This is a genomic window from Variovorax frigidus (genome assembly GCF_051216515.1).
In the GTDB taxonomy this organism is placed as follows: Bacteria; Pseudomonadota; Gammaproteobacteria; order Burkholderiales; family Burkholderiaceae_C; genus Variovorax.
Genome location: NZ_JBPJZF010000007.1, coordinates 447,796 through 502,467 on the forward strand (window position 1 = coordinate 447,796; position 54,672 = coordinate 502,467).

Annotated in this window: 58 protein-coding genes (2 of these 58 cut by a window edge); 10 read left to right on the forward strand and 48 right to left on the reverse strand. The window is 67.6% G+C overall.

Annotation, left to right across the window (positions count from 1 at the left end; genetic code table 11):
* The 3 genes in view from ACSFBC_RS22760 to ACSFBC_RS22770 are tightly spaced (at most 34 nt apart) and all read right to left on the reverse strand, a layout consistent with a single transcriptional unit that may run on beyond the window.
* A protein-coding gene (locus ACSFBC_RS22760) for a PPK2 family polyphosphate kinase (RefSeq protein WP_435512612.1) crosses the window boundary here: on the reverse strand, positions 1–212 show its beginning. 595 nt of this gene lie to the left of the window's left edge; 212 of the gene's 807 nt are visible here — the first part of the coding sequence; it begins with the start codon at positions 210–212; its stop codon lies beyond the left edge, outside the window.
* A gap of 34 nt (positions 213–246) precedes the next feature.
* On the reverse strand, positions 247–1,362 hold the full coding sequence (locus tag ACSFBC_RS22765; protein ID WP_435512613.1) for an NADH:flavin oxidoreductase/NADH oxidase: 1,116 nt from the start codon (positions 1,360–1,362) through the stop codon (positions 247–249).
* Positions 1,359–2,252: an acyl-CoA thioesterase gene (locus ACSFBC_RS22770; RefSeq protein ID WP_435512614.1), complete on the reverse strand. Its 894-nt coding sequence runs from the start codon at positions 2,250–2,252 to the stop codon at positions 1,359–1,361. The genes ACSFBC_RS22765 and ACSFBC_RS22770 overlap by 4 nt, the downstream gene beginning before the upstream one ends.
* A gap of 221 nt (positions 2,253–2,473) precedes the next feature.
* Between ACSFBC_RS22770 and ACSFBC_RS22775 the strand changes: the two genes are divergently transcribed.
* A complete protein-coding gene (locus tag ACSFBC_RS22775; RefSeq protein ID WP_435512615.1) occupies positions 2,474–3,682 on the forward strand; it encodes a Fic family protein in 1,209 nt (402 codons plus the stop codon).
* On the opposite strand, the gene ACSFBC_RS22780 is transcribed toward ACSFBC_RS22775, so the two are convergent.
* The 6 genes from ACSFBC_RS22780 to gtdA form a co-directional block, all read right to left on the reverse strand.
* Complete coding sequence (locus ACSFBC_RS22780; RefSeq protein ID WP_435512616.1) at positions 3,683–5,029, reverse strand: FAD-dependent oxidoreductase; 1,347 nt, start codon at positions 5,027–5,029, stop codon at positions 3,683–3,685.
* A 213-nt stretch (positions 5,030–5,242) separates the two neighbouring features.
* Positions 5,243–6,211 carry a Bug family tripartite tricarboxylate transporter substrate binding protein gene (locus ACSFBC_RS22785; protein WP_435512617.1) on the reverse strand — a complete coding sequence of 323 codons (969 nt, stop codon included), beginning with the start codon at positions 6,209–6,211 and terminating at the stop codon, positions 5,243–5,245.
* Positions 6,212–6,239: 28 nt separating this feature from the next.
* The gene (locus ACSFBC_RS22790) at positions 6,240–7,235 is read right to left on the reverse strand and encodes a Bug family tripartite tricarboxylate transporter substrate binding protein (protein WP_435512618.1); all 996 of its coding nucleotides are present in this window, start codon (positions 7,233–7,235) and stop codon (positions 6,240–6,242) included.
* Positions 7,236–7,343: 108 nt separating this feature from the next.
* Complete coding sequence (locus tag ACSFBC_RS22795; RefSeq protein WP_435512619.1) at positions 7,344–8,588, reverse strand: 3-hydroxybenzoate 6-monooxygenase; 1,245 nt, start codon at positions 8,586–8,588, stop codon at positions 7,344–7,346.
* 14 nt (positions 8,589–8,602) lie between these two features.
* On the reverse strand, positions 8,603–9,307 hold the full coding sequence (locus ACSFBC_RS22800; RefSeq protein WP_435512620.1) for a fumarylacetoacetate hydrolase family protein: 705 nt from the start codon (positions 9,305–9,307) through the stop codon (positions 8,603–8,605).
* A 59-nt stretch (positions 9,308–9,366) separates the two neighbouring features.
* Positions 9,367–10,419, reverse strand: coding sequence for a gentisate 1,2-dioxygenase (gene gtdA / locus ACSFBC_RS22805; protein WP_435512621.1), 1,053 nt, complete (start codon positions 10,417–10,419; stop codon positions 9,367–9,369).
* Positions 10,420–10,560: 141 nt separating this feature from the next.
* Between gtdA and ACSFBC_RS22810 the strand changes: the two genes are divergently transcribed.
* The gene (locus ACSFBC_RS22810; protein ID WP_435512622.1) at positions 10,561–11,457 is read left to right on the forward strand and encodes a LysR family transcriptional regulator; all 897 of its coding nucleotides are present in this window, start codon (positions 10,561–10,563) and stop codon (positions 11,455–11,457) included.
* Between the two features lie 10 nt (positions 11,458–11,467).
* Here the strand turns inward: ACSFBC_RS22810 and ACSFBC_RS22815 are convergent, their stop codons facing one another.
* Complete coding sequence (locus ACSFBC_RS22815) at positions 11,468–13,144, reverse strand: ATP-dependent DNA ligase (protein WP_435512623.1); 1,677 nt, start codon at positions 13,142–13,144, stop codon at positions 11,468–11,470.
* The gene (locus ACSFBC_RS22820; RefSeq protein ID WP_435512624.1) at positions 13,141–14,265 is read right to left on the reverse strand and encodes a ligase-associated DNA damage response exonuclease; all 1,125 of its coding nucleotides are present in this window, start codon (positions 14,263–14,265) and stop codon (positions 13,141–13,143) included. The genes ACSFBC_RS22815 and ACSFBC_RS22820 overlap by 4 nt, the downstream gene beginning before the upstream one ends.
* Before the next feature lie 184 nt (positions 14,266–14,449).
* On the opposite strand from ACSFBC_RS22820, the gene ACSFBC_RS22825 reads away from it, so the two are divergent.
* Complete coding sequence (locus tag ACSFBC_RS22825) at positions 14,450–16,468, forward strand: sensor domain-containing diguanylate cyclase (RefSeq protein ID WP_435512625.1); 2,019 nt, start codon at positions 14,450–14,452, stop codon at positions 16,466–16,468.
* A 21-nt stretch (positions 16,469–16,489) separates the two neighbouring features.
* On the opposite strand, the gene ACSFBC_RS22830 is transcribed toward ACSFBC_RS22825, so the two are convergent.
* From ACSFBC_RS22830 to ACSFBC_RS22895, 14 genes are all read right to left on the reverse strand, one after another.
* Positions 16,490–17,653 (reverse strand): Gfo/Idh/MocA family protein, encoded by a 1,164-nt coding sequence (locus ACSFBC_RS22830; RefSeq protein WP_435512626.1) that lies wholly within the window; start codon positions 17,651–17,653, stop codon positions 16,490–16,492.
* 109 nt (positions 17,654–17,762) lie between these two features.
* On the reverse strand, positions 17,763–18,725 hold the full coding sequence (locus ACSFBC_RS22835; RefSeq protein WP_435512627.1) for a substrate-binding domain-containing protein: 963 nt from the start codon (positions 18,723–18,725) through the stop codon (positions 17,763–17,765).
* 157 nt (positions 18,726–18,882) lie between these two features.
* Entirely contained in the window at positions 18,883–19,890 is a 1,008-nt protein-coding gene (locus tag ACSFBC_RS22840; protein ID WP_435512628.1) for an ABC transporter permease, read from the reverse strand.
* Complete coding sequence (locus ACSFBC_RS22845; protein ID WP_435512629.1) at positions 19,871–21,400, reverse strand: sugar ABC transporter ATP-binding protein; 1,530 nt, start codon at positions 21,398–21,400, stop codon at positions 19,871–19,873. Before ACSFBC_RS22845 ends, ACSFBC_RS22840 begins: the two co-directional genes overlap by 20 nt.
* The gene (locus tag ACSFBC_RS22850) at positions 21,397–22,566 is read right to left on the reverse strand and encodes an ROK family protein (protein WP_435512630.1); all 1,170 of its coding nucleotides are present in this window, start codon (positions 22,564–22,566) and stop codon (positions 21,397–21,399) included. Before ACSFBC_RS22850 ends, ACSFBC_RS22845 begins: the two co-directional genes overlap by 4 nt.
* 385 nt (positions 22,567–22,951) lie before the next feature.
* Positions 22,952–23,371, reverse strand: coding sequence for a F0F1 ATP synthase subunit epsilon (locus ACSFBC_RS22855; protein WP_183024196.1), 420 nt, complete (start codon positions 23,369–23,371; stop codon positions 22,952–22,954).
* 124 nt (positions 23,372–23,495) lie between these two features.
* Positions 23,496–24,911, reverse strand: a complete 1,416-nt coding sequence (gene atpD / locus ACSFBC_RS22860) for a F0F1 ATP synthase subunit beta (protein WP_219209328.1) — start codon at positions 24,909–24,911, stop codon at positions 23,496–23,498.
* A gap of 46 nt (positions 24,912–24,957) precedes the next feature.
* Positions 24,958–25,833, reverse strand: a complete 876-nt coding sequence (gene atpG / locus ACSFBC_RS22865; protein WP_435512631.1) for a F0F1 ATP synthase subunit gamma — start codon at positions 25,831–25,833, stop codon at positions 24,958–24,960.
* 32 nt (positions 25,834–25,865) lie between these two features.
* Complete coding sequence (atpA, locus tag ACSFBC_RS22870; RefSeq protein ID WP_219209326.1) at positions 25,866–27,419, reverse strand: F0F1 ATP synthase subunit alpha; 1,554 nt, start codon at positions 27,417–27,419, stop codon at positions 25,866–25,868.
* Positions 27,420–27,464: 45 nt separating this feature from the next.
* Complete coding sequence (locus ACSFBC_RS22875) at positions 27,465–27,995, reverse strand: F0F1 ATP synthase subunit delta (protein ID WP_435512632.1); 531 nt, start codon at positions 27,993–27,995, stop codon at positions 27,465–27,467.
* 7 nt (positions 27,996–28,002) lie between these two features.
* Positions 28,003–28,473, reverse strand: coding sequence for a F0F1 ATP synthase subunit B (locus tag ACSFBC_RS22880; RefSeq protein ID WP_435512633.1), 471 nt, complete (start codon positions 28,471–28,473; stop codon positions 28,003–28,005).
* Positions 28,474–28,507: 34 nt separating this feature from the next.
* Positions 28,508–28,777, reverse strand: coding sequence for a F0F1 ATP synthase subunit C (atpE, locus tag ACSFBC_RS22885; RefSeq protein WP_140844704.1), 270 nt, complete (start codon positions 28,775–28,777; stop codon positions 28,508–28,510).
* A 64-nt stretch (positions 28,778–28,841) separates the two neighbouring features.
* Positions 28,842–29,720, reverse strand: a complete 879-nt coding sequence (gene atpB, locus ACSFBC_RS22890; protein ID WP_435512634.1) for a F0F1 ATP synthase subunit A — start codon at positions 29,718–29,720, stop codon at positions 28,842–28,844.
* Positions 29,721–29,723: 3 nt separating this feature from the next.
* Positions 29,724–30,203, reverse strand: a complete 480-nt coding sequence (locus ACSFBC_RS22895; protein ID WP_435512635.1) for an ATP synthase subunit I — start codon at positions 30,201–30,203, stop codon at positions 29,724–29,726.
* Between the two features lie 165 nt (positions 30,204–30,368).
* On the opposite strand from ACSFBC_RS22895, the gene ACSFBC_RS22900 reads away from it, so the two are divergent.
* The 4 genes from ACSFBC_RS22900 to ACSFBC_RS22915 all read left to right on the forward strand — a co-directional run bounded on the left by ACSFBC_RS22900 (position 30,369) and on the right by ACSFBC_RS22915 (position 34,054).
* Positions 30,369–30,683 (forward strand): YbeD family protein, encoded by a 315-nt coding sequence (locus tag ACSFBC_RS22900; RefSeq protein ID WP_435512636.1) that lies wholly within the window; start codon positions 30,369–30,371, stop codon positions 30,681–30,683.
* Positions 30,680–31,405 carry a lipoyl(octanoyl) transferase LipB gene (lipB, locus tag ACSFBC_RS22905; protein ID WP_435512637.1) on the forward strand — a complete coding sequence of 242 codons (726 nt, stop codon included), beginning with the start codon at positions 30,680–30,682 and terminating at the stop codon, positions 31,403–31,405. Before ACSFBC_RS22900 ends, lipB begins: the two co-directional genes overlap by 4 nt.
* A 7-nt stretch (positions 31,406–31,412) precedes the next feature.
* Positions 31,413–32,393 carry a lipoyl synthase gene (lipA, locus tag ACSFBC_RS22910; RefSeq protein WP_183024187.1) on the forward strand — a complete coding sequence of 327 codons (981 nt, stop codon included), beginning with the start codon at positions 31,413–31,415 and terminating at the stop codon, positions 32,391–32,393.
* Positions 32,394–32,521: 128 nt separating this feature from the next.
* Positions 32,522–34,054 (forward strand): class I adenylate-forming enzyme family protein, encoded by a 1,533-nt coding sequence (locus ACSFBC_RS22915; protein ID WP_435512638.1) that lies wholly within the window; start codon positions 32,522–32,524, stop codon positions 34,052–34,054.
* Positions 34,055–34,202: 148 nt separating this feature from the next.
* Here the strand turns inward: ACSFBC_RS22915 and ACSFBC_RS22920 are convergent, their stop codons facing one another.
* From ACSFBC_RS22920 to ACSFBC_RS22990, 15 genes are all read right to left on the reverse strand, one after another.
* Complete coding sequence (locus tag ACSFBC_RS22920) at positions 34,203–35,234, reverse strand: fimbrial protein (protein WP_435512639.1); 1,032 nt, start codon at positions 35,232–35,234, stop codon at positions 34,203–34,205.
* Entirely contained in the window at positions 35,231–37,879 is a 2,649-nt protein-coding gene (locus ACSFBC_RS22925) for a fimbria/pilus outer membrane usher protein (protein ID WP_435512640.1), read from the reverse strand. Before ACSFBC_RS22925 ends, ACSFBC_RS22920 begins: the two co-directional genes overlap by 4 nt.
* Positions 37,880–37,891: 12 nt before the next feature.
* Complete coding sequence (locus tag ACSFBC_RS22930) at positions 37,892–38,659, reverse strand: fimbrial biogenesis chaperone (protein ID WP_435512641.1); 768 nt, start codon at positions 38,657–38,659, stop codon at positions 37,892–37,894.
* 173 nt (positions 38,660–38,832) lie between these two features.
* Positions 38,833–39,396 carry a fimbrial protein gene (locus ACSFBC_RS22935; RefSeq protein ID WP_435512642.1) on the reverse strand — a complete coding sequence of 188 codons (564 nt, stop codon included), beginning with the start codon at positions 39,394–39,396 and terminating at the stop codon, positions 38,833–38,835.
* 168 nt (positions 39,397–39,564) lie between these two features.
* Positions 39,565–40,605: an NADP-dependent oxidoreductase gene (locus tag ACSFBC_RS22940; RefSeq protein ID WP_435512643.1), complete on the reverse strand. Its 1,041-nt coding sequence runs from the start codon at positions 40,603–40,605 to the stop codon at positions 39,565–39,567.
* A 108-nt stretch (positions 40,606–40,713) separates the two neighbouring features.
* A complete protein-coding gene (locus ACSFBC_RS22945; protein ID WP_435512644.1) occupies positions 40,714–42,036 on the reverse strand; it encodes an ATP-binding protein in 1,323 nt (440 codons plus the stop codon).
* Complete coding sequence (locus tag ACSFBC_RS22950) at positions 42,033–42,713, reverse strand: response regulator transcription factor (protein ID WP_435512708.1); 681 nt, start codon at positions 42,711–42,713, stop codon at positions 42,033–42,035. Before ACSFBC_RS22950 ends, ACSFBC_RS22945 begins: the two co-directional genes overlap by 4 nt.
* A 162-nt stretch (positions 42,714–42,875) precedes the next feature.
* The gene (locus tag ACSFBC_RS22955; RefSeq protein ID WP_435512645.1) at positions 42,876–43,328 is read right to left on the reverse strand and encodes a Spy/CpxP family protein refolding chaperone; all 453 of its coding nucleotides are present in this window, start codon (positions 43,326–43,328) and stop codon (positions 42,876–42,878) included.
* Between the two features lie 38 nt (positions 43,329–43,366).
* Positions 43,367–43,735 (reverse strand): DUF4148 domain-containing protein, encoded by a 369-nt coding sequence (locus ACSFBC_RS22960; protein ID WP_435512646.1) that lies wholly within the window; start codon positions 43,733–43,735, stop codon positions 43,367–43,369.
* Positions 43,736–43,869: 134 nt separating this feature from the next.
* On the reverse strand, positions 43,870–45,669 hold the full coding sequence (ptsP, locus tag ACSFBC_RS22965) for a phosphoenolpyruvate--protein phosphotransferase (RefSeq protein WP_435512647.1): 1,800 nt from the start codon (positions 45,667–45,669) through the stop codon (positions 43,870–43,872).
* 58 nt (positions 45,670–45,727) lie between these two features.
* A complete protein-coding gene (locus tag ACSFBC_RS22970; RefSeq protein ID WP_183024165.1) occupies positions 45,728–45,997 on the reverse strand; it encodes an HPr family phosphocarrier protein in 270 nt (89 codons plus the stop codon).
* Positions 45,966–46,421: a PTS sugar transporter subunit IIA gene (locus tag ACSFBC_RS22975; RefSeq protein ID WP_183024164.1), complete on the reverse strand. Its 456-nt coding sequence runs from the start codon at positions 46,419–46,421 to the stop codon at positions 45,966–45,968. Before ACSFBC_RS22975 ends, ACSFBC_RS22970 begins: the two co-directional genes overlap by 32 nt.
* On the reverse strand, positions 46,418–47,701 hold the full coding sequence (locus ACSFBC_RS22980; protein WP_435512648.1) for an MFS transporter: 1,284 nt from the start codon (positions 47,699–47,701) through the stop codon (positions 46,418–46,420). Before ACSFBC_RS22980 ends, ACSFBC_RS22975 begins: the two co-directional genes overlap by 4 nt.
* A 19-nt stretch (positions 47,702–47,720) precedes the next feature.
* A complete protein-coding gene (locus ACSFBC_RS22985) occupies positions 47,721–48,263 on the reverse strand; it encodes a hypothetical protein (RefSeq protein ID WP_435512649.1) in 543 nt (180 codons plus the stop codon).
* Positions 48,264–48,322: 59 nt separating this feature from the next.
* A complete protein-coding gene (locus tag ACSFBC_RS22990) occupies positions 48,323–49,027 on the reverse strand; it encodes a DUF4197 domain-containing protein (RefSeq protein WP_435512650.1) in 705 nt (234 codons plus the stop codon).
* 13 nt (positions 49,028–49,040) lie between these two features.
* On the opposite strand from ACSFBC_RS22990, the gene ACSFBC_RS22995 reads away from it, so the two are divergent.
* A complete protein-coding gene (locus ACSFBC_RS22995; protein WP_435512651.1) occupies positions 49,041–49,538 on the forward strand; it encodes a TlpA disulfide reductase family protein in 498 nt (165 codons plus the stop codon).
* A gap of 149 nt (positions 49,539–49,687) precedes the next feature.
* Here ACSFBC_RS22995 and ACSFBC_RS23000 read toward each other — a convergent pair whose 3' ends face one another.
* Positions 49,688–50,143 carry a c-type cytochrome gene (locus ACSFBC_RS23000; RefSeq protein ID WP_435512652.1) on the reverse strand — a complete coding sequence of 152 codons (456 nt, stop codon included), beginning with the start codon at positions 50,141–50,143 and terminating at the stop codon, positions 49,688–49,690.
* Positions 50,144–50,296: 153 nt separating this feature from the next.
* On the opposite strand from ACSFBC_RS23000, the gene ACSFBC_RS23005 reads away from it, so the two are divergent.
* Together ACSFBC_RS23005 and ACSFBC_RS23010 are read left to right on the forward strand one after the other, a co-directional pair.
* Positions 50,297–50,989, forward strand: coding sequence for a cytochrome b/b6 domain-containing protein (locus ACSFBC_RS23005; protein ID WP_435512653.1), 693 nt, complete (start codon positions 50,297–50,299; stop codon positions 50,987–50,989).
* Positions 50,986–51,579, forward strand: coding sequence for a GNAT family N-acetyltransferase (locus ACSFBC_RS23010; protein ID WP_435512654.1), 594 nt, complete (start codon positions 50,986–50,988; stop codon positions 51,577–51,579). Before ACSFBC_RS23005 ends, ACSFBC_RS23010 begins: the two co-directional genes overlap by 4 nt.
* 155 nt (positions 51,580–51,734) lie before the next feature.
* Here the strand turns inward: ACSFBC_RS23010 and ACSFBC_RS23015 are convergent, their stop codons facing one another.
* The 7 genes from ACSFBC_RS23015 to rpsS all read right to left on the reverse strand — a co-directional run.
* On the reverse strand, positions 51,735–52,241 hold the full coding sequence (locus ACSFBC_RS23015; RefSeq protein ID WP_219209300.1) for a peroxiredoxin: 507 nt from the start codon (positions 52,239–52,241) through the stop codon (positions 51,735–51,737).
* A 73-nt stretch (positions 52,242–52,314) separates the two neighbouring features.
* Positions 52,315–52,584 (reverse strand): 30S ribosomal protein S17, encoded by a 270-nt coding sequence (rpsQ, locus tag ACSFBC_RS23020; RefSeq protein WP_140844734.1) that lies wholly within the window; start codon positions 52,582–52,584, stop codon positions 52,315–52,317.
* Positions 52,585–52,593: 9 nt separating this feature from the next.
* The gene (gene rpmC / locus ACSFBC_RS23025; RefSeq protein WP_183024449.1) at positions 52,594–52,800 is read right to left on the reverse strand and encodes a 50S ribosomal protein L29; all 207 of its coding nucleotides are present in this window, start codon (positions 52,798–52,800) and stop codon (positions 52,594–52,596) included.
* 62 nt (positions 52,801–52,862) lie between these two features.
* Entirely contained in the window at positions 52,863–53,279 is a 417-nt protein-coding gene (rplP, locus tag ACSFBC_RS23030; protein WP_183024155.1) for a 50S ribosomal protein L16, read from the reverse strand.
* Between the two features lie 54 nt (positions 53,280–53,333).
* Positions 53,334–54,260 carry a 30S ribosomal protein S3 gene (gene rpsC / locus ACSFBC_RS23035; RefSeq protein WP_183024154.1) on the reverse strand — a complete coding sequence of 309 codons (927 nt, stop codon included), beginning with the start codon at positions 54,258–54,260 and terminating at the stop codon, positions 53,334–53,336.
* 14 nt (positions 54,261–54,274) lie between these two features.
* The gene (gene rplV, locus ACSFBC_RS23040) at positions 54,275–54,607 is read right to left on the reverse strand and encodes a 50S ribosomal protein L22 (protein WP_219209299.1); all 333 of its coding nucleotides are present in this window, start codon (positions 54,605–54,607) and stop codon (positions 54,275–54,277) included.
* A gap of 9 nt (positions 54,608–54,616) precedes the next feature.
* Positions 54,617–54,672, reverse strand: the 3' end of a protein-coding gene (gene rpsS / locus ACSFBC_RS23045; RefSeq protein ID WP_062478874.1) for a 30S ribosomal protein S19. The gene runs 223 nt beyond the window's last position; only the last 56 of its 279 coding nucleotides appear in the window; its start codon lies off the right edge, out of view; its stop codon occupies positions 54,617–54,619.

The following is a 54,672-nucleotide window of genomic DNA, read 5'->3' on the forward strand; positions in this document are numbered from 1 at the left end:
TTGCCGCTGGTGTCGGTGCCCTGCAGCACCAGCAGCAGCTTGCGCCGGCCCTCGGCGTGCATGAGGTTCTGCAGTTCGTCGAGTTCGGTCGCCAGCGCGTCGAGCTGCGCATGGTGCGCATCCTCGTCGCCCTTGAGGAAGCCCTTGTTCCCCGGGTCGATGTCGGTCAGACGGACCTTGGAACCGATGCGGTACTTGTCGAAGCGGGACATGGGCGACACCTCCAGACGATAAAAAGAAAAGAACTCAGCGCGCGCCGATGCGGGCCTCGCCGAACAGCGCCTTCATGTCGCGCGGCTGCGAGCGCCAGTACTGCGGCGGTGCCTCGACCTGTGCGCCGAGTTCGGCCGCGGCACGCCAGGGCCAGTGCGGGTCGAACAATGCAGCGCGCGCGATGGCCACCGCGTCGGCCTGGCCGGCGGCGATCACGGCCTCGGCCTGCTTGGCCTCGGTGATCAGGCCGACCGCGAACACCGGCACCTCGAGCGCGGCCTTGAGGCGCTCGGCCAGCGGTACCTGGTAGCCGGGCGACAGCGGAATCTTCTGCTGCGGCGACACGCCGCCCGACGAGGCATGCACGAAGCTGCTGCCGCGCGCGGCCAGGGCCTTGGCGAAGGCGATGCTCGAGTCGATGTCCCAGCCGCCCTCGACCCAGTCGGTGGCCGAGATGCGCACGCCCACCGGCATGCCGGCCGGCACCGCGGCGCGCACCGCCTCGAAGACCTCGAGCGGGAAGCGCATGCGGTTCTCGAGCGAGCCGCCATAGCCGTCGGTGCGCTGGTTGGCAATGGGCGACAGGAACTGGTGCAGCAGGTAGCCGTGCGCGCCGTGCAGTTCGATGGCATCGATGCCCAGCGCATGTGCGCGCTGCGCGGCCCGCACGAAGGCGGCCTTCACGCGCACCAGGCCGGCGTCATCGAGCGCCACGGGCGCGGGCTCGCCGGGGGCATGCGGCAGCGCGGAGGACGACACCGTCTGCCACGCGCCTTCGCCAGGCGCCAGGCACTGGCCGCCCTCCCATGGCACGTGGCTCGAGGCCTTACGGCCCGCATGGGCCAGCTGGATCGCGATGGGCATGCGCGAGTGCCGGCGCACCGCCTTCAGCACCCGTGCGATCGCCGCCTGGTTGTCGTCGTCGTAGAGGCCCACGTCGGCGGGCGTGATGCGGCCGATATCTTCCACCGCCGTCGCCTCGATGATCAGCAGCCCGGCACCGGAGAGCGCGAGCTGGCCCAGATGGATCAGGTGCCAGTCGGTCATGTTGCCGGCACCGTCGGCAGAGTACTGGCACATCGGCGCGATCACGATGCGGTTGGGCAGCGTGAGCCCGTCGAGCTTCAGCGGAGAGAACAGCAGGCTCATGGTTTTCCTTGCTCCGGCTTGCGCACGCGCATCATTCCTTCCTGCGCGGCAGAGGCCACCAGCACACCATCGCGCGTGAACACGCTGCCGCGCGAGAGGCCGCGCGCGCCGCTGGCGCTGGGCGAATCGAGCACATAGAGCAGCCAGTCGTCGAGACGGAAATCGCGGTGGAACCACATCGCATGGTCCAGGCTGGCCATGCGCACATTGCCCTGCAGGTAGGTCAGGCCGTGCGGGATCAGCGCCGCACCGAGCAGGCCGTGGTCGGAGGCATAGGCCAGCAGCGCGCGGTGCATCAGCGGATCGTCGGGCAGCGGCGCCACGGCGCGCATCCAGATCGCGCGCGTGCCTTCGCGCGGCACGGGCGCGATCAGGTCGTCGGGCTCGACGGTGCGGAACTCGATGCCGTGCGGCATCAGGCCCTTGATGCGCGCTCGCTCGGGCAACCGGTCACCCAGCGCGATGCGGCGCTGCAGGTCGTCGGCGACCTGCTCGGGTGCGGCGGTCGGCGGCATGCCGAACTGGTGCTCCACGCCTGCATCGACGGTCTGGAACGAGGCCGACATCTCGAAGATGATGCGCTCCTGCTGGCGTGCCACCACATGCCGGGTGGTGAAGCTGCGGCCGTCGCGCACGCGGTCGACCGTGTATTCGATGGGCGCATGTTCGCCGGGCAGCAGGAAGTAGGCATGCATCGAATGCACCGGGCGATCGGCCTCGACGGTGCGGCTGGCGGCCATCAGCGCCTGGCCGAGCACCTGGCCGCCGAAAACGGCGGGCGTGCCGAGGTCCTCGCTCTGCGCCCGGAAGCGGTCGTCGCCCAGCGGCTCGAGTTGCATGAGGGCGACGAGTTCGTCGACGAGGCGGGTGGCGGTGGCGGGATCGGTCATCGGGGGGAGAAAGAGACAGGGAGCCGTGCACGATAGCAAAGGACGCCATTGCGTGCTGTCGCTGGCTTCACTGGGCGCGGATCAGAGTCCGGCAGTATCGAACCGGAAGATCAACCGGAAAGTCAACCGGAACTACAACCTTCAACGCAGAAAATAAGATATTGTTGGCAACTACTTAGCAATCATTGTTTCGATATTTCAAAGAAAAAGAACCGGAAATCATGTCCGTTTCACCGACCCGGCTGACCCTCTACGACCAGCCCTATCAGTTCGAGCCGCTCCTGCCTGCCGCCAGGCTCGATGTGTTGCGGGACACGACGCGCCGGGTGTTCGAGAAGTCATCGCAACTCAAGGCCTCCGCCAGCCCCGAGACCCGCGATGCACTCAGGGAAATCGTGCGGTCCATGAATTCCTATTACTCCAACCTCATCGAAGGCCAGAACACCCACCCCGCGAACATCGAACGCGCACTGCACCAGGATTTTTCCAGCACACCCGACGTGGCACGTCGCCAGCGCATTGCCTTGGCCCACATCGAAGCCGAGCGTGAACTGGAGGGCCAAGTGATGTCCGAGGCCCAGGCACTGGGCAGCACATTCCTTCTCACGGTGCATGCCGCCCTCTACAGCCGGCTGTCGGTTGCGGACCGCACGACCGACGATGGCCGCATCGTGGTGCCGGGCGCCCTGCGAACGCACGACGTCTCGGTGGGCCGTCATCACACGCCAGCCTGGGCATCGGTTCCTGCGTTCCTGAAGCGCATGGACGAGGTCTACGGCAGCCTCCGCGGCGTCGACGCCCTGCTCTACACCATCGCGTCGGCCCATCACCGCATGGCCTGGACGCACCCCTTCGAAGATGGCAATGGACGAGCGGTCCGACTGCAGACACATGGCGCCCTGTTGCCGATGTCGGGCGGGCTGTGGTCCGTCAACCGGGGCCTGGCCCGACAACGAGAGCGCTACTACGAGATGCTGGACCAGGCCGACAGCGCACGGCGCGGCGACCTGGATGGCCGAGGCAACCTGAGCCAGGAGATGCTCTGGGCATGGTGCGACTACTTCACCGGCCTCTGCGAAGACCAGGTGGACTTCATGGCCAGCATGCTGGACCTGCCCCGACTCAAGGACCGCATTCGGGCCTATGTGGCTTTTCGCAAGGCCTCGGACGGCATCGCCGAATACCGGTCCGAGGCTGTGCTTCCATTGCAGACCTTGACCACGGCGGGGGCGCTGTCCAGAGGCGACTTCATTCGCATGACCGGCCTCGAGGAGCGGACCGCACGCAAGCTCGTCTCGCGCTTCCTCCAGGATGGCTTGCTGAAATCGGAAGGCCACCGATCTCCGCTTCGCATGGCCTTTCCGCTGGCCTCGCTGAACATCCTGTTCCCCAACCTGTACCCCGAGGCCTCCACCAAAGCCCCGGACTGATCAGCGGTCCAGATCCGCGCCGTCGGCGATCAGCTTCTTCTGCAGCGCCGCCACGTCGACCTGCGCGAAACGGCCCGCGCCCAGCGTCGCGGCCGCCGTTCCCGCGGCCTGGCCCATCACGAAGCAGCCGCCGCTGGCGCGCGCGGCCGACTGGCCTTCGTGCGTCATGGCGGCGCAGCGGCCGGCCACCAGCAGGTTGTCGACCGTCCGGGGCACCAGCATGCGCCACGGCAGGTGGTTGAAGGTGTTGGCCTCGTCGCGCGGGAAGGCCCATTCGATGCGGCCGTCGGCATGCATCTCCATCGGCCAGCCGTTGAGGCCGATCACGTCGTCGAACTTCGCCGAGGACAGGATGTCCTCGCCGCTCAGCGCGTACTCGCCCTCGATGCGGCGCGTTTCGCGCAGGCCCACCTGGGGCGCGATCTCGACGATGGCCGACTGCTCGAAGCCCGGCACCTCGGCGCGCAGGAATCGGAAGTACTCGGCGATCTGGCGCCGGCCCTCGAGCTCGCCGTCGCTGAGCTCGCGCGCGTCGACGCCGTTCATCGCCTTGCCCTGGGCATTGCGGATCTGCGTGACGTTGGCGCGCCATTCGCGCGGGTCGATGTTGGGCCGCAGGATCGCGCCGTCGCGCGGAAAGCGGTAGGCCTCGGGGCTGCGCTCGCGCACCGCGTTCATCAGGTCGTTGATGGCCTTGAACTCGCCCACCGCGGCCAGCGCGCGCGGCGCATCGACCTGGCCGACACGGAACATGGTGCTCGGGAACAGGCCGCTGCCGTGGCCGTCGCCGACCTCGAAGGGCACGCCCGCGAAGGCGGCCACGTCGGCATCGCCGCTGCCGTCGATGAAGGCGTTGGCGCGGATCGCCTGCCGGCCCGACTTGGTCTCGACCACCAGCGCGGCGATGCGCTGGCCGTCCATCAGCACCGCGGCCGCATAGGCGTGGAACAGCAGTTCGACGCCGGCCTCGACCACCATCTGGTCGGCCGCGCACTTGTAGGCCGAGGTGTCGTAGGAGCGCACGCGGATGCGGCCCTGCATGCCGTCCTGCGGCTTGTTGAGGCCGCCCAGCGCGTCGATGCGCGCGAGCAGGTCGTCGGCCACGCCGTGCACCAACTGCGTCATCTCGCCATGGCGCTTGCCGTAGAGACCGGCGAAGTTGGTCACACCGCCGGCCGTGCCCATGCCGCCCAGGAAGCCGTAGCGCTCGACCAGCAGCGTGCGCGCACCGTGGCGCGCCGCGCTCACCGCCGCCGCCAGGCCGGCCGGGCCGCCGCCGACCACGACCACGTCGTATTCGCCGTAGACCGGCAAGTCCCGTGCAGGTTCTTTGAGGATGGATGTCATGAGATTCCTTTCGCAAAACACCGCAGAACCGGCTTTGCCGGGCTGCTGGTGTTGCCCCCGGAAGGGGGTGGATGAAGCGACACGCAGTGCGCGAAGCCCGGGGGAGAGCCAAGTCCTACCGCAGAACCGGCTTTGCCGGGCTGCTGGTATTGCCCCCGGAAGGGGGTGGGAGAAGCGACACGCAGTGCGCGGAGCCTGGGGGAGAGCCGATGACTATTGGAGCTTGATACCTCGCGTCTGGATGATGCGGCTCATGATCTTGGCCTCTTCGTCCACGCGCACGCGCATGCCTTCGGGCGAAGTGCCCACGGCCTGCCAGCCTTGCTCGAAGAGCTTCTGGCGCACGTCGGGCGACTTCATGACGATGGCCACTTCTTTCGAGATGCGCTCCTGCGCCGCCTTCGACAAATTGGCCGGGCCCAGAAGCGCGGTCCAGACCTCGAGGTTGAAGTCCTTCACGCCGGCATCGGCCAGCGGCGCGAGCTCGGGCACCAACGTGCTGCGGCCGCTGGTGATGCCGATGGCCTGCAGCTTGCCCGCGCGGATCTGCGGCATCGCGACGCCCGGCGGTATCAGCGCCATCTGCACCTGGCCGCCCAGCATGGCCGTCACGACCTGCGGGTTGCCCTGGTAGGGCACGTGCACCGGGTTGAAGCCGGGCACGCGGCTCTTGAGCAGCTCCATGCCCAGGTGCGCCACCGAACCGATGCCGACCGAGCCGTAGTTCCAGGTGTCGCCGGCCTTGCGCGCAGCCTCGAAGAAGGCGGCACCCGCGGGCAGGTTGTTGGGCGCGACCACCACCAGCGGCGCGGTGGCGATCAGCGACAGGTAGGTGAAGTCCTTGCCCGGGTCGTAGGACAGCTTGGGATACAGCATCTTCGACGACGTGAGGTTGCCGTTGATGACGATGCCCAGCGTGTGGTCGTCGGTGGCCTTGGCCACCTGGTCGGCCGCGATGTTGCCCGAGGCGCCGGCCTTGTTGTCGACCACCACCGGCTGGCCCAGCGCGCGTGACAGCGGTTCGGCGATGGTGCGCGCCGCGATGTCGGGCGTCGAGCCGCCGGGAAAACCGACGACCAGGCGGATCGGCCGGGTCGGCCAGGCCCCTTCCGCCGCGGCGGCGAAAGGCAGTGCGGCGGCGGAGGCGGCCGCCAATGCGAGGACAAGAAGGGAACGGCGCATGTTTTTCTCTTTCGGAAGCAGGAAGGCGTTACTCGAGGCTGATGTTGCCGATGCGGACCAGTTCACCATAGACCTTGGACTTGGCCTCGGCATTGCGCTGGATTTCCTCCGGCGACCAGGCCAGGGGCTCGAAGGCAAAGGTGTCGAAGCGGGCACGGATCTCGGGGTCGGCGATGACCTTGGCGACATCGGCGTTGATTTTCGCCTTGACCGCGGCCGGCACGCCCTTGGGCGCGAGCAGCGAAACGAAGGAATTGACCTCCAGCGAGGGCGGACCGCCCGCCTCGGCCATGGTCGGCACGTCGGGCATCTGCGGAATGCGCTTGGGCGCAGCGATGGCCAGGTAGCGCAGCTTGCCGGCCTTGTAGATGCCCTGGCTCGACGGAATGCTCGCGAAACTCCACGGCACATCGCCCGCACCCACGTTGGCGAACAGCTGCGAAACCTCGCGGTATGGCACGTGCTGCATGCGCGTGCCGGCCAGCGCGTCGAGCTGCTGGCCGCCCAGATGGCCCGGGCTGCCCACACCCCAGGAGCCGTAGCTGATCTGGCCCGGATGCGCCTTGGCATCGGCGATCAGGTCGCTCATGTTCTTCCATTTGGAGTCGGTGCCCACGGCCACGAAGAAGGGCGTGCGGAACAGCGACGCCACCGGGTCGAAATGTTGCAGCGTGACGAAGTTGCGCGACTTGTAGAGGTGGGGCAGCGCGGCGATGTGCTCGCTGTCGAACTGCAGCAGCGTGTAGCCGTCGGGCGCGGCGCGCCTGGCCTGCTCGATCGCGATGAAGCCGCCACCGCCCGGCTTGTTGTCGACCACCACGCGCTGGCCCCAGAGCCGCGAGAGCTTCTCGGACACCAGGCGCAACACCGCGTCGGGGCCGCTGCCCGCCGCGAAGGGCGTGACCAGCGTGACGGGCTTGCTCGGAAAGTCGGCCGCAACGGCGGTCTGCGCGTGGGCGCCGGCGTTCAGCGTCAGCAGCAAGGCGGCGACGGCCGGGACGAACAGACGGGGCATCGAAGGCATGGGGGAGTCTCCTGGTGGATGGATCTGCGACGGAATGTTCTCTTCTTTTTTCTCTCTGCGCGACGCCGATCATCGCGCGTTCGCGCGTCGGCCGAATGTCGCTGGCGTTCAGCCGGCGGGCCGCGGCGCGGCATCGGCCGCGTCCAGGCATCGGTCTGGCCGCCAGGCATAGAGCCACTCGACCGCATCGTAGAAACGCTCGGGCGTGCGGCCTGCCCACAGGCTGTTGCGCACCAGGCGCTCCACGCCCTTGGCGTGATAGACGCGCCCCATCTCGCGCACCGACAGCACCACACGCGCGGTGCGCGCCACGCGGGCCGAGGCATAGAGGCGGAAAGCGGCCGGCAGGTCGTCCACGCCGTCGGCCGAACGGCAGGCCTGCACCGCAGCACCGAGCGTGACCGCATCCTCCAGCGCCATGCAGGCGCCCTGCGCGAGGTACTGCATCATGGGATGCGCCGCGTCGCCCAGCAACGTGGCATGGCCTTCGCTCCAGTTCGCGATCGGTTCGCGGTCGGCCGTGCTCCAGCGGCGCCAGGACGTGGGGCGGTCGAGCAGCTGGCGCGGCCGCGCATGCACGCCGTCGAAGTACGACAGCACCTCGGCCTTGCTGCCGTCGCTCACGCCCCAGACTTCCTTGTCGCGGCTGTGGAAAGTCACGACCAGGTTGTACTGTTCGCCATGGCGCAGCGGGTAGTGCACCAGATGGCAGTCGGGCCCGGCCCAGACCACCGGCGCGTTCCAGCGCAGGTCGGCCGGCATGTCCTCGGCCGGCACCACCGCGCGGTACACGACGTGACCCGACACGCGCGGCGCATCGCCGACCAGTTTTTCGCGCACCACCGACTTCACGCCGTCGCAACCCACCACCGCATCGGCCGTGAAGACCCGGCCGTCGTGCGCGACGGCCCGCACCTGCGCGCCGCCCAGTTCCAGGGCCTCGACCTGCGTGCCCGTGTGCACGCGGACCAGCGGCTGCCGCTGCACCGCGGCATGCAGCGCGCCGTGCAGGTCGGCGCGATGGCTCACCGCGTAGGGGTTGCCGAAGCGCCCGCGGAAGGCCTCGCCCACCGGCACCGACGCGACTTCCGCGCAATCGACCGCGTCCATCATCACCAGCCGGTCGGTGAAGACCGACCCGGCGCGCACCGCCTCGCCCACGCCCAGCGCGTCGAGCGCGGCAAAGGCATTGGGCCCCAGTTGCAGGCCGGCGCCGATCTCGCCGATGGTGTCGCTCCGCTCCAGCAGCTCGACCGCGAGACCGCGCCGTGCCAGCGCCAGCGCCGCGGCCATGCCGCCGATGCCGCCGCCGATCAGCAGCACGCGGGGCGCGTCCTTCTTGGTGGGGTTCATCGCATGCCTCCGGCTCAGTCGATGCGCACCGACAGCGAGGGCAGCCCGTCGATGCGCACGGCCATGGTCTGGCCGGGCTGCACCGCGCCCACGCCTTCGGGCGTGCCGGTGAAGATCAGGTCGCCGGGCTGCAGCGTGAACAGCGAGGACAGGTTGGCGATGACCTCGTCGACCGACCAGATCAGGTGCGCGATGGTGGCCTGCTGACGCACGGTGCCGTCGACCTCGAGCACGATGCCCGCACTCTGCACCTGCGGCGCCTCTTCGCGGCGCACGAGCGGCGCGATGGGCGCGGAGAAGTCGAAGGCCTTGCCCACTTCCCAGGGACGGCCCTTCTCGCGGGCGGCGATCTGCAGGTCGCGGCGCGTCATGTCCAGGCCCACCGCATAGCCGAACACATGCGAGGCGGCATCGGCCTGCGCGATGTCGCGTCCGCCCTTGCCGATGGCCACCACCAGCTCGGCCTCGTAGTGGTAGTTCTTCGTCAGCGGCGGGTACGGCAGCGTGGCGGTCGAGCCCTCGGCCACCGGCACCACCGAGGCGTCGTCGTTGGGCTTGCAGAAGAAGAAGGGCGGCTCGCGGTCGGGGTCGAATCCCATCTCGCGCGCATGGGCCGCGTAGTTGCGGCCGACGCAGTAGACGCGGCGCACCGGGAACAGGGCGTCGCTGCCGACGATGGGCAGGCCGACGATCGAAGGCGGGGTGAAGGCAAAGGACATGGGGGCTCCTGCCGCACGCGGCGGCGCATGAGAAATGAAGAGATCGGGACCGGACGCGTTCAGTCTTCGAGAAAGGCTTCGCGCAGCACGCTCATGGCCTGCTGCACGGGCCGGTCGGAGAAACTGAACAGCACCACCTCGTCGACGGCCGTGAGCATCAGCGGTGCCCACGAGGGCACGACGAAGGTGTCGCGCGGGCCGAAGTCGAAACGCTGGCCCGCGATCTCGGCGGTGCCACCGCCTTCGACCACGCTGTAGACCGCGCCGTCGGTGGCGCGGTGCGTCTTGCCCGCGAAGCCGCGCGGCAGCAACTGCAGGTTCGTCGCGATGGTCGGCATCGGCGAGCCGCCGGTCAGCGGGTTGATGTAGCGCAGCTTGTGGCCCAGCCAGGCGTCGGGCGCCTCCTGCTTCTGCAGCTGTGCCAGCGCCTCCCGGCTGCGGGCATAGGGGTAGTTGAAGATCGGCGAGGTGGCCGACGCATGGTCGTGCCGGACCGGCACCATGTTGTGGCCGAAGCGCGCCAGGCTGTGGCCTTCGGGTCGCGCCACGTGCTGCACCTTGGCATCGTCGTTCTCGGCAAAGCCGGCGTCGAAGAAACGCACCATCGGGATGTCGAGGCCGTCCAGCCACACCACGGGCTCGCTCACGCCTTCGATGCCCTCGTTGCCGTGGTCGTGCCAGGCCCACGAGGGCGTGATGATGAAGTCGCCCGGGTGCATGGTCGTGCGTTCGCCGCCCACGGTGGTGTAGGCGCCCTTGCCGTCGACGATGAAGCGCAGCGCCGACTGCACATGGCGGTGCGAGGGCGCGACCTCGCCCGGCATGATGAGTTGCAGGCCCGCGTAGAGCGATTGCGTGATCGACGAGCGCCCGGGGATGGCCGGGTTCTCCAGCACCAGCACGCGGCGCACCGCTTCGTCGGCGGTGATGAGTTCGGCCGATTCCATCAGCAGCGGCCGGATCGCGTCGTAGCGCCAGAGCGCGGGCACGCAAGGCGTCTGCGGCTCGCGCGGCACCAGCGCATGCAGCGATTCCCACAGCGGCGTGAGGTGCAGCGGCAGGATGCGCTCGTAGTAGGCGCGGCGTTCGTCGGTTCGCGGGGCGGGGGTCATGGGGTGTGTCTCCGTCGTCGGCACGTCGTCCGTGCCTGGGGTGCCATTGTTCGCCTCCCCCACTATGGCTTCAAGCCCCCATTTCAATACCCGGTATCTCGTTTTTCGATAATGCAGGCTTCGTCTTCCGGAGCCGCACGCATGTCCAAACTCGATCTCGACTGGCTCGCCGTGTTCGACGCGGTCTACAAGACCGGCAGCGTGTCGAAGGCCGCCGAGCACCTGGGGCTGGCGCAGGCAGCGGCCAGCACCATGCTCAACAAGCTGCGCGAGCACTTCGGAGACCGCCTGTTCACGCGCACCGCGCGCGGCATGCAGCCGACGCCGCATGCCGAGCGCATCCACCCGCACCTGCGCGAGGCGCTGGCGCAGCTGGAAACCGCACGCGGCACCCGCAGCACCTTCGACCCGGCACAGGCGCAGCGCAACTTCCGCATCTGCATGACCGACATCAGCGAAGTGGTGCTGCTGCCCGGCCTGCTCGACCACCTGCGGCGCGTGGCGCCCGGCGTGCACCTGGAGACCGAGATCATCTCGACCGCCAGCGGGCGCAGGCTCGAGGACGGCGAGGTCGACCTCGCGGTGGGCTTCATGCCGCAGCTCGATGCCGGCTTCTACCAGCAGACGCTGTTCATGCAGAACTTCGTGGCGCTGGTCGCGCAGAACCATCCGCGCATCGGCGCGCGGCTCACCATGAAGCGCTTCGAGGCCGAGGCCCACGCGGTGATCTCGTCCTCCGGCACCGGCCATGCGATCGTCGACAGGACCTTGGCGCAGCTGGGCGTGCAACGCAACGTGGTGGTGCGGCTGTCGAGCTTCCTGAGCGTGGCGCGCATCGTGGCCCACACCGAGTTGCTGGTGATCGTGCCGCGCGTGCTGGGCGAGGTGCTGGCCACGCAGGAGCCGGTGCGGTTGATGGAGCTGCCCTTCGCCCTGCCCTCGTATGCGGTCAAGCAGCACTGGCACGAGCGCTTCCATGCGGAGGCGGGCAATGCGTGGCTGCGGCGCACGGTGGCGCAGTTGTTCGGCGGCGGCTGAGCGGCAGGCTTCAGCGCTGCGCGGGCAGCAAGGCTTCCAGCGTGTCCAGCGTGTCCGCCTCCGCCACCGGCTTGTCCTCTCGCCAGCGCAGCATGCGCGGAAAGCGCACCGCGATGCCGCTCTTGTGGCGCGGGCTGCGCGCGATGCCCTCGAAGCCCAATTCGAACACCAGCGTGGGCTTGACGCTGCGCACCGGGCCGAAGCTTTCGATCGTGGTCTTGCGGATCACGGCGTCGACGCGGCCCATCTCCACGTCGGTGAGGCCGGAATAGGCTTTGGCAAAGGGCACCAGCTTGCGCTCGGGCGCATCGGGCGGGCCGTCCCAGACCGCGAAGGTGTAGTCGCTGTAGAGGCTGGCACGGCGGCCATGGCCGCGCTGCGCGTAGATCAGCACGGCATCGACGCTCAGCGGATCGATCTTCCACTTCCACCAGGTGCCGACGTCCTTGGTGCGGCCCACGCCGTAGTGCGCATGGCGCTGCTTGAGCATCATTCCTTCGACACCCATCGCGCGCGCGGCCTCGCGCTGGCGCCCCAGGTCGGCCCAGTCGGTGCCTTGGAGCATCGGACTGGCGATGAGCTGCGGATGGCGCAGTTGTGCGATCAGCGCATCGAGCAACACGCGCCGCGCCTGTTGCGGCTGCATGCGCAGGTCGCGGCCCTCCCACTCGAGCAGGTCGTAGCCCAGCAGCACCACCGGGATCTCGCGCAGCAGCTTGGGGCCCAGCGTCTTGCGGCCGATGCGGCGCTGCAGCTCGGCGAAGGGCTGTACGCGGCCTTCACCGTCCGGCAAGGCCTCGTCCTTGCGCCACACCACGATCTCGCCGTCGAGCACCGTGCCGTCGGGCAGCGCCTCGCCCATCACCGCCAGTTCGGGGAAGCGGTCGGTCACCAGTTCCTCGCCGCGCGACCAGAGCGACACCACGCCCGCGCGCTTGACCAGCTGGGCCCGGATGCCGTCCCACTTCCATTCGACGATCCAGTCCGAGGGCGGGCCGAGCACCGCGTCGAACTGTTCGAGCGGCAGGTTGAAGGGATGCGCGAGAAAGAAGGGATAGGGCTGGCCGCTGGTCTTCTGGTTGAGTTCGCTGTCGTTCTCCGGGGCGATCAGGCCCGCATAGTCGGCCGCGCTCGGCAAGCCACCGATGTGGGTGTAGCCCATGAGCCGCTGCGCGACGCGCTTGGGGTCGAGCGCGCCGACCGCCGCCAGCGCCTGCGTGACCTGCAGCCGCGACACGCCCACGCGGAAGCTGCCGGTGATGAGCTTGAAGTACACCAGCCGCTCCTCGACCGCGAGCTGCGGCCACTGCGCGCGCAGCGCGGCCGTGAGTTCCTCGGGCGCCATCTTGCGCAGCGGCAGCAGGCGCTGCGTGATCCATGCCGCCAGGCCGAGGTCGTGCGTCTCGGTCGGCGGCGGCAACAGCAGTGCGATGGTCTCGGCCAGGTCGCCCACGGCTTCGTAGCTTTCATCGAACAGCCACTCGGGCAGGCCGGCGGCTTCCTGCGCCAGCAGCCGCAGCAGCTTGGTCGGCACCAGCTGGCGCGGCTTACCTCCGGCCAGAAAGTAGACGGCCCAGGCGCTGTCCTCGGCCGCGGCCGTGCGCAGGTAGCGTTGCAACGCGGCCTGCTTGGCCAGGCTCGAGGTGGTGGCGTCGAGTTCGCGGTACAGCGCGGCAAAGGCCTTCACGGTATTTCTCCTTCCCCCTTTGGGGGAAGGCCGGGATGGGGGCTGTCGACGCCCCCACCGCGCACCTCCGTCGAAGCAGCAGGCACCTCTTCGCCATCCTCCTCCCCATACGCCGTCTGAAAGCCCTGCGCTTCCAGTCCGTTCTCCGTGAGCCAGCGCACCAGCACCGCCACGCTGCCATGCGTGACGAACACACGCTCCGCGCCGGTCCCTGCGATCGCGCGCTGCAGGCCCGGCCAGTCGGCGTGGTCGCTCATCACGAAGCCGCGGTCGACGCCGCGGCGCCGGCGCGTGCCGCGCAGCTGCATCCAGCCGCTGGCGAAGGCATCGACATAGTTGCCGAAGCGCCGCATCCAGGGCGTGCCCTGGGCCGAAGGCGGCGCCAGCACCAGCGCGCGCTTGAGCAGCTGTGCATCGACACCGGCATCGCTCACCCGCAACGTGGGCGGCAGCGCGACGCCGGCCGCGCGGTACACCGCGTTCAAGGGCTCGACCGCACCGTGCACCACGATCGGCCCGATGCCGGCATCGACGCCATGCAGGATGCGCTGCGCCTTGCCGAAGGCATAGCAGAGCAGCACCGAGGCGCGGCCCTCGTCGGCGTTGCGGCGCCACCAGTCGTTGATCTCGGCGAACAGCACCGCCTGCGTGGGCCAGCGGTAGATCGGCAGGCCGAAGGTCGACTCGGTGATGAAGGTGTCGCAGGGCACGGGCTCGAAGGGCGTGCAGGTGCCGTCGGGCTCGGTCTTGTAGTCGCCCGAGGCCACCCACACGCGGCCGCCGTGCTCGAGCCGCACCTGGGCCGAACCCAGCACGTGGCCGGCCGGGTGCAGCGAGATGCGCACGCCGTGGTGTTCGATCGCCTGGCCGTAGGGCAGCGTCTGCAGCGCGATGTCGGCGCCGAGCCGCGTGCGCAGCGTGCCCTCGCTGTCGGTGTGTGCGAGGTAGTGCCCATGGCCGACGCGCGCATGGTCCGAATGCGCGTGCGTGATGACGGCCCGGTCCACCGGCCGCCAGGGGTCGATGTAGAAGCCGCCGGGCGGGCAATAGAGTCCCTCGGGCCGCGCGACCACCAGATCGTCGGCGCGCAGGACGGTGGAGGCTGGCGGCGGCATGCTCATGCGTTGCGATCGTAGGCCGGCACGCGCTTCGGTGCAGCGCGCGCAGCGCCGCGAAATGCTGTGGGCAGGTGCCTACGCGTCCGGCGCACGCCGATTCCCGTGGGCCGGCCGAACGGCCACAATGGCCAGGGTCGCCTGTCGAGCAAACGCGTCCACCTCCCTCACCCACGAACTCCGCCCTGCCATGCCCCACACTGCGATGAACATCCGACTGCGGGGCCTGCGCCGGGCGTTGGGGTCGCTGAAGGTGCGCATCACCATCGGCGGCATCGCGGCACTGGTCCTGGGCATCGGGCTGATCGCGGTGCTGCTGATCAGTCGCGCGGAGCAGGACACGCTCAGGGCCGAGCGCCACCGCGAGATCAGCGAGGCCGCGCGCACCGCGGCCTCGCTGTCGCGCCGCGTGGTCGAACTGCAGCGCGCGCTGCAGGCCGTGGCCTTCCGGCTGGATCCCACCGTGCTGACCGACGATGCGGCCACTGCCCGCTTCCTCGAAGACCAGCCGGTGCTTCGCAATCTGTACAGCAGCCTCTTCGTCGCCACGACCACGGGCGAAGTGCGGCTGTACGCGGACGAGGGCGGCATCAATCACTCTCGCCTCGATCTGTCCGACCGCAACTACTTTCGCCGCACGCTGCAGGAGGGACGCTCCCTGGTGTCGGAGCCGCTTCCGGGCAAAGTCAGTGGCGAGCCGCTGATCGTGTTGACGCAACCGGTGCGCGATGCGAGCGGCATCTACGCCGTGCTCGGCGGCTCGTTGCGCCTGAGCAGCCGCGACCTGCTCGACGGCCTGGTCGATGCCCAAGGCAGCGAGGCCTCGGCGATGGTGGTGGTGTCCGACGGAAAAGGCCGTGTGCTGGCGCACCCCGATCGCCGGCGGATCATGACGCTGCTGTCGGACGACGTGCGGCTGGGCCACGCCTTTGCCGCCTGGGTGGCCAGCGGCTCGCCCGTCGAACCCCAGGGGCTGGTGCTGCCGCAGCCCGGTGAGGTGGTCAGTGCCGCGGGCGTGCCCGGGCCCGACTGGATGATCTGGCGCACACGCGCGGAGGCCGAGCTGCTCGCACCCTTGCACGATGCGCGCAGGGACGCGCTGATCGGCGCGATCGCCCTGATCGCGCTGCTGTCGGCCGCCATGCTGCTGTTTCTCTGGCGGCTGCTGCGGCCGCTGACGCTGCTCGAACACCGCGCTCAGCATCTGTTCGACGGCTTGCTGCAGCCGCAGGCCGGCTGGCCCGTGGCCTCGGGCGAGATCGGCAGCCTGAGCCGGGTGCTGCGTCGGGTGGGGATGGAGCGCGTCACGCTGGAAGAGCAGAACGCCGAAGTGCTGGGAAGGCTGGGCTCCGTCATGGGCGCTGCCCCGATGGGCATCGCTTTCGTGCGGGGCTCGAAGTTCGAACTCGTCAACGCAGAATTCTGCCGGCTGATGGCCGGTGAACAATCGGACCATCTCGCCCGCCCGGTGCGGACGCTGTTCGGCTCCGACGAAGACTTTGCGGCGTTCACCGCGCATGAGCAGGCCGCCTTCCGTGCCGGGCTTTCTTACGCAGGTGAATGGCAATTGCTGCGCTGCGACGGCACGCGCTTCTGGGCCGCCCTGCGCAGCAAGCCGGTCGACGACATGGACCGCTCGCAAGGCACCATCTGGACGCTCAACGACATCGGGGCCCAGAAGGCCGCGCGCGAGCAGCTCGAATGGTCGGCCACGCACGACCCGCTCACCGGTCTGGCCAACCGCAAGGCCTTTGCCCTGCAGGCGCAACGCCTGGTGGATGCCCTGCCGCGCTCGCTGCCGGCCGCGCTGGTGTTCATCGACCTCGACCACTTCAAGCCCGTCAACGACACCGCCGGTCATCTGGCTGGCGACCTGATGCTTCTGACGGTGGCCACCGCCATCGCCTCCTGCGTGCGCGCGGGTGACCTCGCGGTGCGCATGGGCGGGGACGAGTTCGCGCTGGTGCTGGAGCGCTGCCCGCATGCGACGGCCGTGCGCATTGCCGACGACGTGCGCCGCGCCATCCATGCCGTGGCGCTGCCCTGGGAGCAAGGCATGCTCCGGGTCGGTGCGAGTGCCGGCGTGGCCAGCCTGCGCGAGGACACGCCGTCGGTCGATGCCTGGCTCGAAGCGGCCGATGCGGCCTGCTATGCGGCCAAGGCCGCAGGCCGAGACACGGTGCGCTCGGCGCCCGGCGAGATCGCCTGATTCAGTGCATCGCGACCGCGTTCACCACGCGGTCCACTTGGCCTCGCTGGCCGCCGAGGCCACCGTGCGTTCGATGAAACGCACGCCGCGTGCGCCGTCTTCCACGCGCGGATAGTCGGCCACGAGCGGATCGGCCGCCACGCCGTCGAGGCGCGCGCGCAGGTCCGCGACCACGCCTGCATAGACATTCGCGAAGGCTTCGATGAAGCCTTCGGGATGGCCGCTGGGCAAGCGGCTCGCGCGTTGCGCCGAGGCATGCAGCCAGGGCGAACCGCGCGTGAGGATGCGCTTCGGACCATCGACCGGATGGTGCACCAGCGCGCTCGGCCGCTCCTGCCGCCAGTCGAGCGTGCCCAGCGTGCCGGACACGCGCAGGCGCAGATCGTTCTCCAGGCCGGTGTTGATCTGCGACGCGACCAGCACGCCGCGCGCGCCGTTCGAGAAGCGCAGCAGCAGGTTGGCATCGTCGTCGAGCGCCCGGCCCGGCACCAGTGCGCCGAGGTCGGCGCACAGGCGCTCGATTTCCAGGCCGGTGACGGTGGCGATCAGGTTCTCGGCGTGCGAACCGATGTCGCCGATGGCGCCGGCCGCCCCGCTCTTCGCGGGGTCGGTGCGCCAGCCGGCCTGCTTGTTGCCGCCGGCTTCCAGCGGCGTGGCGAGCCAGCCCTGGCTGTACTCGACGATCACCTTGCGGATCTCGCCGATCTCGCCCGCACGCACCATGGCGCGCGCCTGGCGCACCATCGGATAGCCGCTGTAGTTGTAGGTCACGCCGAACACCGTGCCCTGGCGCGCGACCGCGCTCACCAGGGCCTCGGCCTCGGCCGAGGTGTGCACCAACGGCTTGTCGCACACGACATGGAAGCCGGCTTCCACGAAGGCCTGCGCCACCGGGAAGTGCACATGGTTGGGCGTCACGATAACGACGAAGTCGATGCGCTCGTGCGCGGGCCGCTGCAGCTCGTCGGCCAGCAGCGCCTGCCAGTCGCCATGGTTGCGCGCCTCCGCCAGGAACAGGTCGCGGCCCGAGGCTCGCGCCTTCTCGGCGTTGGACGACAGCGCGCCGGCCACCAGTTCGCACTGGCCGTCGAGCGCGATCGCGTGGCGGTGGACCGCGCCGATGAAGGCATCGCGGCCGCCGCCGACCATGGCGTAGCGCAGCTTGCGAAGAGGTGTATCGGTCATGTCGTATTTTTCAAGGAACACCGCGGAACCGGCTTTGCCGGGCCGCTGGTGTTGCCCCCGGTAGGGGGTTGGCGAAGCGACACGAAGTGCGCGCAGCCTGGGGGCGAGCTTAGAAAGGCGAGTTGGGGTGGTAGAAGTCTTTCGCGTTGTCCTTGGTGATCAGCACCGAAGGAATGATCGTCGTGGCCGGCAGCTTCTCGCCCTTGAGGCGCGCTTCGGCGGTCAGCTTGATCGCGTCGTAGATGAACTTGGGCGAGTAGCTCACGTCGGCGCCGATGCGCTTGTCCTTGCCGTCCAGGATGGTCTTGACCATGGCCTTGGCACCCGCGCCGCCGAACACGATCTTGATGTCCTCGCGCTTGGCCTGCTCGATGGCCTTCAACACGCCCACGGCCATGTCGTCGTCGGCGGCCCAGATGGCATCGATCTGCTTGAAGCGCGTCAGGTAGTCCTGCGTGACCTTGAAGGCGTCGTCGCGGTTCCAGTTAGCGTACTTGGCATCGAGCAGCTTGACGTCGGGGTGGGCCTTGAGCACCGCGTTGAAGGCGTCCATGCGCTCGTTGTCGAGCGTGGTCGCGATGCCGCGCAGCGCCACCACGTTGCCCTTGCCGCCCAACTGCTTGACGATGTATTCAGCCGGGATGCGGCCGAAGGCGGTGTTGTCGCCGGCCACGTACGCGTCCTGCGCGCTGGTGTCGGTCAGGCCGCGGTCGACCACGGTCACGTAGGCACCCTTGGCCTTCACCTGGGCCACCGGCTTGGTCAGCGCAGCCGACTCGAAGGGGAAGATCACCAGCGCGTTGATCTTGGTCACGGTCGTGAAGTCCTGCAGCTGGTTGGCCTGTTCGGGCGCGCCGCTGGCGGTCTTGATCGTGATCTTCAGGTCCTTGTGTTGCTTCTCCAGGTCCTTCTTCGCCTGGTTGGCCCAGTAGTTGATGCCGCCCATGAAGCTGTGTGTGGCAGCCGGGATCGACACGCCGAGGTTGACCTTCTCCGCGGCCATGGCGGGCAGGCTGGCAAGGGAAGCGGCGGCGATGGCCGTGAGCGCGATGCGACGGGTGAAGCGGGTCATGCTGAATGTCTCCTTTTGGTTGGATGAAACGGGAACGGAACAACGAACGGAAAGCCCCTTCGTGGAACACCGCGGAACCGGCTTCGCCAGGCCGCTGGTGTTGCCCCCGGCAGGGGGTTGGCGAAGCGACACGCAGTGCGCGCAGCCTGGGGGCGAGTCATCTCCTTCCTCTTTGCAGGAACGCGACGATGATGATCACGAAACCCTGCACCGCGGCGTTGAGGTACACGCTGATGATGCTGGTGAGGTTCAGGATGTTGCTGATGACCGAGAGCAGGATCGCGCCGATCACGGTGCCGGTGATGCTGCCCGCGCCGCCCTTCAGGGCGGTGCCGCCGACGATCACCGCGGCGATGGCTTCGAGCTCCCACAGCAGGCCGGTGGTCGGCGAGGCCGAGCCCAGGCGCGGCACGTAGAGCAGCGTCGCGATGCCCACGCACACGCCCAGCAGCACGTAGGTCAGGATCTTCACGCGGTCGACGTCGACGGCCGCGTAGCGCGCCACCTGTTCGTTCGAGCCGATGGCCTGCACGTAGCGGCCGTAGGCCGTGCGGTTGAGGATCACGCCGCCGATCACCGCGACGACGAAGAAGACCCAGACCGGCACCGGGATGCCCGCGAGGCTCGCGTAGTAGACCGGCGCATAGAGGTCCGACAGGTCGTTGTCGAGCGTGAGCGCGCCGCCGTCGGCGAAGTAGGTGAGGTAGGCGCGGAAGATGCCCAGCGTGCCCAGCGTGACGATGAAGGGCTCGATGCGGCCCTTGGTGATCAGCAGCCCGTGCGCCAGCCCGAACATCGCGCCCAGCACCACCGCCAGCGCGGCGCCGAGCATCACGGCCATCAGCGGCGAGCCCGTGGCCGGGCCGGCCCAGTTGATGAACATGATCACGCTGCCCGCGATCAACGCGGCCATCGAGCCCACCGACAGATCGATGCCGCCCGAGATGATCACGAAGCACATGCCGACCGCGATGATGCCGATGAAGGCGGTGCGCGTGAGCACGTTCATCGCGTTGTCGACGGTCGCGAAGTCGCCGTTGAGCAGGGTGCCCGCGATGCACAGCAGCACCAGGCCGATGATGGGCCCCAGCCCATGCAGGCGCGCGGCCCAGCCGGGTTTGGATTCGGCGCGGTGGGCGGAGGCCTCAGGCGTGGGCGTGTTCATGGCTGGCTGTTCCTGTGGCATGGGCAATGAGCTCTTCTTCGGTCAAGTGTTCGGCATCGAGCGTGGTCACGAGCCGGCCGGCGCGCATCACCGCCACGCGGTGGCACAGGCCGATCAGCTCCATGAGCTCGGACGAGACGACGATCACGGCCAGCCCCTCGCGGGCCAGTCGCTGGATCAGGAAATAGATGTCGCGCTTGGCGCCCACGTCGACGCCGCGCGTGGGCTCGTCGAGCACCACCACCTTGGGCCGCGGCTGCAGCACCTTGGCCAGCGCCAGCTTCTGCTGGTTGCCGCCCGACAGCGACGAGGCGCGCGCATCGAGGTCGCCGGTGCGGATGCCGTAGTCCTTCACCGCCTCGGCCAGCGCGGTGCGTTCGGCGTCGGGCTTGAGCCAGGGCTGTGCATAGCGCTCGAGCGCCATCAGCGTGAGGTTCTGGCGCAGGCCGAAGTGCACGTGCAGGCCCTTGCCCTTGCGGTCTTCGCTCAGGTAGGTGAAGCCGTGCCGTGCCGCGTCGCGCGGATTGCGCAGCACGACCGGCTTGCCGAGCATCTCGACCGTGCCGCTGCCCGGACGCAGGCCCATCAGGCCTTCGAACAGTTCGGTGCGGCCCGCGCCGACCAGGCCGGCGAAGCCGAGGATTTCGCCGGGGCGCACCTCGAAGCTCGCGTCCTGCGCCCAGCCCGGCACGTTGAAGTGGCGCACCTGCATGGCGGGCGCGACGTCGCGCACCACCGGATCGCGCGGCGGGTAGAGGTCGGCGAGTTCGCGGCCCACCATCAGGTTGGCCATCTGGTGGCGCGTGACTTCCGAGGTGAGCGAGCGCGTGACGAAGCGGCCATCGCGCATCACGAGCACGTCGTCGGTCACCTGCTCCACCTCGTCGAGCTTGTGCGAGATGTAGACGATGGTCACGCCGTCGGCGCGCAGCTGCGCGATCAGCTTGAACAGGCGCTCGGTCTCGCCGGGCGTGAGCGTGGCGGTGGGCTCGTCCATGATCAGCAGCCGCGCGCGGCGCGCGATGGCTTTGGCGATCTCGACCAGTTGTTTCTCGGCCACGATCAGCCGGCGCACCTTGGTGCGCGGATCGACCTGCAGGCCGACGGCCGCGAGCGCGGCGGCGGCGTCGCGCTCCATCGCGGCGTCGTCGAGCAGCCAGCCCTTCTTCTTTTCATGGCCGAGAAAGATGTTCTGCGCGACGCTGAGGTCTTCGGCCAGGTTGAACTCCTGGTGGATCAGCACGATGCCGAGTGCCTCCGCATCGCGCGAGCTCGCGAACTGCTGCGGCTGGCCGTTGATGTGCAAGACGCCACCGGTGGGCTGTTCGTAGCCCGCGAGGATCTTCATCAGCGTCGACTTGCCTGCGCCGTTCTCGCCGAGCAGGCCGTAGACGCGACCCGGCGCGAGCGAGAAGCTCACGCCGTGCAGCACCTGCACGGGGCCGAAGGCCTTGACGATCTGGTCGAAGGCGACGGCCACGCCGGGCTTGCCCGTGCTTTCAACGCTCATGGTGCGATCCCCCTGACCTTCAGTGTTTCCTGCATCGCGAGCGCGCCCGCGCCGATGAGCCCGGCCTGCGGGCCCAGCGGCGTGTACTGGATCTCCAGATGCCGCGTCGACAGCGCCAGCGAGCGCTGGTAGACGCTCTGCCGCACGGCCGCGAGAAACAGCGGGCCGATGTGCGTGATGCCGCCGCCGATGAACACGTGCGACGGGTTGAAGAAATTGACCACCGACGCAAGCATCTGGCCCAGCAGGTTGCCCGCGCGCTGGATGATGCCGTTGGCCGCGGCGTCGCCGGCACGGCCGGCCAGGCCCACGTCGACCGCGTCGAGCCGGCCCTGGCTGCGCAGGCACTCGGCCAGCATCTCGCTCTCGCCGGCCTCGGCAGCCTGCACCGCCATGCGCGTGATCGCCGGGCCGGCGGCCATCACCTCGACGCAGCCGACATTGCCGCAATGGCAACGCGGACCTTCCTGGTCGACGCAGATGTGACCCACGTCGCCGGCCGAACCGGCCGCGCCGCGGTACACCTCTCCATGCACCACGATGCCGCAGCCGATGCCGGTGCCGACCTTGATCACGAGGAAGTTCTGCAGCGAGCGCTTGAGACGCCAGAGTTCGCCCAGCGCCATCAGGTTGACGTCGTTGTCGACGAAGACCGGCGCGGCGTATTCCTCGCGCAGCGCGTCGCGGATCGAGAAGCCGTCCCAGGCCGGCATCAGCGGCGGGTTCACCAACTGGCCGATCTGGAAATTGACCGGTCCGGGCACGCCGATGCCGATGCCCATGACCTGCTTGGCGGTGTTGCCGCAGCGGGCCAGCAGTTCGCGCATCAGTACGCGCACACGGGCCAGCACCACGCCCGGGCCCTGGCGCACGTCGGTCGCCTCGGTGTGTTGCGCGAGCGGACGCAGGTCGGGGCCGAGGATGGCGATGTCGAGGCTGGTCGCGCCGATGTCGATGCCGATCACCACGCCGAGCGCGCTGTGGAGCTGGAGGTTCTCGGCGCGGCGGCCGCCCGAGGAGCGCTGCAGCCCGGCCTCGGCCAGGAGCCCCTGCTCGACCAGCCCGGCGATCAGGCCGTTGGCCTTGCTCTTGGAAAAGCCCAGCCGCTCGGCCATGCCATGGCGCGAGCCGCCGGACGACCAGAAAGTCGTCTCCAGCACTTGCATCTCATCGGCAGTGAGCCCGCTCCAGCGTTCCACGTCTTTTGTCTCCGTCTTGTCGCTTCCGGCATCGGTGGCTGGAAGAAGGCGAATACTAGTGGGGCCGCTTCAGCCGGACAAGGTCCAACTTAGGACATATTCAGACCGAAGTCGGCCAGACAAGAAAAAGCCGCCCGAAGAAGGCGGCTTTGATTCGTGGAACACCGCGGAACCGGCTTTGCCGGGCCGCCGGTGTTGCCCCCTGCAAGGGGGTTGGCGAAGCGACACGAAGTGCGCGAAGACTGGGGGTGAGCCCAGTGACACCGCGGAACCGGCTTTGCCGGGCCGCCGGTGTTGCCCCCGGTGGGGGTTGGCGTAGCGGACACGAAGTGCCGCGCAGCCTGGGGGCGAGCTACTTCTTCTGGCGGTACTTGCGCAGCGCCGCGATCTGCGCGGCCATCACAGCCAGTTCCGACTGCGCCATCGCGATGTCGATGTCACTCTTGGCGTTCTTCAGTGCCTCCTCGGCGGCGGCCTTGGCGGCGTTGGCCTTCTCGTCGTCCAGGTCCTTGCCGCGGATCGCGGTGTCGGACAGCACGGTGACGCTGTTCGGTTGCACTTCCAGGATGCCGCCAGCCACGAAGACGAATTCCTCGTTGCCGTCGGCCGTCTCGATGCGCACGGCGCCCGGACGGATGCGCGTGATCAGGGGCGTGTGGCGCGGGTAGATGCCGAGCTCGCCGGCTTCACCGGGCAGCGCGACGAAGCGTGCCTCGCCCGAGAAGATCGACTCTTCCGCGCTGACCACGTCGACGTGAATGGTGTTGGCCATCTGATTTCCTTAGGTTGAAGAAGGGGTGGAAAGCAAGCAGTCGGCCGTCGGGTGAGGCACTGCGCGAAACCGTACCGAAGTAGGGTGAGCACAGCCACGAAGCCCGGCGGTCGAATGCGACGCTTTACGCCATCTTCTTCGCCTTTTCGAAGGCTTCGTCGATCGTGCCGACCATGTAGAAGGCTTGTTCCGGCAGGTGATCGGCCTCGCCGTTCACGATCATCTTGAAACCACGGATGGTCTCCGACAGCGGAACGTACTTGCCCGGGGCGCCGGTGAACACTTCGGCCACGTGGAAGGGCTGCGACAGGAAGCGCTGGATCTTCCGAGCGCGGGCAACGGCCAGCTTGTCGTCGGGTGCCAGTTCGTCCATGCCCAGAATCGCGATGATGTCGCGCAGTTCCTTGTAGCGCTGCAACGTGCCTTGCACGGCGCGGGCCACGTTGTAGTGCTCTTCGCCGACCACGTTCGGGTCGAGCTGACGCGAGGTCGAATCCAGCGGGTCCACGGCCGGGTAGATACCCAGCGAAGCGATGTCACGCGACAGCACCACGGTCGAGTCCAAGTGGGCGAAGGTCGTGGCGGGCGACGGGTCGGTCAAGTCATCCGCAGGGACGTACACGGCCTGGATCGAGGTGATCGAGCCGACCTTGGTCGACGTGATCCGCTCTTGCAGACGGCCCATTTCCTCGGCCAGCGTGGGCTGGTAGCCCACGGCGGAAGGCATGCGGCCCAGCAGTGCCGACACTTCGGTACCGGCCAGCGTGTAGCGGTAGATGTTGTCCACGAAGAACAGCACGTCACGGCCTTCGTCGCGGAACGACTCGGCGATGGTCAGGCCGGTCAGCGCCACGCGCAGACGGTTGCCCGGGGGTTCGTTCATCTGGCCGTAGACCATGGCCACCTTCGATTCCTCGAGCTTCTCGAGGTTCACGACGCCGGAGTCGGCCATCTCGTGATAGAAGTCGTTGCCTTCGCGGGTCCGTTCGCCCACACCGGCGAACACCGACAGACCCGAGTGAGCCTTGGCGATGTTGTTGATGAGTTCCATCATGTTCACGGTCTTGCCCACGCCGGCACCACCGAACAGACCCACCTTGCCGCCCTTGGCGAACGGGCACACCAGGTCGATCACCTTGATGCCGGTTTCCAGCAGGTCCTGCGACGGCGAGAGTTCGTCGTACGCAGGCGCCTTGCGGTGAATGGAAGCGGTGACTTCCTGGCCGACCGGGCCGCGTTCGTCGATGGGCGCGCCCAGCACGTCCATGATCCGGCCGAGCGTGGCCTTGCCCACGGGCACGGTGATCGGGGCTTGCGTGTTCGTGACCATCAGGCCGCGACGCAGGCCGTCGGACGAACCGAGCGCAATGGTGCGCACCACGCCGTCGCCGAGCTGCTGCTGGACTTCCAGCGTCAGCGCCGAACCTTCCATCTTCAGGGCGTCATAGATCTTCGGCATCTGGTTGCGCGGGAATTCCACGTCGACCACGGCACCGATACATTGAACGATCTTGCCTTGCACTGCATTGGCTTGAGCCATCATCTGCTCCAATTAATTTTTGAATCTGGGTGACGTCGAGGAAGCCTCAGACGCCGGCGGCCGCCGCAGCGCCCGACACGATTTCCGACAGCTCTTTGGTGATGCCGGCCTGGCGGGTCTTGTTGTAGACCAGCTTGAGTTCGGCGATCACGTTGCCTGCGTTGTCGGTCGCGGCCTTCATGGCCACCATGCGCGCCGAGTGCTCGGACGCCATGTTCTCGGCCACGGCCTGGTAGGCCAGCGACTCCACATAGCGCACCAGAAGTTCGTCGATCACGCTTTCCGCGTTCGGCTCGTAGATGTAATCCCACGAATGCTGACCCGGCTCGACCTTCAGCGATTCAGCGGCCAGCGGCAGCAGTTGCTCCACCGTCGGCTCTTGCTTGATCGTGTTGATGAACTTCGTGTAGCAGAGATACACCGCCGAGAGCTTGCCTTCCGCGTAAGCGTCGAGCAGGGTCTTGACCGGTCCGATCAGCTTGTCGAGATGCGGCGTGTCGCCCAGTTGGGTGACATGCGCGACCACGCGGGCGCCGATGCGGTTGAGAAAACCCAGACCGCGTCCGCCGATCGCCACCGTCTCGATCGCCTGACCGGCAGCCTGCGCTTCGCGCAGGCGCGCCGTGACCGCGCGCAGCAGGTTGGTGTTCAACCCGCCGCACAGGCCCTTGTCGCTGGTCACCACGATGAAGCCGATCGCCTTCGCGTCGTTCGTCTTCATGAACGGGTGCACGTACTCGGGGTTCGCCTGACCCAGGTTCGCCGCGATGGTGCGGATCTTCTCGCTGTACGGGCGCGCGGCGCGCATGCGCTCCTGCGCCTTGCGCATCTTGGACACCGAGACCATCTCCATGGCCTTGGTGATCTTCTTGGTGTTCTCCACCGATTTGATCTTGCCGCGGATTTCCTTACCGGCTGCCATAGATGCTCCTTAAGCCTTGGTGTCGAGCGCCATCAGGCGAACGACTTCTTGAACGTCGTGATGGCAGCGGTCAGCTCAGCCTCGGCGTCCTTGTCGAGCGCCTTGGCCTTCTCGACCTTGTCGAGCAGCGCAGCGTGGCTGGTCTTCAGGAACTGATGCAGACCGTGCTCGAAGGGCAACACCTTCTTGATGTCTAGATCGTCCATGAAGCCCTTGTTCACCGCGAACAGCGTGGCACCCATCAGCGAGATGGGCAGCGGGCTGTACTGGGCCTGCTTGAGCAGTTCGGTCACGCGGGCACCGCGGTCGAGCTGCTTGCGGGTGGCTTCGTCCAGGTCGGAAGCGAACTGCGCGAACGCAGCCAGTTCACGGTACTGGGCCAGGTCGGTACGGATACCGCCGGACAGGCTCTTGATGATCTTCGTCTGAGCCGACGAACCCACGCGCGACACCGAGATACCGGCGTTGATGGCGGGGCGGATGCCTGCGTTGAACAGCGAGGTTTCCAGGAAGATCTGGCCGTCGGTGATCGAGATCACGTTGGTCGGCACGAAGGCGGACACGTCGCCGGCCTGCGTTTCAATGATCGGCAGTGCGGTCAGCGAACCGGTCTTGCCCTTGACTTCACCCTTGGTGAAGGCTTCGACGTAGTCGGCGTTCACGCGAGCGGCGCGCTCGAGCAGACGCGAGTGGAGATAGAACACGTCGCCGGGGTAGGCTTCGCGGCCTGGCGGGCGGCGCAGCAGCAGCGAGACCTGACGGTAGGCCACGGCTTGCTTGGACAGGTCGTCGTACACGATCAGGGCGTCTTCGCCGCGGTCGCGGAAGTACTCGCCCATCGTGCAGCCGGAGTAGGCCGACACGTACTGCATCGCGGCCGATTCCGAAGCCGAGGCGGCGACCACGATCGTGTAGTCCATGGCACCGGCTTGTTCGAGCGCGCGCACCACGTTCTTGATCGACGAAGCCTTCTGGCCGATCGCGACGTAGACGCAGGTCACGCCCTGGCCCTTCTGGTTGATGATCGCGTCGATCGCCACGGCGGTCTTGCCGGTCTGGCGGTCGCCGATGATCAGTTCGCGCTGACCGCGGCCGATCGGCACCATGGAGTCGATCGACTTCAGACCGGTCTGCAGGGGCTGGTCGACGGACTTCCGTGCGATCACGCCCGGTGCGACCTTTTCGATCACGTCGGTCATCTTGGCGTTGATGGGACCCTTGCCGTCGATCGGCTGGCCCAGTGCATTCACCACGCGGCCGATCAGCTCGGGGCCGACCGGCACTTCCAGGATGCGGCCCGTGCACTTCACGGTGTCGCCTTCGGAGATGTGCTCGTACTCGCCCAGAATCACGGCGCCGACCGAGTCGCGCTCGAGGTTCAGCGCCAGGCCGTACGACGGCGTGCCGTCGGCGGTGGGGGTGAACTCCAGCATTTCGCCTTGCATCGCGTCCGACAGGCCGTGCACGCGCACGATGCCGTCGGTCACCGACACCACGGTGCCTTGATTGCGAATGTCAGCGCTGACACCAAGACCCTCGATACGGCTCTTGATCAGTTCGGAAATTTCTGCGGGATTGAGTTGCATGACTCTTTCCTTCTTTCAATAAATGGGGCCAACCGCCTCGCCGCATCAAGCGGTGAGCGCTGCTTTCATTTGCTCGAGACGCGCCTTGACGGACGTGTCGAGGACTTCATCGCCCACCACGGCGCGGATGCCGCCGATCAGCGACGGATCCAGTTCGACGCGCGTGTTCAGCTTGCGGCCGAAGCGGCGCTCCAGCGACTCCGCCACGGTGCGCAGACCGGCTTCGTCGATGGGGAAGGCGCTGTAGATCACGGCATCCGAAGCGCCGCTCTGGGCGTTCTTCAGAAGACGGAACTGGACAGCGACCTCGGGCAATGCGGCGAGTCGACCGTTGTCGATCACGGTGCGCAGGAAATTCTTGCCGTTCTCCGGCAAGCCCTGCGACACGAAACCGGACACGAGGTCGAACACCTGTTCGGGCGCGACCTTCGGGTCGGCGGCGAACTGCAGCAGTTGCGGATTTCCGGCAACGGCGGCGAGCTGGTCGAGCCAGCCGGCCGCGCCTGCGAGGTCACCGGCCGAGGCCTTGAACAGCGCTTCGGCGTACGGACGGGCGATGGTGGCAAGTTCGGCCATGGCGTCCTCAGAGCTCGGTCTTCAGGCGGTCGAGCAGGTCGGCGTGGACGCCGGCATTGACTTCCTTGCGGAGAATCTGCTCGGCACCCTTGACGGCCAGCGCGGCGACTTGCTCGCGCAAGACCTCACGGGCACGCACCGATTGCTGTTCGGCTTCGGCCTGCGCGGCGACCACGATCTTGTTGGCCTCCACGGTGGCACGGCCCTTGGCCTCTTCGACGATTTGCTGGGCGCGGCGCTCGGCGTCGGCCAGCAGGTTGGTCGTCTCATGACGAGACTTCACCAGTTCCTGCTCGACGCGCTGGTTGGCCGAAGCGAGTTCCGCCTTGGCCTTCTCGGCGGCCGCCAGGCCCGCGGCGATCTTTTGTGCACGGTCATCCAGCGCCTTCGCGATGGGCGGCCACACGAATTTCATCGTGAACAGCACCAGCAGCAGGAAGACGATGGCCTGAACGAACAGGGTCGCGTTGATACTCACGGCAACACCTTTCTAGAGTGGCGTTGAACGGGACTTACTTGGGCAGGTTGGCCAGGAAGGTCGCGGCAAACGGGTTGGCGAAGGCGAACAGCAGGGCGATGGCCACACCGATCAGGAAGGCAGCGTCGATCAGACCGGCCAAGATGAACATCTTGGTTTGCAGGTCATTCATGAGTTCGGGTTGACGTGCCGACGATTCGAGGAACTTGCCGCCCATCAGTGCGATACCGATGGAAGCACCGATCGCGCCGAGACCGACGATCAAACCACATGCCAGAGCGACGAGACCGAGAATGTTTGCCATGATGACTCCTTAGATTACAGATTGAAAGCGAAGAAAAAACGAAAAGCGGAAGCGTTAACCAGGCCTAGTGGCCCTCATGCGCCTGACCCAAGTAGATGAGTGTCAGCATCATGAAAATGAATGCCTGCAGCGTGATCACCAGGATGTGGAAGATCGCCCAGACGGTTCCGGCAATGATGTGCCCGACAGGCAGCATCACACCCGAGAACGAAGCTGCCATCGCGCCACCCATCAGTGCGATCAGCATGAAGACGAGTTCGCCGGCGTACATGTTGCCGAACAGCCGCATGCCGTGGGAGACGGTCTTGGCGAGGTATTCGATGACCTGCATCAGCAGGTTGATGGGCCACAGCACGGGATGCGCGCCGAACGGAGCCGTGATCAGCTCGTGGCCCCAGCCGCCCAGGCCCTTGACCTTGATGCTGTAGAACAGGCACAGCAGCAGCACGGAGGTCGACAGACCCAGCGTGGTCGAGAGGTCGGCGGTCGGCACGACACGCATGTAGGCGTGGTGCGGGTCGCCGCCGGTGGCTTCGTGGAACTTGGCCCAGAGCGCAGGCAGCAGGTCGACCGGCAGCATGTCCATGGCGTTCAGCAGGAAGATCCAGACGAACACGGTCAGCGCGAGCGGTGCAATGAACTTGCGACTCTGCGCGTTGCGCACGTTGGCCTTGGCCTGGCTGTCGACCATCTCGACCAGGATCTCGACGGCGGCCTGGAAGCGGCCTGGCACGCCGGCGGTCGCCTTGCGCGCGGCGAGCCACAGCACGAAGCAGCCGATGACGCCGATCGCCAGTGCGTAGAGCACCGAGTCGAGGTTGATGACGTTGAAGTCAACAATGGCTTTCTGGGTGACCGGCTCGAGATTCCAGTTCACCTGCCAATGCTGCAAATGGTGAACGATGTATTCACTCGCGGTCGGTGCGTGTCCTTCTGCGGCCATCTTTCAGCGTCTCTTTAAAGAATCAATCCGGTTCAACAATCTGGGCCGCACCACAAGGGCCACCCAGTACATTTTCAGCGCCACCACGACGCCCAGGAGCATCGCCAGCCAGCTCAGGTCGCCGATCACCCAGGGCGCCGCCGCCAGAAAGGCAATGGTCAGCGCCAGCTTGATCAGCTCCCAGACAAAAAACCTCAGCATCGCAGCCGATGCAGGTGCATCCTGTGATGCACCCCTCCTCGTACCCGCGAAGACACCCCGGACAAACAACGCCGCCGGAATGGCCACCGCCAATGCCCCGTAAAGTGCGGACATGCCGACCACCGGTCGACCCGTCCATCCCCAGCCGATGCCTGCCACGACCATTCCTGCGACCACCTGGGCCACGATCACCCACCAGGGCGAAGGTTCGGGATTGGCTTCACGCAGCTGCTGCGCCTGTTCGGCGGTGAGCGGCTTGAAATCGGAGTCTTCGACATCCATCTCGGATTCAGGAGTGCTTGTCGTCATTTGAATGTGCACCACCAGTCACCGAAGGCTGCTGAATTTTACAAAGCCATTGATTATAAGTAAAAACCCCTCCCGTTCCGCCATGACCAAGCAGGTCAGCAGGGAACTTCACTTGCTTGACACACTCGCCTTCCTTCCATGACGACCACACCGCCCTCTGCAGTCGACCCCACGACCACCCCCTCCGCCACCCCGACGGAGTCGCTGATCGAATACCCCTCGATCTTCCCCATCAAGGTGATGGGCCCCAAGGTGGACGGCTTCGTGCACGCGGTCACGCAGGTGGCCGAACGCTTCGATCCCACCTTCGACGCAGCCACCATCGAGCTTCGCACCAGCAAGGCCGGCAACTACCTGGGCGTGACGCTCAACGTGACGGCCACCAGCCGCGAGCAGCTCGACGAAATCTACCGCACCCTGTCCACGCATCCGATGGTCAAGGTGGTGCTGTGACCCTCGAGGCGCTCGCGCGCCCGGCCCTGGCAGCAACGCTGCTGGGCCACATCGACTACCTCGAGAGCTACGAGGCGATGCGCGCGTTCGCGACCGGACGTGGCGTCGACACGCCCGATGCGCTGTGGATCTGCGAACACCCGGGCGTCTACACGCAGGGCCTGGCCGGCAAGGCCGACCACCTGCTGAACCCCGGCGACATCCCGGTGGTGCAGACCGACCGCGGCGGCCAGGTCACCTACCACGGCCCGGGCCAGGTGGTGGCCTATCCGCTGATCGATCTGCGGCGCGCGGGCTACTTCGTCAAGGAGTACGTCTACCGCATCGAGGAGTCGGTGCTGCGCACCCTCGCGCACTTCGGCGTGACCGGCCATCGCGTGGCCGGCTCGCCCGGCATCTACGTGCGGCTCGACGATCCGTTCTCGCACGCGATGCTGAAGGCATCGCCCCCCGGCTCCGCGTCGACCGGCGCCTTCCCCGCCAGCGACCCGTTCCACGGCCTCGGCAAGATCGCCGCGCTCGGCATCAAGGTCGCGCGCCACGGCACCTACCACGGCGTGTCCTTCAACGTGGCGATGGACCTGGAACCCTTCTCGCGCATCAACCCTTGCGGCTATGCAGGGCTGCGCACCGTCGATCTTTCTACAATCGGTGTCCACACCACCTGGGAAGAAGCCGCGCACGTGCTGAGCCAGAAGCTCGCCACCGGCCTGGCTCCCTGATCTCGCCATGAGCACCACCGAAGTCGTTCGCGACGCACAGAGCGCCGAAACCTACAACCCCCTGGCCAAGCAGAAGGCCGCAGCCAAGCTGTCGCGCATTCCGGTCAAGGTGATCCAGGGCGAGGTGCTCAAGAAGCCCGAATGGATCCGCGTCAAGGCCGGCTCGCCGACCACGCGCTTCTACGAAATCAAGCAGATCCTGCGCGAGAACAACCTGCACACGGTGTGCGAGGAAGCCTCCTGCCCGAACATCGGCGAATGCTTCGGCAAGGGCACGGCCACCTTCATGATCATGGGCGACAAGTGCACGCGCCGCTGCCCGTTCTGCGACGTGGGCCACGGCCGCCCCGACCCGCTCGACAAGGACGAGCCGCTGAACCTGGCACGCACCATCGCCAAGCTGCGCCTCAAGTACGTGGTGATCACCAGCGTCGACCGCGACGACCTGCGCGACGGCGGCAGCGGCCATTTCGTCGAGTGCATCCGGAACATCCGCGAGCTCTCGCCGATGACGCAGATCGAAATTCTCGTGCCCGACTTCCGCGGCCGCGACGACCGCGCGCTCGAGATCCTCAAGGCCGCGCCGCCGGACGTGATGAACCACAACCTGGAAACCGCGCCGCGCCTCTACAAGGAAGCGCGCCCCGGCAGCGACTACCAGTTCAGCCTGAACCTGCTCAAGAAGTTCAAGGCGCTGCACCCGAACGTGCCGACCAAGAGCGGCATCATGGTCGGCCTGGGCGAGACCGACGAAGAGATCCTGCAGGTCATGCGCGACATGCGCGCGCACGACATCGACATGCTGACCATCGGCCAGTACCTGTCGCCCTCGAACTCGCACCTGCCGGTGCGCCGCTACGTGCATCCCGATACCTTCAAGATGTTCGAGGAAGAGGCCTACAAGATGGGCTTCAGCCACGCGGCCGTGGGCGCGATGGTGCGTTCGAGCTACCACGCCGACGAGCAGGCGCACGCGGCCGGCGTGTAAGCCTGTTGGCGCGGAGCGGCGGCGGCGTCGCGTGCGGCTCACCGTAAACGGTGCGCCTTCACTATCCTGGCGGCGGACCCAGATGATGAAGGACTGACTTGCAAACACACCCCGCCATTCAAGCGTCGATGGAACGCGATTTCGTTGCCATCGCCGATCGGGTTCGCCTCCATGCGCAACACACGCCCGAGCGTCCGGCGCTCGCCGACGCCACGCACACGCTCGACTACCGCGCGCTCGACGCCTTGATGGACCGCATCGCCGCCAGCCTGCAGCGCGACGGGCTCCAGGCCGGCGATGCCATCGCGATCTGCGCTGCCTCGTCGGTGCACTACGCCGCGGTGTTCCTGGGCGCGCTGCGCGCCGGCATCGCGGTGGCACCGCTCGCCCCCGGCTCCACGCCGGCCAGCCTGGCCCGCATGATTTCGGACGCCGATGCACGCCTCCTGTTCAGCGACGCTTCGGCGGCGGAGGTGATCGGCCCCGCGCAGGCCGGCGGCATCGCGCGCGTGGCGCTCGACGGCTCTGACGTGGGCCTCGGCCTTGACGCCTGGCTCGCACCGATCGGCACGCTGCCCGCGCCCGTCGACGTGCAGCCCGCATGGCCCTTCAACATCATCTATTCCTCGGGCACCACCGGCGAACCCAAGGGCATCGTGCAGGGCCACGGCATGCGCTGGGCCCATGTGCAGCGCGGCGCGAAGTACGGGTACGGCCCCGACACCGTCACGTTGCTGTCGACGCCGCTGTACTCCAACACCACGCTGGTGGTGTTCTTCCCCACGCTGGCCCTGGGCGGCTGCGTGCTGCTGATGCCCAAGTTCGACGCGCTCGGCTATCTGCAGCTGGCCGAACGGCACCGAGTGACGCACACCATGCTCGTGCCGGTGCAGTACCAGCGCCTGATGGCGCACCCGGCGTTCGATGCGCACGACCTCTCGTCGTACCGCTTCAAGTTCAGCACCAGCGCGCCTTTCAACGCGGCACTCAAGGCCGACGTGCTGAAGCGCTGGCCCGGTGGGCTCATCGAGTTCTACGGCATGACCGAAGGCGGCGGCACCTGCGTGCTCGAAGCGCACCTGCATCCGACCAAGCTGCACACCGTGGGCCAGCCCGCCGAGGGCAGCGACATCCGGCTCATCGACGAGGAAGGCCACGAACTCCCGCGCCACGACACCGAAGCGGCCGGCGAGGTCGTGGGCCACTCGGGCGGCATGATGACCGGCTACCACCGCCAGCCCGAGAAGACGCGCGAGGCCGAGTGGTTCGACGCCACGGGCAAGCGCTTCATCCGCACCGGCGACGTGGGCCGCTTCGATGCCGACGGCTTCCTCACGCTGTTCGACCGCAAGAAGGACCTGATCATCAGCGGCGGCTTCAACATCTACCCGAGCGACCTCGAGGCCGTGCTGCGCGGCCATGCGGCCGTGGCCGACGTGGCGGTGATCGGCGTACCCTCCGAACAGTGGGGCGAGACACCGATCGCCTTCGTGGTGCGCCGCGAAGGCGACACCACCACCGAGGACGCCCTGCTGTCATGGGCCAACGCCCAGTTCGGCAAGACGCAGCGGCTGGCGCAGTTGCACTTCATCGACGAGCTGCCGCGCAGCGCGATCGGCAAGGTGCTCAAGCGCGAGTTGCGCGAGCGAGTGCCCCGCTGAGAACGTGTGAATGAACCTGCTGCGCACCCCGATCCCGCGTCTGCGGTGCTCACCGCACGAGAGTGCGGCTCCGCTCCAGAACTCGGCCCTGGCAGGCTCGGCGCGCTCGCGACGGTTCCTTCACACGTTCTGAGGCTGCGGCTTCCGCCTACCTGTAGTCGAGCGTGAAGGTGGCCGTGCCGTTGGCCTGGCCCGGTGTCACTGCGTTGCCGGTCTGGTAGTAGCGCGCGGTGTAGGGCAGCACGTAGCCGGCAGCGACCGAGGGCCCCACGTCCACGGTGTCGCCGAAATTGACCGCCGTCTTCGTGCGGCCGTTCAGGATCTGGATGCCGACGCCCCCCGCCGTGTTCGTGCCGGCGGCCGCCTGGGTGATGCGCAGCACGCCATCCACGTTCGCGGGGTCGGCCGTCGCGTCCATCCGGATCTGCACCGTGTTCGGCTTCATTTGGCAGTTCAGCCGGATGTTGAAGTTGCGATCGCGCGCCGTGCTGCCCCGGCCCTTGAAATCGCTCAGCGCCACCTTGCCGAAATCCACCGGGATGTTGCGCGAGCCTGCGTCGACCGCGCAGGAGGGGGTGAGGAGGGTGGTGCCGCTGCCGGAGAGCCTGGTGGTGATCATCGACTGGATGACGTCACCGTCGCCCACGATGAGGGAGTAATCCCCGGAGGACAATGGACCTTTGCCGGTCTCTGCGGCGGTCTTGATCAACTCCACCCTGAACTCGGCACCTGCAGCGACGCCGGCATCCACATTGCCTTGAATCCCCGTCTGGCCCGGATAGTAGCCATACGCCTGCGCTGACGCGTACTTGACCGACAAGCGGATGCCCACACCGGGAACGTTCGTCGAATAGATGGTCGTACTGCCCGGCACCGGAGCGCCCTTCACTATGTACTGGTCGAGGCGGCCGCCATTGCGGCAGCGCCACAGCCGCTCCGCTGCGCCGGTGACCGGGATCGCAAAGGTTCTGGTTGCAATGACCGTGTTGATTGCCAGATCGTCGGACATCAACACTTTCCCCATGTCCATGTCGATGACTTTCCCCGTGACACCCGGAATGGCCGTGCACGCGGCCCAGGCCCCCTGCGAGCCCAGCAGCATCACCATGACCGGCACAGTGCCACGCAGGAACCGCTGCAAGCGAGCGAATCCGTCGCTGTCGTTTCTGGTATGCGTCATTTCACCTCCTTGGCTGACATCTCATCCACTCTCGTTTGTGCACACTGCCCCTTCAACTCACGGATCGGCGGCGGCGTCGCCTCTTCCGGCAGGCTGTAAGGCACGACACACTGGTCGCTCGCACCCTGCCCCCAGCGCACGGTCAGCCGTCCGCTCTGGCCCGCGCCCGTCACGAAGGCCTGGCCCTCCGGCCCGACGATGCCGACCTCCTGGCCCGCCTCGCTCTCGATCCTCGAGCCCAGCGGCAGCGCACGGCCCTTCTGATCGCTCAGCGTCATCAGCAGGCGGTAGCCGACCGAGGTTTCGAACTTCGCGACCACCACCGCGCCGCGCGTGGGCACCACTTCGGTCACCGCGTTCTTGACCTCCACCGTGTCGCCCAGGTCGGCGGTGCGCAGCGCCACGCGGTTCACCCGGTACGGCGTGAGGTTGGGAATCACCGCATGGCCGGCACTGTCGGTCGCCACGCCGGTCTGGGACTCGACGCCCACGCCCTGCGCCTTGGGCGCCTGCACCAGGCCGATGGTCTCGCCCAGCGGCTGCGACAGCGTGAGGCCGCCGCCATGGAACAGCATGCCCCCGGCCATGCCGAAGTTGCTCTGGCCATAGCCCCGGCCCTGCGAATGGCCCAGGTCGAAGCGGCCGACCGGCGACAGGTAGCTCGCGCTGCCGCTGCCGGTGCTGCCGCCGCCCTGGTTCGTGCTGCCGGCCGTCACGTTGTAGTTCAGGCGGCTGTCGTCGAAGACCGAGCCGTAGAGGCTGGCCTGCTGGTTCACGCGGCCAGTGTCGTCGCGCGTGGCCGTGTATTGCGCACTGGCCCGCGTGTCGCCCAGCGGAATGCTCAAGGTGAACGTCAGCTGGCGCAACGGCGGACGATTCAGGCTGCTGGTCTGGTTGTAGAAGACGCTGTAGCCGAACTGTCTGTAGGTGCCCGAGTAACCCACCTGCACCAGCCGGTCCTTGGCATTGGTGCCCCAGTAGCTTTGCTGGCGCGCCGAGGCGAACACCGACCCCTTGTCGCCGATCTGCTGCGAGAGCTCGAAGCGCAGCTCGTTGCGGCGGCTGTTGAAGGCCTCGAAGGGCTGCAGGTCCTGCATCTGCACGGCTTCCTGGAAGGTGCGGAAGCCGCTGGTCGAATAGCGGTAGCCCGCCACGCGGAAGTTGGTGCCCAGGTCGAGAAAGGACTTCGAATAGAGGAAGCGCAGCGACTGCCCGTCGAAGCGCTTCTCGCCGTTGAGGGGCGTGCGGTCGGTGGTGTACGCGCTCGAGAGGTCGACCGACACGGCGCCGAAGTCGCGCAGGTTCTTGCCCATGCCCAAGAGCACCGACTGGTACATGCTCGCGGCCAGCAAGCCGCCGTAGAGCGTGAAATCCCGGCCCAGCCCGCGCGCCAGCGTCGCCTGCATGAAGGTCGGCTGCGCCAGCGAGGGCCGCGCACCGATCACATGGCCGTCGTAGTTGTTGCGGTAGCGCCCGACGGTGGCCGAGTAGCGCCAGGTGCCTTCGCGCAGCAGCGTGGGCACGGCCGAGAAGGCCTGGATGTATTTCGCCTCGCGGCCGTCGGCTTCGGTGACGGTCACCTCGAGGTCGCCGCTCGAGGCGGTGGGGTACAGGTCGTCGATCACGAAGGCGCCCGGCGCCACGAAGGTGCTGTAGACCAGGTAGCCGTTCTGGCGCACCGTCACGCGGGCATTGGTCTGCGCGACGCCGCGGATGGTGGGCGCGTAGCCCTGCTGGCTGTCGGGCAGCATCGCATCGTCGGAGGCGACTTGCACGCCGCGAAACGGCAGGCTGTCGAAGAAGTTGCCCGGCGTGCTGCCGTCGCCGATCAGCAGTTGGCCCTGGATCGAGGCCAGGTCGCGCTGCGCATAGCTGTTGACCGCCTGCCAGCGGCCCTGGCCGTCGATGCCGCGGCTGTAGGTCGAGAAGTGCCGAAAGCGCCAGTCGCCGTAGTTGAAGCCCGCGCGCAGGCCCGCGAACAGCGTGTTGCGCTGCAGGGCTTTGGTGCGATCGTCGAAGGGGTTGCCGTCGAACACGTTCTGCGGCGTGCTCGAAGGCTTCGTGTCGTTGCGGTAGTTGTCGCCGCTGTAGCGCGCGAAGTTGAATTGGTAGTCGAGCATGCCCGCGGTGATGCCCCGGTCCCATTTCTCCGGCCCGACCGCGCCGCGCGCCGAGCGCTTGAGCGCCGCTTGCGGGATGCTCACGAACAGGCGTTGCTTGCCGCCGTCGTAGCTGAAGCTGGCATCGGGGATCGCCGCGCCCAGGTCGACGCAGGCCTCGTCGCTCGCGGCCACCAGCGCGGGGAACACCGCCACATTGACGCCCCAGTCGTCGAGCATGCGGCGCGTGAGGCAGGGCACGGCGTCGCCCTTGCCCTCTTTCTCGACGAAGCGGATGTCGGCTTGGCCGGCGCCACGCTCGTTGAGCGAGACGTCGACCCGGTACTGGCCGGCAAGCACGCGGTTGCCGAAGGAGAACAGCGACAGGTCGGCATGCGACTGGTCGCCGCCGATGCTCAGGAAGTCTTCGTTGAAATTCGATGCCGCCGCCTGCGGCTGCTGGGCAAGGCCGGACGCGCCTAGCGTGCCGAGCAGGGCGGCGCACAGCGCGCGCCGGTACGGGGCGTGGAGAGCGGGCGGACGCATGGCAATCGGGCCTCAGCGCTTCTCGGGGGCCGGCACGAGTTCGGCTTTCACCGCCACGGGCTTGTCGCCCTCAGGCACCTGAACGCGCTCCTCGGGCGTCTCGCCCCCATAGTCGTTGAGCGTGGTGAAGTTCACCTGAACCGGCTGCGGCGCCTTGACGGCGGTCAGCGGATAGGCCATCTCGCCGAAGGGCGGCACCATGTCGGCATTGATCTGCTGCTGGCCGGCGTTGATGTTCAGCGCGGTGAAGGTCACGTGGTAGGCCGTGGGGTTGCCGACCTTGAGCACCGCGCCCCGGCCTTGCGCATCAGGACCGACGGCCCAGGTGAGCTGGGCGCGCGACTCCGTGGGCCTGCCGACCAGTTTCGCGGGCCGGTAGAACAGCTTGATGCGGCTGCGCACCGCAATCTGCAGCACGTTCTCCTCGGCCGACTTCTCGGGAATCTCCTTGACGTTGAGCCAGAACACCGACTCGCGGTCGGCCGGCAGCTCGCCGGCCACGCGCAGGATGCGCAGGATGTTCTCCATGCCCGGATCCAGCCGCGACAACGGCGGCGTGACCAGCAAGGGTGTCTTGTTGCGGCCTTCGCCGGCGTCGATCCAGGCCTGAATCACATAGGGCGAGGTGCCGGTGTTCTTGACCGGAATGGAGGCCTCGCGGTCCTTCTCGCCGAGGATCACGCGCGTGCCGCCGAGCGTCACGCCGGCACCGGCGGGCCACTGGAGGCCCAGCATCAGCAGGAAAGCGAGGGCCCAGCGAAAGCGATGGTTGCTGCACATGGAAGAGTCCTGGGTCCGGGCGAAGCGCATGCGGCGCGCGTTGGCCCGCTCGGCAGCACACGCAGGCACAGCCGAACAAAGAGATGAAGAGCGAGGAGAGAAAGGCCGGCACCGGCCGGCCCCGAAGCGGTGGTCGCTTCAGCAGCCGGCCGAGGCGGCCACCGTCGACACGGTTACTTGTAGTTGACCGTGAATTGCGCGGTCGCGTTGGCCGGACCGGTGGTCACCGCAGCCTTGGTCGCCACATACACCGCCTGGAACTTGAGCGAGTTGTCGCCCGTGCCCAGCGTGTACTGACTCGAGGCCGTGCCCAGCGCGATCTTGGTGCCGGCCGAATCGCCCAGCTCGATCGCCACGCCCGAAGCGGAAGCTGCGCCGGCCTGGCCGGAACTGGACAGGCGCAGGTTGGTGGCGTCATCGGCATCTGCCGTGCCCGAGAAGGTCACGGTCGCGCCCTTGGCGGTCGCGCCGCAGCCCAGCAGGTCGATGGAGAACTTGGCAGGTGCCGAGGCTTTCTTGCCCACCGTTGCGGTGCCGGCGGTTGCGCCGTCGAAGGCCGTGCGCGCGACCTTGCCCAGCGGCACGCTGAGGTTCTGACTGCCGGCCGCGATCGAGCAAGGCGCATCGACGATGTCGCCCGTGAAGTTGATGGTGCCGTCCGTGGCGGCGAAAGCGCCCTGAGCGAGGACACCGGCCGCGACCAGCGCGGCGATTTGGATAAAGCGATTTTTTTGCATTTTCATTCCCTGATTTGAGTGTTCAACTGACTGCCTGCTGACGCAAGGCGATCGGAGTTTAGCGACTCAAATACGAGAGAAGAAGTACACTTGCTGCGATTTAACAGTAGTTATCAATGTTCTGGTTCATATGTGTGATTTCGCCACACCGAACCGCAACAGGAAACATTAGTTCTCAATCTGCAGGATCAATTTGCCGAAGTTCTCGCCGCTGAACAGCCGATCCAGTGCCTCCGGAAAGGTGTCGAGGCCGACCACGGTGTCTTCCTTGCTCTTCATGCGCCCGTCCTTCAGGTAGCCCGCGAGTTCCGCGATGGCCACCGGGTACCGGTCGGCGTAGTCGAAGACCACGATGCCCTCCATGCGCGCCCGGTTCACCAACAGGCTCAGGTAGTTGCGCGGCCCGGCGGCCGGCATGCTGTTGGCATTGTTGTACTGGCTGATGGCGCCGCAGATGATGATGCGCGCCTTGCGCGCCAGCTTGGCCAGCACCTGGTCGAGGATATCGCCGCCGACGTTGTCGAAGTAGATGTCGACGCCCTTGGGGCAGTGTTCCTTCAGGCCCGCGCGCACCGCGCCCTCGCCGGCCTTGTAGTCGATGCAGGCGTCGAAGCCGAGCTCCTTCACCACCCATTCGCACTTGGCCGCGCCGCCCGCGATGCCGACCACGCGGCAGCCCTTGAGCTTGGCCAACTGGCCCACGGTCTGGCCGACGGCACCGGCCGCGCCCGACACCACCACCGTTTCACCGGGCTTGGGCTGGCCGACATCCATCAGGCCGAAGTAGCCGGTCATGCCCGGCATGCCGAGCACGTTGAGCCACTGGCCGATGGTGCCGACGCGGAGGTCGATCCTGACCAGCCCGTTGCGCTGGATCTGGTCCTGCGGAACGAGGACGTATTCCTGCACGCCGAGCGTGCCGTAGACCGTGTCGCCGACCGCGAAGGCGGCGTTCTTCGATGCGATGACGCGGCCGACGCCGCCCGCGCGCATCACTTCGTCGATGGCCACCGGCGGGATGTAGCTCTTGGCGTCGTTGAGCCAGCCGCGCATGGCGGGGTCGAGCGACAGCGACAGGATCTGCACCAGCACGCCGCCCTCGTCCGGCTCGGCGACGGCTTCGGTCGTGAAGCGCCAATGCTCGCGCGTGGCCTTGCCCTCGGGGCGTTTGGCGAGGCGGACCTGATGGTTGATGCGGGGGCTGGTCATGGTGCGTTCTCCCTGTCTGGTGTGGATGAGGAGGCGCATCGTAGCCCTGCGTTTCGGCCGCGCTGGTAGCGCAGGCGACAGGCCGCGGGCCGCCTGCGCCGGCCCGATCTACGGCAGCCGGATCGTGATCTGCAGACCCGGATGCGCATTGCGCACCACCATTTCGCCGCCATGCGCCTCGGCGATCAGCCGGCACAGGTGCATGCCCAGGCCGACACCGCCGGTGGCCCGCGCACGCGCGCCGTCGGTGCGATAGAAGGGCTCGGTCAGCCGGTCGAGCTGGGCCTCGTCGACGCCGGGCCCGTGGTCGCGCACCTCGATCTCGACGCCCTGCTTCGGCCCCTCGAGCACCGCACGCAAGGACACGCACGGCGGCCGAGGCGCACCGGTGCTGTAGCGCAAGGCGTTGTCCAGCAGGTTGCGCACCAGCAGACGGATGCGCATGCGATCGACGGCATGCGGCGGCAGGCCTTGCACCAGGTCGAGGTGCACGTTCTGCGCGCCCGGCATCTCGGCCACGGCCTCGCGGATCAGCACCGCCAAATCGACGGGCTCGCGCTGCAAGCCGATGTGCGGACTGGCCAGGCGCTCGCTTTCGAGCAGGTCGCTGATCAGGTCGCGCATCTCGTTGAGGTCACGCAGCAGCGCCTCGCGCTCGACCGCGCCTTCGGGCGTGGCGGGCAGCAGCTCGGCGTTGAGCCGTGCGCGCGTGAGCGGCGAGCGCAGCTCGTGGCTCAGCGCCAGCAGCAGGGAGCGCTTCGCGTCGAGCATGCCGCGGATGTCGTGCGCCATGGTGTTGATGCGCTGCGCCAGGTCGCCCAGTTCGTCGTGGCGTCGCAGCGGGATGGGCTGGTCGAAGGCGCCGCGGCCGAAACGCTCGGCCCCGACACGGATGTCGTCGAGCGGGCGCAGCAGCTTCCGCACATAGGCGTAGGCGGCCATGATCAGGCCCAGCAGCAGCGCGAGCATGACCCAGCCGATGCCGTGCGGCCGGTCGCGCACGGGCGAATCGCCCAGGCCGAAGGTCAGCACATGGCCATCGGCGGTGCTGCGCCGGAACCACTCGTCGCGCGCGTCGGCACCTTCGCGGCGGTCGTCCCACCAGCCGCGCCGGTCCTTGGCGGGATGCGAGTCCCACTGCACCTGCGGCCCGTCGATGCGGATCGAGATCGGCAGGCGCGCGACCAGCGCCCGGGCGCGCTCCGCGTCCGGCGGGCTGCCGATCTCCAGCACCAGCCGGTCGATGTAGTCGATCAGCAAGGGCTGGGCCGCATCGCGCCAGCCGGTCTTGAAAGCGTGCCGCATGCCGCCCAGGAACACCGTGGTCATGGCCAGTGCGAGCAGCACGAACACCGTAATGAGCCGCAACCGGAGCGAGTGCTTCCAGCGGTGCCGCCAGCGCCGCTCGGTGTGGGTTCGACGGGCCCTCATTTCCCCAGGGCCAGCGCGTAGCCCGCATTGCGCAGCGTCTTGATGCAGTCGAGCGGCTCGAGCTTCTTGCGCAGGCGGCTGACCACGATGTCCACCGCACGCGTGTAGAAGTCGGCTTCCTGGCCGCGCAGCTGGTTGAGGATGTCGTCGCGGCTCCAGACCTTGCCCGGCTGCCGCGCCAGCAGCGCCAGCAGCTCGAACTCGGTGCCGGTGAGCTCGACGCGCTCGCCATGGCGCAGCACCTCGCGCCGGTCGAGGTCGATGGACAGTCCGTCGAAGTCCTGGCGTTGCGTGGTGGCGACCGGCGCCGTCGATTGGCGCTGGCGCCGCAGGATGGTCTGCACGCGCGCCACCAGCTCGCGCGGCTCGAAGGGCTTGGGCACGTAGTCGTCGGCGCCCAGCTCGAGCCCGACCACGCGGTCCATCACCTCGCCGCGCGCGGTGAGCATCACGATCGGAATGTCGCTCTCGGCGCGGATCGCGCGGCACAGCGCAAAGCCGTCCATCTCGGGCAGCATGACATCGAGGATGGCCGCGTCGTAGTGCGAGGCGCGCAGCTTCGCCAGCCCTTCGCTGGGACGCGTGGCGCTGTCGAGCACGCAGTCGAAGCGCGCGAAGTAGGTGGTCAGCGGCGCCGCGAGGTGCTCGTCGTCGTCGATCAGCAGGATGCGTGACATGGTCGGATTGTGCCTACTGGCGGCGCCCCACAGCAGACTCACGATCAGGCTCGAAGGCATCGGGAAGATGCGGCGCATGGCAGGCACTCCGGTGGTGGTCGCATCGCAGCCACCGGTGTGCGCGCAGACCGCGCGATGAACGTATCGGCGCGGTGCCGCGGCTCATCCATGCCGGCCCCAGCGGCGCCCGCGGTCCATGAACTCGCGCACCTTCTGCTGCTGCGCGGGCCGCAGGTGGTCGAAGAAGTCGGCCGTGGCCGCGATGATCTCGGGGCTGCCGGCACGCACGGTCGCGGTCTTTTCCTCGACCAGGCGGGTGGCGGCGGCCTGGTCCAGCTTGTCGCCGGCGAACAGGGCCTTGAACTGGGCGCGCGGATCGCCACCGCCGCGCAGGGCTTCGCGCTGCGCCTGCAGTGCATGGGCCAGCGCGGACAGCTTCTGCTGCTGCGCGGCATCGAGGTCGAGCTTGCTGCCGACGCGCTCGACCATGCGCGCGCGGAATTCGACCGAGTCGCTGTCGCCGCCGTGGCGGTGGCCCGCACAGCCCACGATGCTGCCGAGCACGAGCACGCCGCCGAAGAGGCCGACCAGACTGCGTTGGAACCAGGGTTTCATGACGATGCTTTCTGACGAAGTGAAGGGACTGCGAAGTCTCAGAGACGGCTGGCGGCCGGCTTGGGCGCGCTGGCGTTGGCATCGAAGGGATGCGGCTGTGTCGAGACCACGCGGCTGTTGACGCGCGAGCCCGCGCTCACGTTCTGGTCGGGCGCGGCGGCCGCGCGCACGGCCTCGCCGCGCGCGATCGCGCGGTCCTGCGAAACGACGACCCGTTCGGCGCCGCGCGAACCGCGTGTCACGTTCTGGTCGGGTGCGTTGGCGGCGCGGACCGCATCGGCCCTCACGTCGGCGCGCTGCAGGCCGCCGGGCGATGTCTGCACGCCTGTGTAGCTCTCGGCGTGCGCGGCCGTGGCGCCCAGCAGGGCGATGGTGGAAACGGCGAGGAAGGTGCTGCGGATGTTCATGTCGAGGTCCTTTCGGTGAAGGGATGAAGGAGCCTCGATGGTGCGATCCGCGGGCGGTGAAGTCTTCTCACCGCCGTATCGGCGTGTTTCGTTTTATTGCGACGGCACCGGCGCGCCGCGCCGGCCGCCCGGCCTCAGCGCGGCGCGCCGAGCAGGGCCGCGGGGTCTTCGGCCTCGAGCACGTCCTGCGCCCAGGCCTCGAGCTTGCTGGTGTCGGCGCGCAGCACTTCCTGCTTGACCGCCAGGATCTGCGACGGGTGCATCGAGAAGCTGCGCAGGCCCAGGCCCAGCAGCAGGCGCGTGAAGTTCACGTCGCCGGCCATCTCGCCGCACACGCTCACGCCCTTGCCCTGGCGCCGGCACTCGGCGATGGTCTCGGCCACCAGCCGCAGCACGGCCGGATGGGCGGGGTCGTAGAGGTGGGCCACGGCCTCGTCGGCACGGTCGATGGCCAGCGTGTACTGGATCAGGTCGTTGGTGCCGATCGAGAGGAAGTCGAAGTGCTTGAGAAAGGTCTTGAGCGTGAGCGCGGCCGCCGGGATTTCGATCATCGCGCCGAGCTTGACGCGGCCGTGCACCGCGCCGCGCCGGTCGAGCTGCGAGCGCGCCTCCTCGATCAGTGCCAGCGTCTGGCGGATCTCGCTGGCGTGCGCCAGCATCGGGATCAGCAGGTGGATCTCGCCGTGCGACGCGGCGCGCAGGATCGCGCGCAGTTGCGTGAGGAACATCGCCGGGTCGGCCAGGCTCCAGCGGATCGCGCGCAGGCCCAGCGCGGGGTTCAGGTAGTCGTCGCGCACGGCTTTGCCGTCGAGCGGCTTGTCGGCCCCGACGTCGATGGTGCGGATGGTGACCGGCATGCCCTGCATGCCCTCGACCGCGCGGCGGTAGGCCTGGTACTGCTCTTCTTCGTCGGGCAGTCGCGTGAGGCGCTGCGCCTCGCGGCCCATGAACAGGAACTCGCTGCGGAACAGGCCCACGCCGACCGCGCCGGCCTTGACCGCGCCCAGCGTGTCCTCGGGCATCTCGATGTTGGCCAGCAGTTCGACCCGCTCGCCGTCGAGCGTCACGGCCGGCTTGTGGCGCAGCCGCGTGAGGCGCCCGCGTTCGAGTTCGCCCTGGCGCTGCTTGAAGCCGTACTCGGCCAGGATGATCGGCGAGGGGTCGACGATCACCACGCCGGCATCGCCGTCGATGATGACCCAGTCGTCCTGACGCACCAGCTGGCTCGCGGTGCGCGCGCCGACCACCGCCGGGATGTCCATGCTGCGCGCGACGATGGCCGTGTGCGAGGTGCGGCCGCCCACGTCGGTGACGAAGCCGGCGAACACGCTTTTCTTGAACTGCAGCATGTCGGCCGGCGACAGATCGTGCGCGATCAATACCAGGGGCACATCGGCACCCTCGCCCGAGGTCGGGTCGTGCGCGTCGTCGTCGTGGGCCGCGCGCTTGCGCCGCGGCGGCGTGGGCGCGAGCACGGCGGCCGTGCCCTTCATGCGATGCAGCATGCGCTCGACCACCTGTTCGAGGTCGGCCTTGCGCTCGCGCAGGTAGGCATCCTCCATCTCGTCGAACTGGCGGGCGATCACTTCCAGCTGCGTGGTCAGCGCCCATTCGGCGTTGTAGAGGCGCTCGGTGATCCAGTGCTTGACGCCGCCGCTCAGCGCCTCGTCCTGCAGCAGCATCTGATGCACCTCGAGCAGCGCCGCAAGCTCGTGCGGCGCCTCGCTCGGCCCCATGAGCGCGACGCTGGCCTGCAGCTTGGTCAGCTCGTCGGCGACCGCGTTGCGCGCGCTGCGCACGCGGTCGATCTCGGTCTCGATCTGCTCGGGCTTGATGAAGTAATGCGCGACGTCGATGCGGCTCGACACCACCAGCACCGCACGCCCGATGGCGATGCCACGGGCGACGGGAAGGCCGTGGACCGCAAAGGTCATGGCGCCATCCGGGGCGTGCAGCGCAAGCGCGGCGAGAAGGCCTGGAGGCGCGCCATGGTCACTCGCCCTCGCCGAACTTGTCGTTCATCAGGGCGATGAGCGCATCGCTGGCCTGCTGCTCCTGCTCGCCGATGGTTTCCAGCACGACCGTCGAGCCGAGCCCGGCGGCCAGCATCATCACGCCCATGATGCTCTTGGCATTGACGCGACGCTCGCCGCGCGAGAGCCAGACTTCGCACGGGAAACTGCCGGCCAGCTTGGTGAGCTTGGCCGAGGCACGGGCGTGCAGGCCCAACTTATTGCTGATGGTCACGGATGTCTTGATCACTGTGTTTTCTTCTCGCCTGGTTCTGGGGAGCGGCCACTGCCACCTGCATCACGCCCGCCGTACCGCCGGCGATGGCCCGCTGCACCAGGGCATCGAGCGGCTCGTTGCGGTAGCTCACCGCGCGCAGCAGCATCGGCAGGTTGACGCCGGCCACGAGCCGCGAGCGCGCGCCGTCGACCAGCTTCTGTGCCACGTTGCAGGGCGTGGCGCCGAACACGTCGGCCAGCACCAGCACCTGGGAGCGCGGCGCACGCAGCTGCAGCTCGAGCGTGATGCGCGCCGCGGCCAGCGTTTCTTCGGGCGATACGTTGGGCAGCACGTCGAGCGCCGCGATGTTCTGCTCGCAGTCGGGAAACACATGCAGCGCACATTGCCGCAGCGCCTGTGCGAGCGGAGCGTGGGCGATGAGAAGGATGCTGTTCATGCGACGCGAGGGGACGGATGTCGATTATGCGGGGGCGCCCAGAGGAAGTAGAGGTACGACAGCATGCAGCAGCCCAGAAACACGGCAAAGGCGGCGCGGAAGGCGTCCACGGTGTCGAAGCCCAGACCGAGGAACAGGTCGATCAGCAGGCCGATGCCCCATTGCACCGTGAAGATGCCCAGAAAGATCACGAGGTTGTAGGCCGACAGCGCGCGGCCGGCCAAGGCCGCCGGCAGCGCCATCGCCACCGCCGGTTGCGCGAGCGTGACGACGGTGGACATGCACAGAAGCAGCATCCATGCGGTGGTCCCTGCCGCCGGCCCGGCCACCAGCATCAGCGCCAGCAGCCCCATGTTGAGCGGCAGGCCCCAGGCGAGCAGGCGCGTGGCCCCGATGCCGCGCCGCACCAGCCACGGATTGACGGCGCCCCAGAGCCAATAGGCGGCCAGCATCGCGATGCTGATGCGGAACAGCGCGCTCGCGGCTTCGAAGGACGAGTAGCCCGCCACGCGCGTGAGCCAGGGCACGACCCACAGCGTCTGCATCGCGACGAAGCCGCCGTAGTTGAAGAAGCCGATCGGCGTGACCTTGCGGAAGAAGGGGTTGCGGAACACGGCGCCGTACCCCGGCGTCGCCGCGGCGTCCGCTGCTTCGTTGTCACCGCGCGCCGGCACCAGCGGGCGCCAGGCAGGCACGACCCAGGCGATCAGCGCCATCGAGAGCAGCACGCCCGCGGCGAGCAGCCAGAACAGCGGTCGCCAGCCGATCATCGGCACCAGCCAGTGCACCGGCAGGGTCGCTGCCACCAGCCCCAGCGAGCCGACCATGAGCATCCAGGCATTGCCGCGCAGCTGCAGTGAGGGATCGAACCAACGCCGATAACCGGTCAGCGGCGCCATCAGGCAGGCGCTCACGCCCACGCCGGTGAGCACGCGCGCAGCCAGCAGCATCGGGAACTCGGTGACCTGCGAGAACAGCAGGCAGCCCGCCACCGCCGCAGTCAGGAAACACAGCACCACGCGCTTGGGGCCATGGCGGTCGAGCCAGGCGCCCATCGGCAGTTGCGTGAGCGCGAAGCCGAAGAAGTAGCCGCCGGCCAGCAGGCCGAGGTCGCGCGACTGGAGGTCGAACGCCTCGGTCAGCACCGGCGACAGCGTGGCGGTGATGGCGCGCACCAGCGTCGACAGGAAGTAGGCGAACGCGAAGGCCAGGAAGACCGCGATCGCGCGGGACGAACTGCGCAGCATGTCGCTGGCCGGTGCAAGGGGAATGGCGCTCATCGTGCGGGCCGCAGCAGACTCATGGCAGCCTCAGGCCGTCGAAGAAGGTGGTCACGGCTTCGGCATTGGCCGGCGTGCCCAGCACCGTGGCCTGGTAGATCGAGACGCCGCCCGCGCGCCATTGCGCGAACCACAGCACCCGCGTGGCTGGGCCGGGTCCGTGGCGCTCGCCCGCATCGAGCCGGACCGGTGCCGGCTGCAGCGCGGCACGCGGCACCACACCCACGGATTCCTGCGGCGTCACACCCGCCAGCTGGGTGCGCGTGGCCGCGCGCCAGGCGCCCAGCCAGGCCTCGGCCTGGGCCGCGTCGGCAGCGCGCGCATGGGCCACGGCAAAGGTGGCACCGCCGGCCTCGCAACCTGCCATCTCGACGTTCACGGCCTCGGCGCCCAGTGGCAGCGCGCGGCTGGCGCGATCGGGCTTGCAGGGCAGGAGCGCGATCAGGCCGCCGTCGCCGATCGGCACCTCGCGCCAGTTGAAGGTGAGGCTGCAGGCGGCCAGAGCGGCCGAGGCAAGGAGGAACAGGAAAGCGGCCGGGCCGGCGCGGGAGGAGGAAGGCATCGGGTCGCGATTATGGGCGCGCGCCCCGATCCGGTGCGGCCCTGCCACAGCGGGAAGGCTCAGCGGATGGCGCCGAACACCTTCTGCAGGATCGCGCTGCCGCTGCCCACGGGATCCTGGCGGATCTTGCGCTCTTCCTCGCCGATCATCAGGTAGAGGCCATCGAGCGACCTGCCTGTGACATAGCCCTGGAGGTTGGCGTCCTCCTTCTTCACCAGCCCGAAGCCGGCGGCCTTGCCCGCGAGCTGGTTGTACTTGTCGGCCAGCTTCACCTTGACAGTGGCCGCACTCACGATCGGCAGGAAGCGCTCGGTCAGCGGTGCGCGCGTGCGTCCGGCGAAGAATTGCGTGACCGAGTTGTCGCCGCCCGTGAGGATGCCCTTGGCATCGGTGACGCTCATGGTGCGCACCGCATTGACCAGCAGGTCCCTGGCGGCCGGCACGGCCTGCTCGGCGGCCCGGTTCATGGCCGTGACCAGCTCGTCGATGCGGCGGCCCTGTCCCATCATGCGCAGCACCTTCGAGCCCTCCTCGAGGTAGCCCGGCAGCGGAATGCGCACCTTGGGGTTGCCCAGGAAACCGTCGGGCCGGCCCAGCAGGCTCACGGCCACGGTGGCGCCCTTCTCGAGCGCGGCCTTGACGCCGCTGGAGGCGTCGGCGCTGCTGAGATCGCTCAAGGACAGTGCATGCGCCTGTTGCATGGCCAGCAATGCCAATGAGGCAGGCAAGGCCAGGCAGGCGGAACTAAAATTGCGGCGGTCCATTCCATCGGTCTCCATGAAAAAAATACTCCCTGTCGCTGCGCTCGTGATCGCCCTCGCTGCCGGCGCCGGCGTTTATCTGAAGACCGGCGTCTCGGCCGCACCGGCGTCGACCTTCGTGTTGCTCGACGGCAGCCAGAAGACCACGGAAGACTTCAAGGGCAAGGTGACGCTGGTCAACTTCTGGGCCACCAGTTGCGTGACCTGCGTGGCCGAGATGCCCAAGGTGATCGCCACCTACGACAAGTACAAGGCGCAAGGCTACGACACCTTGGCCGTCGCCATGAGCTACGACCCGCCCAGCTACGTGGTGAACTTCACGGAAACCCGCAAGCTTCCCTTCAAGGTCGCGATCGACAACACCGGCGCCGTGGCCAAGGCCTGGGGCGACGTGGCGCTCACGCCCACCACCTACATCGTCAACAAGCGCGGCGAGATCGTGAAGCGCTACGTGGGCGAGCCCGACTTCGCCGAACTGCACAAGCTGATCGAGAAGCTGCTGGCCGAAGCCTGAGCGCCCCACCACCAAGCAACGAAAAAGGCACCGAGAGGTGCCTTTTTCTGTTCCAGGGACACCGCGGAACCGGCTCCGCCGGGCCGCCGGTGTCGCCCCCTTGAGGGGGAGGCGAAGCGACACGGAGTGCGCGAGCCTTCGGGGGTGGGTCAACGTGCTCTGAAGCTGTCGTGGCACGCCTTGCAGGTCGCGCCCGCCGCACCGATCGAGGCCTTGATGGCATCGAGGTTGCCGGTCTTGGCGGCCGCCGCCAGCTTGACCATCTCGCCCTCGGCCTTGCCGGCCAGGTCCTGGAACTTCGCCTGCTCTGTCCAGACCTCCGGCCGGGCCTTGCCGCCCTCGGTGCCGGGACCGAACGCCACCCAGGGCTGCTTGATCAGTTCGGCCACGCGCTGCGCGCTCTCGTCGGCGACCTTGGCGTTGAAATCGTCGCGGCCCGAGGCCATGTCGGCGACGCGCTTGAAGTTCTGCTGCATCTCCTTGAGCGTGGCCTGGCGGAACTTGATGGCGTCCTCGGGCTTGTCGAACTTCTGGGGCTGGGCATGGACGGGCAGCACGGCTGCGACAACTGCCGCAGCCAGCGTGAGGCTGGCAAGACGAATCATGGGCTTCCTTGTTATTTCGTGAGGATCGATGCCGCGCCTGCGGCACCGAAGCGCAGTTTAGAGGGCGTCGAAGGCACAGGGGCGACATGGGGCTTCCGGTGGCTGCCGCCGAGATTTGCTAATCTGCGCCTTCTGCTTTCTTCTGCTCGCCCGATGACTCCTTCTCCGACCCCGGCCATGGACGAGGCCCGCCCGACGCCCACGCGCGTCTGGGATCTTCCGACGCGGGTCTTTCACTGGCTGCTGGCCCTGGCTGTCAGCGGCCTGCTCGCGACCGGCTTCCTTGGCGCGATGGAATGGCACTTCAGGCTCGGCTACCTCGTGCTGGCGCTGCTGCTGTTCCGGCTGCTCTGGGGTTTTGTCGGCGGGCGCTGGTCGCGCTTCGGCACTTTCCTCTACCGGCCGCGCTCGATCCTGGCCTACCTGCGCGGCAACGCCCACCCCGACCATCTGATCGGCCACAGCCCGCTGGGCGCGCTGTCGGTCTTCGCGATGCTGGGGCTGCTGGCGCTGCAGGTCGGGACCGGCCTGCTGGCCGACGATGAAATTTCCAATGCGGGCCCGTTGACGCACCTTGTGTCGGGCGCCGTCGCCAGCCTGGCGACCGGCTGGCATGCAGAGCGCGGCAAATGGCTGGTGATCGCCTTGCTCGTGCTGCACCTGCTGGCCGTGCTCTATTACGCGCTGGTGCGGCGGCACCGTCTGGTGGGCCCGATGATTTCAGGCGACAAGTCCTTGCCGGCCGCCCAGTCCAGCCGGGACGATGTGACCACGCGCCTGTTCGCCGTGGTGCTGTTCGCGGCCTGCATGGGCTTCGCGCTCTGGATCGGATCGTTGCGGTCATGAGCCCTTTTCCCACCTCACGCACGCTGCCGCTGATCGGCACACCCGACATCGTGCTGCTGCCGCCGGTCGAACCACACGAACTGGACGCCACCCGTGCCGTGTTCGCCGAGTACGCGAGCACGCTCGGCATCGACCTGGGTTTCCAGAATTTCGCCGAGGAACTGGCGGCGTTGCCCGGCGACTATGCCGAGCCGCGCGGCGTGCTGCTGTTGGCACTGGTCGAAGCCAGCGATGCCGTTGCGGCGGCCGAACGCCACAGCGGCCTGGTGCTGCGCATGGCCGATGGCCGGCCGGCCGTGGTGGCGGGTTGCTGCGCGCTGCGGCCGCTCGACACCGCCGACGATCCGAACTCGGCCGAGATGAAGCGTCTCTACGTGCGCCCGGCCTTTCGCGGCCTGGGCCTGGGCCGGCGGCTGGCCGAAGCGATCCTCGACGCGGCGCGCGGCGCGGGTTATGCCTGCGTGCTGCTGGACACGCTCGACGACATGGAGTCGGCGCGCACGCTCTACGAGGACCTCGGCTTCACCGAAGTCCCGCCCTACTATCACAACCCGATTCCGGGCTCGCACTACCTCAAGGTGGAGCTCTAGCCCACCCCCGAAGGCTGCGCGGCACTTCGTGTCCGCTTGCCTTCCCCCTCAAGGGGGCGACACCAGCGGGCCGGCAAAGCCGGTTCCGCGGTGTCTCTGGCATTGAAAGGAAAAAGGCGCCTCGCGGCGCCTTCGTCGGGGGTGCGCAGAGGCGATCAGCCCTTGGCTTGCGCCAGCAGCGTTTCCGCATTGCTGACTTCGAACTTGCCCGGTGCCTCAACGTTGAGCGTCGCGACCTTGCCGTCCTTCACCAGCATCGAATAACGGTTGCTGCGCAGGCCCATGCCACGGCCGGTCAGGTCGAGCGTCAGGCCGGTGGCCTTGGCGAAATCGGCGCTGCCGTCGGCCAGCATGCGCACCTTGGTGCCGGTCTTCTGGTCGCGCGCCCAGGCGCCCATCACGAAGGCGTCGTTCACGCTCAGGCACCAGATCTCGTCGACGCCCGCGGCCTTGAAGTCGTCGAAGTGCTGCACATAGCCCGGCACGTGCTTGGCCGAACAGGTGGGCGTGAAGGCACCGGGCAGCGCGAAGACCGCGATCGTCTTGCCGGCCGAAGCCTTGGCGACGTCCACGGCGTTCGGGCCGATGCTGCAGCCCTCGCCTTCGACCTCGGAGTATTCCTGCAGGGTGACGGAGGGAAGGGTGTCGCCGATTTTGATCATGATTGAAATGCTCCGGACAAAAAAGAAACGGCCCACATTGTGGGCCGTTTCGGGAGGGGCTGTGCGCCCAGGGTCAGACCAGGACGGCCTTCTCGACCAGACGGGTCACGACCCAGTTCTTGGTCTTCGAGATCGGGCGGCTTTCCGTGATCTCGATGGTGTCGCCCAGGTGGTACTCGCCCTTTTCGTCATGGGCGTGGTACTTGCTCGTCTTGGCCACGATCTTGCCGTAGAGCTCGTGCTTCACACGACGCTCGACCAGCACGGTCACGGTCTTCTCACGCTTGTCGCTCACGACCTTGCCGATCAAGGTGCGCTTGAGGGATTTTTTAGCTTCCGTCATGTTTGCTCCTTACTTGGCGGCGGGTGCTTCTTGCTTCTGAGCAAGAATGGTCTTGGCGCGAGCGATGTCGCGACGTGTCACGCGCAGCGTCGAGGTGTTCGACAGCTGTTGCGTGGCCTTCTGCATGCGCAGACCGAAATGGGCCTTCTGCAGATCCTTGATTTCGGTTTGCAGGCCGGCGACGTCCTTGTCGCGCAGCGCTGCTGCCTTCGACACCTTGGCCGGCTTGGCCGCGGCGTCCTTCTTCTTACGTGTTGCCATGAGTGTTCTCTCCTCGATCAGGTGCCGAGCTGGCGCGCGACGAAGGTGGTACGCAGCGGCAGCTTGGCAGCAGCCAGGCGGAACGCTTCGCGAGCGAGTTCTTCGGGCACGCCGACGATCTCGAACACGATCTTGCCGGGTTGGATTTCCGCGACGTAGTACTCGGGGTTGCCCTTACCGTTACCCATCCGCACTTCAGCGGGCTTGGTAGAGATTGGCTTGTCCGGGAACACGCGGATCCAGATGCGGCCACCGCGCTTCACGTGACGCGAGATCGCGCGGCGTGCAGCTTCGAGTTGGCGCGCGGTCAGACGGCCGCGGTCGGTGCATTTCAGACCGAAATCACCGAATGCCACCGAGTTGCCCCGGGTAGCGATGCCAGTGTTGCGGCCCTTTTGTTCCTTGCGGAACTTTCTGCGTGCAGGTTGCAGCATGTTTTATTACTCCGTGAGACTGACCCGAGCGCTTTCGCGCCCGGGAAAGACCGATTACTCGGTCTTGGCACCGTCAGCTGCTGCAGCTGGCGCGGCTTTGCGGACGCGCTTAACGGCGGGTTTCGGGTCTGCACCCGGTGCTGCGGGTGCACCACCGGTCGCTTCTGCGGGCTTGTCGCTGCCATCGGCCGGCGCGGTGTTGCCACCGATCGGGCCACGGCCACCGGCGCGGGGGCCGGGACCACGACGGTCGCCACCCGGACGGTCGCCACCAGGGCGGCCATCACGGCGGGGACCCCGTGGGCGACGCTCGTCGTCCGGTCGCGGCGTTTCGACGGCCGGCAGGTCGTTACGACCCAGCGTGTCGCCCTTGTAGACCCAGACCTTGACGCCGATGACGCCGTACGTGGTCTTGGCTTCCGAGGTGCCGTAGTCGATGTCGGCGCGCAGGGTGTGAAGCGGCACGCGGCCTTCGCGGTACCACTCGCAACGCGCGATTTCGATACCGTTGAGACGACCCGACGACATGATCTTGATGCCCAGGGCACCCAGACGCATGGCGTTCTGCATCGCACGCTTCATGGCGCGGCGGAACATGATCCGCTTTTCGAGCTGCTGCGTGATGCTGTCGGCGATCAGTTGGGCATCGATTTCAGGCTTGCGCACTTCTTCGATGTTCACTGCGACCGGCACACCCAGCTGCTTGCCGAGTTCGCGCTTGAGGTTCTCGATGTCTTCGCCCTTCTTGCCGATCACGACGCCCGGACGTGCCGAGTAGATCGTGATGCGTGCATTCTTGGCGGGACGCTCGATCAGCACGCGCGAAACCGACGCGTTCTTGAGCTTCTTCTTCAGGTACTCGCGCACCTTGATGTCTTCGGCCAGCATGCCGGCGAAGTCTTTGTTGCTGGCGTACCAGCGGCTCGACCAGTTGCGGCTGACCGCAAGGCGGAAGCCGGTAGGGTGGATTTTTTGTCCCATAGTCTTCCGGCCTTTTAGTTGCCAACCGTCACGTACACATGGCACGTGGGCTTGCTGATGCGGTTGCCGCGACCCTTGGCGCGCGCGGTGAAGCGCTTGAGCGTGGCACCTTGTTCGACGTAGATGGTCTTGATCTTCAGCTCGTCGATGTCGGCACCGTCGTTGTGCTCGGCGTTGGCGATTGCCGACTCGAGCACCTTCTTGATGATCACAGCGGCTTTTTTCTGCGTGAATTGCAGAACGTTGAGCGCTTGATCGACCTTCTTGCCGCGGATGAGGTCCGCGACCAGACGGCCCTTGTCGACCGACAGGCGGACACCGCGGAGGACTGCACGTGTTTCAGACATGGTCGTTCCTTACTTCTTCTGGACTTTTTTGTCCGCGGGGTGCCCCTTGAACGTGCGGGTGAGCG

Coding starts and splice junctions, on each gene's coding strand:
- ACSFBC_RS22765 (WP_435512613.1), bottom strand. CDS start 1,362: ATGAGCCTGCTGTTCTCTCCGCTGAAGCTCGACGGGCTCACGCTGCCC.
- ACSFBC_RS22770 (WP_435512614.1), bottom strand. CDS start 2,252: ATGACCGATCCCGCCACCGCCACCCGCCTCGTCGACGAACTCGTCGCC.
- ACSFBC_RS22775 (WP_435512615.1), top strand. CDS start 2,474: ATGTCCGTTTCACCGACCCGGCTGACCCTCTACGACCAGCCCTATCAG.
- ACSFBC_RS22780 (WP_435512616.1), bottom strand. CDS start 5,029: ATGACATCCATCCTCAAAGAACCTGCACGGGACTTGCCGGTCTACGGC.
- ACSFBC_RS22785 (WP_435512617.1), bottom strand. CDS start 6,211: ATGCGCCGTTCCCTTCTTGTCCTCGCATTGGCGGCCGCCTCCGCCGCC.
- ACSFBC_RS22790 (WP_435512618.1), bottom strand. CDS start 7,235: ATGCCTTCGATGCCCCGTCTGTTCGTCCCGGCCGTCGCCGCCTTGCTG.
- ACSFBC_RS22795 (WP_435512619.1), bottom strand. CDS start 8,588: ATGAACCCCACCAAGAAGGACGCGCCCCGCGTGCTGCTGATCGGCGGC.
- ACSFBC_RS22800 (WP_435512620.1), bottom strand. CDS start 9,307: ATGTCCTTTGCCTTCACCCCGCCTTCGATCGTCGGCCTGCCCATCGTC.
- gtdA (WP_435512621.1), bottom strand. CDS start 10,419: ATGACCCCCGCCCCGCGAACCGACGAACGCCGCGCCTACTACGAGCGC.
- ACSFBC_RS22810 (WP_435512622.1), top strand. CDS start 10,561: ATGTCCAAACTCGATCTCGACTGGCTCGCCGTGTTCGACGCGGTCTAC.
- ACSFBC_RS22820 (WP_435512624.1), bottom strand. CDS start 14,265: ATGAGCATGCCGCCGCCAGCCTCCACCGTCCTGCGCGCCGACGATCTG.
- ACSFBC_RS22825 (WP_435512625.1), top strand. CDS start 14,450: ATGCCCCACACTGCGATGAACATCCGACTGCGGGGCCTGCGCCGGGCG.
- ACSFBC_RS22830 (WP_435512626.1), bottom strand. CDS start 17,653: ATGACCGATACACCTCTTCGCAAGCTGCGCTACGCCATGGTCGGCGGC.
- ACSFBC_RS22835 (WP_435512627.1), bottom strand. CDS start 18,725: ATGACCCGCTTCACCCGTCGCATCGCGCTCACGGCCATCGCCGCCGCT.
- ACSFBC_RS22840 (WP_435512628.1), bottom strand. CDS start 19,890: ATGAACACGCCCACGCCTGAGGCCTCCGCCCACCGCGCCGAATCCAAA.
- ACSFBC_RS22845 (WP_435512629.1), bottom strand. CDS start 21,400: ATGAGCGTTGAAAGCACGGGCAAGCCCGGCGTGGCCGTCGCCTTCGAC.
- ACSFBC_RS22850 (WP_435512630.1), bottom strand. CDS start 22,566: ATGCAAGTGCTGGAGACGACTTTCTGGTCGTCCGGCGGCTCGCGCCAT.
- ACSFBC_RS22855 (WP_183024196.1), bottom strand. CDS start 23,371: ATGGCCAACACCATTCACGTCGACGTGGTCAGCGCGGAAGAGTCGATC.
- atpD (WP_219209328.1), bottom strand. CDS start 24,911: ATGGCTCAAGCCAATGCAGTGCAAGGCAAGATCGTTCAATGTATCGGT.
- atpG (WP_435512631.1), bottom strand. CDS start 25,833: ATGGCAGCCGGTAAGGAAATCCGCGGCAAGATCAAATCGGTGGAGAAC.
- atpA (WP_219209326.1), bottom strand. CDS start 27,419: ATGCAACTCAATCCCGCAGAAATTTCCGAACTGATCAAGAGCCGTATC.
- ACSFBC_RS22875 (WP_435512632.1), bottom strand. CDS start 27,995: ATGGCCGAACTTGCCACCATCGCCCGTCCGTACGCCGAAGCGCTGTTC.
- atpE (WP_140844704.1), bottom strand. CDS start 28,777: ATGGCAAACATTCTCGGTCTCGTCGCTCTGGCATGTGGTTTGATCGTC.
- atpB (WP_435512634.1), bottom strand. CDS start 29,720: ATGGCCGCAGAAGGACACGCACCGACCGCGAGTGAATACATCGTTCAC.
- ACSFBC_RS22895 (WP_435512635.1), bottom strand. CDS start 30,203: ATGGATGTCGAAGACTCCGATTTCAAGCCGCTCACCGCCGAACAGGCG.
- ACSFBC_RS22900 (WP_435512636.1), top strand. CDS start 30,369: ATGACGACCACACCGCCCTCTGCAGTCGACCCCACGACCACCCCCTCC.
- lipA (WP_183024187.1), top strand. CDS start 31,413: ATGAGCACCACCGAAGTCGTTCGCGACGCACAGAGCGCCGAAACCTAC.
- ACSFBC_RS22915 (WP_435512638.1), top strand. CDS start 32,522: ATGGAACGCGATTTCGTTGCCATCGCCGATCGGGTTCGCCTCCATGCG.
- ACSFBC_RS22920 (WP_435512639.1), bottom strand. CDS start 35,234: ATGACGCATACCAGAAACGACAGCGACGGATTCGCTCGCTTGCAGCGG.
- ACSFBC_RS22925 (WP_435512640.1), bottom strand. CDS start 37,879: ATGCGTCCGCCCGCTCTCCACGCCCCGTACCGGCGCGCGCTGTGCGCC.
- ACSFBC_RS22930 (WP_435512641.1), bottom strand. CDS start 38,659: ATGTGCAGCAACCATCGCTTTCGCTGGGCCCTCGCTTTCCTGCTGATG.
- ACSFBC_RS22935 (WP_435512642.1), bottom strand. CDS start 39,396: ATGCAAAAAAATCGCTTTATCCAAATCGCCGCGCTGGTCGCGGCCGGT.
- ACSFBC_RS22940 (WP_435512643.1), bottom strand. CDS start 40,605: ATGACCAGCCCCCGCATCAACCATCAGGTCCGCCTCGCCAAACGCCCC.
- ACSFBC_RS22945 (WP_435512644.1), bottom strand. CDS start 42,036: ATGAGGGCCCGTCGAACCCACACCGAGCGGCGCTGGCGGCACCGCTGG.
- ACSFBC_RS22950 (WP_435512708.1), bottom strand. CDS start 42,713: ATGTCACGCATCCTGCTGATCGACGACGACGAGCACCTCGCGGCGCCG.
- ACSFBC_RS22955 (WP_435512645.1), bottom strand. CDS start 43,328: ATGAAACCCTGGTTCCAACGCAGTCTGGTCGGCCTCTTCGGCGGCGTG.
- ACSFBC_RS22960 (WP_435512646.1), bottom strand. CDS start 43,735: ATGAACATCCGCAGCACCTTCCTCGCCGTTTCCACCATCGCCCTGCTG.
- ptsP (WP_435512647.1), bottom strand. CDS start 45,669: ATGACCTTTGCGGTCCACGGCCTTCCCGTCGCCCGTGGCATCGCCATC.
- ACSFBC_RS22975 (WP_183024164.1), bottom strand. CDS start 46,421: ATGAACAGCATCCTTCTCATCGCCCACGCTCCGCTCGCACAGGCGCTG.
- ACSFBC_RS22980 (WP_435512648.1), bottom strand. CDS start 47,701: ATGAGCGCCATTCCCCTTGCACCGGCCAGCGACATGCTGCGCAGTTCG.
- ACSFBC_RS22985 (WP_435512649.1), bottom strand. CDS start 48,263: ATGCCTTCCTCCTCCCGCGCCGGCCCGGCCGCTTTCCTGTTCCTCCTT.
- ACSFBC_RS22990 (WP_435512650.1), bottom strand. CDS start 49,027: ATGGACCGCCGCAATTTTAGTTCCGCCTGCCTGGCCTTGCCTGCCTCA.
- ACSFBC_RS22995 (WP_435512651.1), top strand. CDS start 49,041: ATGAAAAAAATACTCCCTGTCGCTGCGCTCGTGATCGCCCTCGCTGCC.
- ACSFBC_RS23000 (WP_435512652.1), bottom strand. CDS start 50,143: ATGATTCGTCTTGCCAGCCTCACGCTGGCTGCGGCAGTTGTCGCAGCC.
- ACSFBC_RS23005 (WP_435512653.1), top strand. CDS start 50,297: ATGACTCCTTCTCCGACCCCGGCCATGGACGAGGCCCGCCCGACGCCC.
- ACSFBC_RS23010 (WP_435512654.1), top strand. CDS start 50,986: ATGAGCCCTTTTCCCACCTCACGCACGCTGCCGCTGATCGGCACACCC.
- ACSFBC_RS23015 (WP_219209300.1), bottom strand. CDS start 52,241: ATGATCAAAATCGGCGACACCCTTCCCTCCGTCACCCTGCAGGAATAC.
- rpsQ (WP_140844734.1), bottom strand. CDS start 52,584: ATGACGGAAGCTAAAAAATCCCTCAAGCGCACCTTGATCGGCAAGGTC.
- rplP (WP_183024155.1), bottom strand. CDS start 53,279: ATGCTGCAACCTGCACGCAGAAAGTTCCGCAAGGAACAAAAGGGCCGC.
- rpsC (WP_183024154.1), bottom strand. CDS start 54,260: ATGGGACAAAAAATCCACCCTACCGGCTTCCGCCTTGCGGTCAGCCGC.
- rplV (WP_219209299.1), bottom strand. CDS start 54,607: ATGTCTGAAACACGTGCAGTCCTCCGCGGTGTCCGCCTGTCGGTCGAC.